Raw genomic sequence first — 57,400 nt, 5'->3', positions numbered from 1 at the left:
TGAACCTCGCCACCCCGCTGCTGCCGCAGGAAGTGCAGCAACAAGGTATCCGCGTGACCAAGGCAGTGAAAAACTTCCTGCTGGTAATCGGCGTGGTGTCGCGTGACGGCAGCATGACCAAGGACGACCTGTCCAACTACATCGTGTCGAACATGCAGGATCCGATTTCGCGCACCGCCGGTGTCGGTGACTTTCAGGTCTTCGGTGCCCAGTACGCGATGCGCATCTGGCTCGACCCGGCCAAGTTGAACAACTTCAACCTGACCCCGGTCGACGTGAAAACCGCCATCGCTGCGCAGAACGTTCAGGTTTCGTCGGGTCAGCTCGGCGGCTTGCCCGCCGTACAAGGTCAGCAACTCAACGCCACGATCATCGGCAAGACCCGTCTGCAGACCGCCGAGCAGTTCAAGGAAATTCTGCTCAAGGTCAACAAGGACGGTTCGCAAGTTCGCCTCAAAGACGTGGCTGATGTCGGCCTCGGCGGTGAAAACTACGCGATCAGCGCCCAGTTCAACGGCAGTCCGGCTTCCGGCCTGGCAGTGAAACTGGCCAACGGCGCCAACGCCCTCGATACGGCCAAGGCCCTGCGCAACACCATCGACAGCCTCAAGCCGTTCTTCCCGCAAGGCATGGAAGTGGTGTTCCCGTATGACACCACTCCAGTGGTCACCGAGTCGATCAAAGGTGTGGTTCACACGCTGGTCGAAGCGATTGCGCTGGTGTTCCTGGTGATGTTCCTGTTCCTGCAGAACTTCCGCGCCACCGTCATCACCACGATGACCGTGCCGGTGGTATTGCTCGGCACCTTCGGCATCCTCGCCGCCGCCGGTTTCAGCATCAACACGCTGACCATGTTCGGCATGGTGCTGGCCATCGGTTTGCTGGTGGACGACGCCATCGTCGTGGTGGAAAACGTCGAGCGGGTGATGAGCGAAGAAGGCTTGTCACCCAAGGAAGCGACCAAAAAATCCATGGGCCAGATCCAGGGTGCGCTGGTCGGTATCGCCCTTGTACTGTCGGCGGTATTGCTGCCGATGGCCTTCTTCAGCGGCTCCACCGGTGTGATCTACAAGCAGTTCTCGATCACCATCGTTTCGGCCATGGCCCTGTCGGTGCTGGTTGCCCTGATCTTTACCCCGGCGCTGTGCGCGACCATGCTCAAGCCAATTCCGAAAGGCGAGCATGGCACGCCGAAGAAAGGCTTCTTCGGCTGGTTCAACCGCAATTTCGACCGTGGTGTACAGAGCTACGAACGCGGCGTCGGCAATATGCTGTCGCGTAAAGCGCCATATCTGCTGGCTTACCTGCTGATCGTCGTTGGCATGATCTGGCTGTTCACCCGCATTCCGACCGCGTTCCTGCCGGAAGAAGACCAGGGCGTACTGTTCGCTCAGGTACAGACCCCGGCCGGTTCCAGTGCCCAGCGTACCCAGGTGGTCGTCGATGAAATGCGTGAATACCTGCTGCGTCCGAACAAGGACGGCGGTGAGGCTGATGCGGTGGCTTCGGTGTTCACCGTGACCGGTTTCAACTTCGCCGGTCGTGGCCAGAGCTCGGGTATGGCGTTCATCATGCTCAAGCCGTGGGGCGAACGAGACGCCGAAAACAGCGTGTTCAAACTGGCCGCCCGGGCTCAACAGCACTTCTTCAGCTTCCGCGATGCGATGGTGTTTGCCTTTGCCCCGCCAGCGGTACTGGAGCTGGGTAACGCCACCGGTTTCGACGTATTCCTGCAGGACCGTGCCGGTATCGGCCACGAAAAACTGATGGAAGCGCGCAACCAGTTCCTCGGCATGGCTGCGCAAAGCAAAGTCCTCACACAAGTGCGTCCGAACGGCTTGAACGACGAGCCACAGTTCCAGCTGGAAATCGATGACGAGAAGGCCAGTGCCCTGGGCATTACCATCAGCGACATCAACAACACCCTGTCGATTGCCTTGGGCAGTAGCTATGTCAACGACTTCATCGACCGCGGTCGAGTGAAAAAGGTGTACGTGCAAGGCCAACCGGACTCGCGCATGAGCCCGGAAGACCTGAAGAAGTGGTATGTACGCAACGCCGAAGGCACCATGGTTCCGTTCTCCGCTTTCGCCAAGGGCGAGTGGATCTACGGCTCGCCGAAACTGGCACGCTACAACGGTGTGGAAGCGGTAGAAGTGCTGGGTGCTCCGGCGCCGGGTTACTCCACCGGTGAGGCAATGGCCGAAGTCGAAGCGATTGCCAAGAAACTTCCGTCGGGTGTCGGTATCTCCTGGACCGGTCTGTCCTACGAGGAACGGCTGTCCGGCTCGCAGGCGCCAGCGCTGTACGCTTTGTCGCTGCTGATGGTGTTCCTGTGTCTGGCGGCGCTGTATGAAAGCTGGTCGATTCCGATCGCGGTCATGCTCGTGGTTCCACTGGGGATCATCGGTGCGTTGATGGCAACCAGCCTGCGAGGTCTGTCCAACGACGTGTACTTCCAGGTGGGCTTGTTGACGACCATCGGTCTGGCGGCTAAAAACGCCATTCTGATCGTCGAGTTCGCCAAGGAACTGCATGAGCAAGGGCGCAGCTTGCGTGATGCGGCGATCGAAGCCTGCCGCATGCGTCTGCGACCGATCATCATGACTTCGCTGGCCTTCGTGCTCGGTGTTGTACCGTTGGCAATCTCGACCGGTGCCGGTTCGGGCAGCCAGCATGCAATCGGTACGGGCGTAATTGGCGGTATGCTGACGGCCACGATCCTGGCGATCTTCTGGGTCCCACTGTTCTTCGTCACGGTTTCGTCCATGGGCCAGCGCAAAAACGCCGACCAGGATGAAACTAAAGAAACTCCTAAAGAGGCTGGCCAATGAGCAAGTCGCTACTCTCCCTCGCAGTCGCCGCCTTCGTGCTGAGCGGTTGCTCGCTGATACCCGACTATCAGCAGCCTGAGGCTCCGGTCGCAGGTCAGTACCCGCAGGGGCCGGCCTATTCGCCGGCCCAGGCACCGGCGCAGGCCGCTGCCGAGCAGGGCTGGAAGCAGTTTTTCCATGACCCTGCGCTGCAGCAGCTGATCCAGGTATCCCTGGAAAACAACCGCGACCTGCGTGTCGCGGCGCTGAACATCGACGCCTATGCGGCTCAATACCGCATCCAGCGCGCCGACCTGTTCCCGGCGGTGTCGGCCAATGCCAGCGGCAGCCGTCAGCGGGTTCCGGCCCGTGCATCGCAGACTGGCGAGTCGAGCATCACCAGCTCCTACTCTGCCACTGTCGGCATCAGCGCCTACGAACTCGACCTGTTCGGTCGGGTTCGCAGCCTGAGCGAACAAGCGCTGCAACAATACTTCGCCACTGAAGAAGCACGCCGCAGCACGCAGATCAGCCTGGTGGCGAGCGTCGCCAATGCTTACCTGACCTGGCAAGCGGACAAGGAACTGCTCAAGCTGACGCAAGACACCCTCGGTGCCTTTGAAGAAAGCTACAAGCTGACCAGCCGCAGCAACGAAGTCGGTGTGGCTTCGGCGCTGGACCTGGCGCAGTCGCGTACCTCGGTCGAGAACGCCCGGGCACAACTGGCGCGTTACACCCGCCAGGTGGCGCAGGACGAAAACAGCCTGACCCTGCTGCTCGGTACCGGCATCCCGGCCAATCTGCAAGCGGCCAAACCGCTGTCGGATGATCTGCTCAGCGACGTACCGGCCGGTCTGCCTTCGGACCTGCTGCAGCGTCGTCCGGACATCCTTCAGGCCGAGTACAACCTGAAAGCGGCCAACGCCAACATTGGTGCCGCCCGTGCAGCGTTCTTCCCGAGCATCAGCCTGACCGCCAACGCGGGCAGCCTGAGCCCGGACCTGTCCGGTCTGTTCAAGGGTGGTTCGGGTACCTGGCTGTTCCAGCCGCAGATCAACCTGCCGATCTTCAACGCCGGCAGCCTGCGCGCCAGCCTCGACTACGCCAAGATCCAGAAGGACATTGGCGTGGCGAACTACGAGAAGTCGATTCAAACCGCCTTCCAGGAAGTCGCCGACGGCCTGGCCGCGCGCCAGACCTACACCGAGCAGCTGCAAGCGCAGCGTGACTTCGTCGCGGCCAACCAGGATTACTACCGCCTGGCCGAGCGTCGTTACCGCATCGGTGTCGACAGCAACCTGACCTTCCTCGACGCCCAGCGTCAGCTGTTCAGCGCACAACAGGCACTGATCACCGACCGCCTCGCGCAGCTGACCAGTGCGGTCAACCTGTACAAGGCTCTGGGTGGCGGCTGGAATGCGCAGACCGCGCAGAACGAACCGCTGAAAGAAGAAGCACCGAAGATGAAGCTGTTCTGATCATCCGGTGAACACAAGGAGCCCGCCATTTGGCGGGCTTTTTGTTGCCTGAAACAAATGTGTTGTCTGGAATGGCGCTATCGCGAGCAGGCTCACTCCTACAGGGGAACGCATTCCAATTGTAGGAGTGAGCCTGCTCGCGATAGCGCCTTATCGACCACCACAAAACCCGGCTCAATCTTGCGTTCGATAATCGCCCGAAACCCGCTTTCCCCGATTGAATCCCGCCCACCGCGCCCCGCACCATTCGCTCCACAAAACCAATAACAACAGGTTCGACACCATGCTCCCGCGCCCTGTCCCGTCCGGCTGATCGCCGCCGCTTCATCCCTGATTCTGCAAGCTCGTGCCCGCCCCGAAATGGCGGCAACGGCTCTGTTCGACCTAAAAAAATAACAAGAGACCCTGCGATGACTCATCCAACTGCGCCGTACGCACTCCCCGGCCTGATCGCCCTGGCCCTGACCGGCGTCGCCCTCCCCGCCGCAGCCGAAGAAGCCGGTTTCGTCGAAGGAGCAAAGGTCAACCTGAACCTGCGCAACTTCTACATCAACCGCAACTTCACCAACCCGACCAAGGCTCAGGGCAAGGCTGAAGAGTGGACGCAGAACTTCATCCTCGACGCCAAATCCGGCTTCACCCAAGGCACCGTCGGCTTCGGCATGGACGTGCTGGGCCTGTACTCGGTGAAGCTCGATGGCGGCAAAGGCACCGGTGGCACGCAACTGCTGCCGCTGGATCACGACGGGCGACCGGCGGACAACTTCGGCCGCACCAACGTCGCGTTCAAGGCCAAACTGTCGCAGACCGAAATCAAGGTCGGCGAATGGATGCCGGTGCTGCCGATCCTGCGTTCGGACGACGGCCGTTCGCTGCCGCAAACATTCCGTGGCGGGCAGATCACCTCAAAGGAAATCAACGGCCTGACCCTCTATGGCGGGCAGTTCCGCGCCAACAGCCCGCGCGACGACAGCAGCATGAGCGACATGTCGATGACCGGCAAAGCGGCGTTCACCTCTGATCGCTTCAACTTTCAGGGCGGTGAATACGTTTTCAACGAAAAACGCACGCAGATCGGCCTGTGGAACGCCGAACTCAAGGACATCTACAGCCAGCAATACGTCAACCTGATTCACAGCCAGCCACTCGGCGACTGGACGCTGGGCGCCAACCTCGGTTTCTTCTACGGCAAGGACGACGGCAGCGCCCGCGCCGGCGAACTCGACAACAAGACCTGGTCGGGGATGTTCTCGGCCCGCTACGGTGGCAACACCTTCTACGTCGGCCTGCAGAAACTCACTGGCGACAGCGCCTGGATGCGCGTCAACGGCACCAGCGGCGGCACCCTGGCCAACGACAGTTACAACGCCAGCTACGACAACGCTCAGGAACGTTCCTGGCAGGTGCGCCACGACTACAACTTCGCCGCCCAGGGCATCCCCGGCCTGACCCTGATGAACCGCTACATCAGCGGCGACAACGTACACACCGGAACCATCACCGACGGCAAGGAATGGGGCCGCGAATCGGAACTGGGCTACACCGTACAGAGCGGCACCCTGCGCGACCTCAACGTGCGCTGGCGCAACTCGACCATGCGCCGCGACTTCAGCAACAACGAGTTCGACGAGAACCGCCTGATCATCAGCTATCCGATCAGCCTGCTTTGAACCCGCATGCCGGTGCTGCGGCGCCGGCATCAACCACTGGTCAGCCCGGACTGGCGATTTGTCGAGGCGCAGATACAGTCAACAGAGTGTGTAAATTCTCCAGCCTGCTGTAGGAGCCCTTAGTTTTCTTCCGTTATCTCCGGATGCTGTACGCGAAGCTGCCTTGGCCACGGAGGTCAGGTATGAGCAAGCGAATAGTTATCGTCGGTGGCGGTGTAGGTGGAACCATGCTGGCCAATCAACTGGTCGGCAAGCTGTATCCCGAAGTTCTACGCGGCGACGTCTCGATTACATTGCTGTCCAGTTCTCCCGATCATTACTACAAACCTGCGTTCATGTACGTGGCGTTCAGTCAGTTCTTCGAAGAGGAACTCAAACGTGCGGAACGCTCATTGTTGCGCCCGGAAATCCGTTTCCACGTTGAAGAAGTCACCCGTTTCGACTTTTCCGGGCAGCAATTGCGCACCCGAACCGGCAAGCGCTTCGACTATGATTTTCTGGTGATCGCCACCGGCTGCGTGCCGGCGCCGGAACGCATCGAGGGTCTGCAAGAAGCCGGCGACCACTTCTATCAATACCTTCCTGCCCGGCAGCTGGCGCAACGCCTGAACACCATCGAAAAAGGCCGGATTTTCATTACCGTGTCCTTCCCGCAGACGCCGAACGTCCCGCACCAATGCGGAATCGCGCCCGTGGAAACGACATTGATGCTGGATGATCTGTTGCGTCGCCGGGGCGTTCGCGAGCAAGTGGAAATCATCTACACCTACCCGACGGTTGCCCAGCTATTGCGCAATTGTCTGTTCTTGCAGCGTCCCACCGGTGAAATTCTGCCGAGCATTTTTGCCCAGAAAAACATTCAATTTCAGCGCGGCTTCACCCTGAGCCATGTGGATCCTGATGCAAAAATCGCCTACTCAATCGAGGGCGATGCGCAACCCTTCGACATCTTGATGGCTACCCCGCCAATCCAGGCCGTCGAGGTGGTGCGTGAGTGCGGCATCTCACAAGCCGCCAATGATGAAGGATGGCTGCCGACCAATCACGAAACGCTGCAGGTCTACGGTCTGGAGAATGTCTACGTGATCGGCGACACCGTCGACCTGCCGGTCAGCAAGGCCGGCGGCGCCTGTCACAACCAGGCGCCGGTGATCGCCAACAACATCACGGCCCAGATCCGTCTTGGCGCACCCAACTCGGTATACGACGGTCGGGTACAGGCGGTAGCACAAATGGGCCTGAATGCCGGGATGCCACTCTGGTACGACTACGCCCACGATGTATTGCCGACACCCCCGACCAAATTGGGCGGTCTGCTCAGAAACGGCTTCAATCGCGGTCTTTACTGGGCAGTGGCCCGGGGAATGCTTTGACCCTGCACAGGGAGGAGTGATTGCTCATGAACATGCCCGAGGAAATGTCAGCCACGCCCGGGTTCACTGCACTGATGGCGAAACTGCAGCCGTTAATCGATGGCGGACGCCTGGAGAATATTGTCGACCTGCTTTCCCTGGTTTCCGATATCGCCGATCTGCTCGACCCGGCCATGGTGGAAAAACTCGCGCAATTGTTCGAGAGCAGCACAGCCGCCACCTGGACAGTCAGTAATGCAGTGCGCGTAGCCAAAGCCGAAGTATCGGCACAGTCAGCGGCGCCGGGGACTCTGGCGTTGCTCAAACTGCTGAATGAAGAGGACACACGCAAAGGCGTGGCCGTTGTCCTGAAAACCCTCAACGTCATTGGACGACAACTGTAATCCGCCAGAGAGGACCTCCTCATGAGCGCCAAACTCGAAACGGCAGGGAACGCCTGCACCGACTGGGACGCCAAGGCGTACCAGCAGTTTTCCCGTCTCAGGCAACGCCCGGTCAACGAATTGCTCGACCGTATCGATCTGCACGACCCCAGACGAATTTATGACCTGGGCTGCGGCACCGGCATTGCCACGCGCCTGCTGGCCGAGCGCTGGCCGCGTGCGCAGTTGCTGGGTGTCGACAGCTCGCGGCAGATGCTTGATCAGGCCCGGTGCCTGCCGATCAACGCCCAATGGCAAGAGTGCGACCTGCTCGACTGGCAACCCGATCAACCGGCCGATCTGCTGCTCGCGGCGGCGGTGCTGCATTTCATTGGCGATCATCAACACCTGCTGCCGCGCCTGCTGGGGTATCTGCGCCCGGGCGGCTGTCTGGCGGTGCACATGCCGGACTGGCGCGATGCCTTGTGGTATCGACTGATGCTCGACACCCTCGAAGACGCGGGCCCGGGTCACACCCCCATCGGCACACCGCAACTGCGCCGGCGCATGGCGGCGCGGCCGTTGTTGACACTGGAGGACTACTATCGCTTGCTCGCGCCGCTGACCACGTCGCTGGAGATCTGGGAAACCGAGCAACTGCAGGTGGTTGACGGCAAGTCACCGGTGTACGACTGGGTGAAGGTCTCGGCGCTGCGGCCGGTGATGCAGGCACTGACGTCACAGGAACAGGCGCGGTTTATCTACCACTACCTGATGCGGGTGCATAAGCATTACCCGCCGGAGGAAAACGGGCAGACGCTGTTTCCGTTCAAGCGGATTTTCATTGTTGCCAAGGTTTGAGTGCCTGTGCTGATTGATGCATCACGGCGTCTGCCGCTTTCGCGAGCAAGCCCGCTCCCACAGGGAAATGCATTCCCAATGTGGGAGTGGATTTTCATTGCTGCCAGGGTTGAGTGCCTGTGCTGATTGATGCATCACGGCGTCTGCCGCTTTCGCGAGCAAGCCCGCTCCCACAGGGAAATGCATGCCAAATGTGGGAGTGGATTTTCATTGTTGCCAGGGTCTGAGTGCCTGTGCTGATTGATGCATCACGGCGTCTGCCGCTTTCGCGAGCAAGCCCGCTCCCACAGGGAAATGCATTCCCAATGTGGGAGCGGATTTTCATTGTTGCCAAGGTTTGAGTGCCTGTGCTGATTGATGCATCACGGCGCCTGCCGCTTTCGCGAGCAAGCCCGCTCCCACAGGGAAATGCATTCCCAATGTGGGAGCGGATTTTCATTGTTGCCAGGGTTGAGTGCCTGTGCTGATTGATGCACCACGGCGTCTGCCGCTTTCGCGGGCAAGCCCGCTCCCACAGGGAAATGCATTCCCAATGTGGGAGCGGATTTTCATTGTTGCCAGGGTTGAGTGCCTGTGCTGATTGATGCATCACGGCGTCTGCCGCTTTCGCGAGCAAGCCCGCTCCCACAGGGAAATGCATTCCCAATGTGGGAGCGGGCTTGCTCGCGAAGGCGTCAGTTCAGGCACCATCACTCCCGGGATTCGACGCCCAGTTCATCCCACACCGACTCCGCCAGGTGGAACGTCGCATTGGCCGCCGGGATTCCGCAGTAAATCGCGCTCTGCATGATCACTTCCTTGATCTCGCCCCGGCTCACACCGTTGTTGGCCGCCGCACGCAAATGCAGTTTCAGCTCGGCCTCGCGGTTCATCCCGATCAGCATGGCGATGGTGATCAGGCTGCGCGTGTGCCGAGGCAGGCCCGGGCGGGTCCAGATGTCGCCCCAGGCGTGACGGGTGATCATCTCCTGGAATTCCGAGTTGAACTCGGTCAGTGCATTCAGGCTGCGATCGACATGGGCGTCGCCCAACACCGCGCGGCGTACCTGCATGCCATCGTCGTAACGTTGTTTCTCGTCCACAAAAACTTCCTCACTTAGCCTGCAAAAACGCCAACACGCGATCACTGAAATCAGCGCCGGCCTGCACATTGGACAGGTGCGCGGCATGGAACTCGGCGTACTCGGCGTCGCGCACATGCTGCTGAATGAAATGCCCGCCGGACGGTGGCGTCACCGCATCTTCGGTGCCGGCAATCACCAGCAGCGGCAGGTTGATCGAGGCCAGTTGCTCACGGAAATCGGCATCGCGCACCGCCGCGCAATTGGCCGCATAACCTTCAGGCGAAGTCGCCGCGAGCATGTCGGTGATCTTCTCCGCTGCAGCCGGATTGGCCGCGGAAAAATCCGGGGTGAACCACCGGGCAATCGACGCATCACGCAGTGCGACCATCGCTGCCGGGCCATCACGCAGCACGGTTTCGATGCGCGGGTTCCACACCGATGGATCACCGATCTTTGCGGCGGTGTTGCACACGATCAGTTTGTGCAGACGATGACCGGCATTGATCCCCAGCCACTGGCCGATCAAGCCACCCATCGACAGTCCGCAAAAATGCGCACGCTCGATGTGCAGCGCATCGAGCAAGCCGAGCACGTCGCGGCCCAGTTGCTCAATGCTGTACGGCCCCGGTGTCACCAACGACTGGCCGTGGCCACGGGTGTCGAAACGCAGCACCCGGAAGTACTCGGTGAACGCCGGCACCTGCGCGTCCCACATGTGCAGGTCGGTGCCCAGCGAGTTGGACAGCACCAGCACCGGTGCGTCGACCGGGCCTTCAATAACGTAATGCAGTTCGCCATCGGCGAGTTGAACGAAAGCCACAGCCCTCTCCTTTCAGACAGACAATGCGTTGTGTTCGGCCACCGCGCGCTCGACCCAGGTTTGTGCCTGGCCGAGGTAATGCGCGGGGTCGAGCAGATGATCGAGTTCAGTGCTGCTCAGTTCGGCGGTCACTTGCGGCTCGTCGCCGAGTACCGCACGCAGGTGGCGCTGTTCGGCCACCGCGCGTTTGCAGCATTGTTCGAGCAGGTGATGTGCGGTGTCGCGGCCGACCCGTTGCGCAAGGACGATGCTCACCGCTTCGGCCAGCACCAGCCCTTGGGTCAATTGGAGATTGCGCGCCATGCGCTCGGCATCGACTTCCAGACCATCGGCCAGCAAGCGCGCCTGTTGCAGCGCACCGGACACCAGGCAGCAGATCTCCGGCAGGGTTTCCCATTCGGCATGCCACAGACCGAGGCTGCGTTCGTGCTCCTGCGGCATGGCGCTGAACAGTGTCGAGACCAGCCCCGGCACCCGCGTCGCCGCACCGATCAACACCGCCGCACCCACCGGATTGCGCTTGTGCGGCATGGTCGACGAACCGCCCTTGCCCGGCGCCGACGGCTCGAACACTTCCGCCGCTTCGGTCTGCATCAACAGACTGACGTCGCGCCCGAGTTTGCCGAGGCTGCCGGCGATCAAACCGAGCACAGCGCCGAACTCGACAATGCGATCACGCTGGGTGTGCCACGGTTGTTCCGGCAAGCTCAGTTGCAGCTCTTCGGCCAGCGCCTGGGCGATCGGCAACGCCTGTTCGCCAAGCGCCGCAAGGGTGCCGGAAGCGCCACCGAATTGCAGCACCAGCAGCCGTGGCTTGAGTTCGCGCAGACGCTGACGGCTGCGGGTCACCGCGCCGAGCCAACCGGCAATCTTCATCCCGAGGGTGACGGGCGTGGCGTGCTGCAGCCAGGTGCGCCCGGCCAGTGGCGTCGTCGCATGACTTTTGGCTTGGGTGGCGAGCGAATCGGCGAGCGCTGCCAGATCGCTTTCAATCAGCTCCAGCGCCTGACGCAATTGCAGGACCAGCCCGGAATCCATCACATCCTGACTGGTCGCCCCCAGATGCACATAACGCTCGGCCTCGGCACTGCTCGCGGCAATCTGCTTGCCCAACGCCTTGACCAGTGGAATCGCCGAGTTACCAGCCGTGGCAATCGCCTCGCCCAGCGCCGCGAAGTCATACAGACCGGCGTTGCAGGCGGCGGCAATCGGCGCGACGGCGGCCGCCGGAATCACTCCGACCCGCGCTTCGGCCCGGGCCAGCGCCGCTTCGAAATCAAGCATCGCCTGCACCCGGCCCTGATCGCAGAACACCTCGCGCATATCGCGGGCCGTGAAGTAGGCATCGAACAATTGATTGCCCGGTCGCTGAGTCATAAACAGTCCTTGCCGGCGCGGGCCAATGCGGCCCGCGCACATCGGTTTACAGATCGTGATGCAAGTACGCCGCCTGTTTCGGCAGGCGCAGGCTGAACAGGAACGCCACCGCCATCATCACCGTGACGTACCAGTAGAAGGCGTTTTCCATGCCCCCGGCCTTGAGGCTCAGCGCCACGTATTCCGCCGAACCGCCGAAGATCGCGTTGGCCACCGCATAGGCCAGACCGACGCCAAGGGCGCGGACTTCCGGCGGGAACATTTCGGCTTTCACCAAGCCGCTGATCGAGGTGTAGAAACTGACAATCGCCAGCGCCACGGTAATCAACACAAAGGCCAGAATCGGGCTGCTGATGCTTTTCAGGCTCAACAGGATCGGCACCGTGAACAGCGTGCCGAGCGCGCCGAACCAGAGCATCGAATTACGCCGGCCGATCTTGTCGGCGAGCATGCCGAACAGCGGCTGCATGCACATATACAGGAACAGCGCGCCGGTCATGATGTAACTGGCGGTTTTCGCGTGCATGCCGGCGGTGTTCACCAGGTACTTCTGCATATATGTGGTGAAGGTGTAGAAAATCAGCGAGCCACCGGCGGTGTAACCGAGCACGGTGATGAACGCGGCCTTGTGATCACGGAACAGTGCGCGGATGCTGCCGGCGTCCTTGTTCTCGCGCATTTCCTTGCTGGTGGTTTCCTTCAACGAACGGCGCAGGAACAGCGAAATCAACGCCGCCACCGCACCGACCACAAATGGAATCCGCCAGCCGTAGGCGCGCAGATCCTCTTCGGTGAGGAATTGCTGCAGAACCACCACCAGCGACACCGCCAGCAGTTGCCCGCCGATCAGGGTCACGTACTGGAACGAGGCAAAAAATCCACGCTGGCCCTTGAGCGCGACTTCGCTCATGTAGGTCGCGGTGGTGCCGTACTCGCCGCCGACCGACAAGCCTTGCAGCAAGCGTGCGAACAACAGCAGGACTGGCGCCCAGACGCCGATGTCCTTGTAGGTCGGCAGGCAGGCGATCAGCAGCGAGCCGAAGCACATCATCAGAATCGAGATGAGCATCGAATTCTTGCGCCCGTGCTTGTCCGCCACCCGGCCAAAAATCCAGCCGCCAATCGGGCGCATCAGGAAGCCGGCAGCAAACACCCCGGCCGTGTTGACCAGTTGCACCGTAGGGTTGTCGGAAGGGAAAAACGCCGGGGCGAAATAGATCGCGCAGAAGGCATAGACATAGAAGTCGAACCATTCGACGAGGTTGCCGGACGAGGCACCGACAATGGCGAAGATGCGCTTGCTGCGCTCCTCGCCAGTGTAATGAGCGGTGGTAGTGGTCATTGGTTTTTACTCTGAAGGGACAGGTGAGAGTCTAGACACACTTCGCAACAATCCCGTTCCACATCGAATCAGCAACACAGTTCTCCCCTGTGGGAGCGGGCTTGCTCGCGAAGGCGGTGGGTCAGTCAACATTAATATCGCCTGACACGCCGTCTTCGCGAGCAAGCCCGCTCCCACAGGGGATTGGGGTGTACCTCAGTAATCGAAAAACACCGTCTCGGCCTCAGTGCCCTGCAAAATCACATTCCACTGATACACACCCGCCGCATCCGGCTTCGCCAGCAACGTAGCGCGACGCTCGGCCGGCACACATTCCAGCAGCGGATCATTGACGTTCGCCGGGTCGCCTTCGAAGTAGATGCGTGTCAGCAAGTGCTTGACCAGCCCACGGGCAAACACCAGCACCACCAGATGCGGCGCCTGGGTCGAGCCCTTCAGGCCTTCGACCGTGCCCGGTTTGATCGTGGTGAAACGGAAGCGCCCTTCGGCATCCACCGGCACCCGGCCAAAACCTTCGAAATGCGGATCCAGCGGCTTGTCCTGCTCGTCTTCCGGGTGCGCGTACTTGCCGGCGGCGTTGGCCTGCCAGACTTCGAGCATCGCGTCGTTGACCACATCGCCGTTGCCGTCAACGACTTGGCCGGTGATCGCCACGCGCTCGCCGAGGGTTTGTTCGACCGCGAGGTTTTCGCGGTTCAGCCAGGTCAGGCCGATGTGGTAGTACGGCCCGACGGTGTGGGACGTGGTGGCAGTCAGCGTCATCTTATTTCTCCATCGGCGTGGCGTCGCGGCCGCGCAAAACGATGTCCCAGCGATAGCCGAGGGCGTAGGACGGAATGGTTTTTTCCAGATCGAAAGCGGCGATCAGACGCTCCTTGGCGGAGGTGTCCGGCACGCAGTTGTAGATCGGGTCGTAGGCCAGCAGTGGATCGCCGGGGAAGTACATCTGCGTCACCAGGCGGGTGAGGATACTCGGCCCGAACAGCGAGAAATGGATGTGCGCCGGGCGCCACGCGTTGTGGTGGTTGCCCCACGGATAGGCGCCGGGCTTGATGGTCTGGAACTGATACCAGCCGTCGGCGTCGGTCACGGTGCGGCCGGTGCCGGTGAAGTTCGGATCCAGCGGTGCGTCGTGCAGGTCGCGCTTGTGGTTGTAGCGGCCGGCGGCGTTGGCCTGCCAGATCTCCACCAGAATCCCCGGCACCGGCAAGCCGTTTTCGTCGAGCACACGGCCGTGAATGATGATGCGCTCGCCCAACGGCTCGCCGTCATGCTGAGCGGTCAGGTCGTTGTCCTTGTCGGCGACGCGTTCGGCACCGATGGTCGGGCCGGTGATCTCCGACAACGAATGCGGCAGAAACACCAACGGCTTGGACGGCGAGCGCAGGTTGGTGGATTGATACGTCGGGTGCAGGTACTCAGGCTGGGTGCCTTCCTGCGGACGACGGTAGCCAGGCTTGTCAGTCATTTCGCTTTCCTCTGTTCTTATCAGTCGACGCGCAGCGTCAGACGCGTTCAATGGCCAGGGCCAGACCCTGCCCGACGCCGACGCACATGGTCGCCAGACCTTTCTTGCCGCCGGTCTTTTCCAGCTGATGCAGCGCGGTCAGCACCAGTCGCGCCCCGCTCATGCCCAGCGGATGGCCCAAGGCAATTGCGCCACCGTTCGGGTTGACCTGCGGCGCATCGTCGGCCAGACCCAATTCGCGCAGCACCGCCAGACCTTGGCTGGCAAACGCTTCGTTGAGTTCGATCACGTCGAAATCGCTGACCGCCACGCCGAGGCGCTCCATCAGTTTGCGCACCGCCGGCACCGGGCCGATGCCCATCACCCGAGGTGCAACCCCGGCGCTGGCCATACCGAGTACTTTGGCGCGGGCAGTCAGGCCGTGTTTTTTCACCGCTTCCGCCGACGCGAGAATCAGCGCGGCAGCACCGTCGTTGACCCCGGACGCGTTGCCGGCGGTGACAGTCTTGTCCGGGCCGTTGACCGGTTTGAGTTTGGTCAGCGCTTCAATTGTCGTGTCGGCGCGCGGGTGTTCGTCCTGGCTGACCACGGTTTCGCCCTTCTTGTGGGCGATCCGCACTTCGACGATTTCCTCGGCGAAGTAGCCCGCAGCCTGCGCGGCGGCAGTGCGTTGCTGACTGCGCAGGGCGAAAGCGTCCTGATCGGCACGCGACACTTTATAGTCGTCGGCGACGTTGTCGGCGGTCTGCGGCATCGCATCGACGCCGTACTGGGCCTTCATCAGTGGGTTGATAAAGCGCCAGCCGATGGTGGTGTCTTCCAGCTTCATGTTGCGCGAGAACGCTGCGTCCGCCTTGCCCATCACGAACGGCGCGCGGGACATAGACTCGACGCCACCGGCAATCGCCAGCTCCATCTCGCCGCTGGCAATCGCACGAAAAGCAGTGCCGATCGCGTCCATGCCCGAAGCGCAGAGACGGTTGAGGGTCACGCCTGGCACGCTGTCCGGCAGCCCCGCTAGCAGCAGCGCCATGCGCGCCACGTTGCGGTTGTCTTCGCCGGCCTGGTTGGCGCAGCCGAGGAACACTTCGTCGATCGCGTTCCAGTCCACCGATGGATTGCGTTCCATCAGCGCCTTGATCGGCACGGCGGCCAGATCGTCGGCACGGACGGCGGACAAACCGCCGCCAAAACGGCCGATGGGTGTGCGAATCGCGTCGCAGATATACACGTCACGCATCATGCTTCTCCCGGTGCCTGGCCGTGGGCGGCGGCGGTGCGCGCTTCGAGATCGCGCAGTGCAGTCAGTTCGACCTCGGTTGGCGCAGCCGTGGTTTCAACGTTGTCGGCAAAGCGGATCGCCCAACCGGTGGCGGCAACCACTTGCTCGCGGGTCACGCCCGGGTGCAGTGCGGTGACCACGAATTCGTGGGTGCCCTGCTCCGGTTCCATGATGCACAAGTCGGTGATGATCCCGACCGGGCCGGCACCCGGCAGGCCCAGACGCTTGCGCGAATCGCCGCCCTCGCCGTGACCGACCGAGGTAATGAAGTCGAGCTTGTCGACGAACGAGCGCGCCGACTGCTTGAGGATGATCAACACGCTCTTCGCCGAACCGGCGATTTCCGGCGCGCCACCGGCACCCGGCAAACGCACTTTCGGCGCGTGGTAATCGCCGACCACGGTGGTGTTGATGTTGCCAAAACGGTCGACCTGCGCCGCGCCGAGAAAACCGACGTCGATGCGTCCGCCCTGCAGCCAGTAGCGAAAAATCTCACCGGTCGGCACGACGGTGTCGGCGGTTTCCGCCAGTTCACCATCACCGATAGACAGCGGCAGCACGCTAGGCTTGGCGCCAATCGGGCCGGATTCGTAGATCAGCACCACGTCCGGCGACGAAGTCAGGCGCGCGAGGTTGGCGGCTTTCGACGGCAGGCCGATACCGACGAAGCACACCGAGCCGTTCTTCAGGCGACGGGCCGCAGCGACGGTCATCATTTCATTGGTGGTGTAAGTCATTACTTGGCCTCCGAAGCAGCGGCCAACTTGGCCTGAAACTCGCTGAAGTCAGCGCAGCCATGGATGTATTCGTTGATCCACGCGGTAAATGTCTCACGGTCGCGGGCGATCGGATCCCACGCCTGATAGAAGCGATTGTCGCGTTCGGTGTAACCGTGGGCGTAGGACGGATGCGCGCCGCCGGGTACGTGGCAGACCGCGCTCAAGGCCCAGGTCGGCAGCACGCAGGCGTTCATCGGCGCGTTGAGGTTGTCGACGATCTCCTCGACGGTGACGATGCAGCGCTTGGCCGCCAGTGCGGCTTCTTTCTGCACCCCAAGAATGCCCCACAGCAGCACGTTGCCCTGACGGTCGGCTTTCTGCGCGTGGATCACGGTCACGTCCGGACGCACCGACGGCACCGCCGCCAGCACTTCACCGGTGAACGGGCAGGTCACGGATTTGATCAGCGGGTTGACCTTCGGCAGGTCGGAACCAGCGTAGGCCCGCAGTACGGCGAAAGGCAGGCCGGAAGCGCCGGCGACGTAGGCATTGGCCAGGTCGGCGTGGCTGTGCTCTTCGATTTCCAGGGCATGCGGCCATTGCTTCTCGACCGCATCGCGCAGACGGTGCAGCGAACCCACACCAGGGTTGCCGCCCCAGGAAAAGATCAGCTTGCGTGCACAACCGGCACCGATCAGTTGGTCGTAGATCAGGTCAGGCGTCATCCGCACCAGGGTCAGATCTTTCTTGCCCTGGCGAATGATTTCATGACCTGCCGCCGTAGGGATCAGGTGAGTGAAGCCTTCGAGCGCGACGGTGTCGCCGTCGTTGACGAATTGCTTCACCGCGTCGTGCAGCGAAAGGATCTCAGCCATGGAGCAGGCTCCCGTTTTTGTAGTGAATCGCCAGTGAGAAAAAGGCGCGAGGTTCAGCGCCGGAGTCACTGCAGATTAAGCCGCTGAAAATGGCCAAACAATCCGATAATCGACTGAGTGTTCGTTTATCGAACGGATTGTTGTCACCCTATCAATCACAAGCAAAAGCTTCGCGAGCAAGCCCACTCCCACATTTGAAATGTGTTTTCCCTGTGGGAGCGGGCTTGCTCGCGAAGGCGTCGGAACATTCAATGCAAATCAAAATGACTCGACTCAAGTCGCGTCCGCATGACTCACCATGCCTTTAATCACCACTGCCGTCGTCGCCAACGCCGCCGGAATCACCAGCGCCGTCAGCACCTGCTCGAAGTTCCAGCCCAACCCCAGCAACGTCGCGCCCATCCACGCCCCGAGAATCGCGCCAAACCGACCAATCCCGAGCATCCACGACACCCCGGTCGCCCGCCCCTGGGTCGGATAAAACCGCGCCGCCAATGAAGGCATCGCCGATTGCGCACCGTTGACGCACATCCCGGCCACCAGCACCAAGGTCGCCAGCAATGTGATGTTGCCTAGACTCTGCCCCACCGCGTAGGCAAACACCCCGGCCAGCAGGTAAAAAGTGCCGATGACCTTGTGCGGATTGAAGCGATCCATCGCCCAGCCCACAGCGACCGCGCTCAACACCCCGCCGAACTGGAACAACGCGCCGATGAACGCCGCCTGCTCCATGCTCGCGCCGCTGTCACGCATCAGCGTCGGCAGCCAACTGGTCAGCAGGTAAACGATCACCAGACCCATGAAGTAGGTCAGCCACAGCAGCAAGGTGCCGGCGCTGTAGGTGCCGGAGAAAATCACCGCGAACACATTGCGCGCCTTGACGGTTTTCTGTTCCGGCACGCTGAAACTCGAGGCCTGCGCCACGGCGACCGGATCGATCGGCGACAAGGTCTTGCGCACTTTGTCGGTGCCGCGATTACGCACCACCAGATAACGCGCCGACTCCGGCAGCCAGAACAGCAGCACCACCGCGAGGATCAACGGCAGGATCCCGCCGATCAGCAGCAGGCTGTGCCAGCCGAACGCCGGGATCAGCTTCGCCGAAATGAAACCGCCACCGGCCATGCCGAGGTTGAAGCCGCAGAACATGCTGGTCACCAGCAAGGATTTCTTGCGCTCCGGGGTGTATTCCGAAAGCAGCGTAGTGGCGTTGGGCATGCCGGCACCCAGCCCGAGACCAGTGAGGAAGCGCAACACCAGCAGTTGTTCGACATTGGTGCTGTACGCCGAGGCCAGGCTGAAGGCGCCGAACAACACCACCGCGCCGACCAGCACCACTTTGCGCCCGAAGCGGTCAGCCAGCGGGCCGGAACCCAGTGCACCGAAGACCATGCCGATCAGCGCGGCGCTCATCACCGGGCCAAGGCTGGCGCGGTCGATGCCCCAGTCCTGGGACAGCGCCGGCGCGATAAAACCCATCGCCGCGGTGTCGAGGCCATCGAGAAACACAATCAGGAAACACAGGATCACCACGCGCCACTGATAGCGCGAGATCGGTTGGGCATTGATGAAGGTCTGCACGTCGAGGCAGTTACCCACAGCGGACTGAGGCTGGTTCATTGTTTTTATTCCACGCAAAAAACGCAGTCGAACGGCGGCCGGCCGAAGAGCGGCACGGTCACAAGAATAGAAGGTCTGGATCAGGCGTTGCGGGAAACCCGGCAACAGGGGATGCAGCGGAGACAGTCGGGGAGCATGCGCATGGTGAGTTGCCTCTTGTCATTATTATGGGAGTCGGCAGTCCGGGCTGAGACCTGTGCTCAGCGCCGGATGACGCTGCCGCGACATTAATGATCCGGGGCTTTTAGCGTCAATTCGATAAACGCAACACTGTGCGTTTATCGAACAGCTTCATCAGGCGAACAACTGCGCACTGAGGTCGCGGCTGGCGCTGAGCAGGCCCGGCAGGAAGCGTTGCTCCAGCTCGGTACGGCTGACGCGACCGGCGTGGGTACTGACATTGAGCGCCGCCACCACCTGGCCCGACGCGTCGTAGACCGGCACGGCAATCGAACGCAGGCCTTGTTCGAGTTCCTGATCGACGATGCACCAGCCCTGCTGCCGTACTTCCTGCAGGCATTCGAGCAGACTTTCCGGGGTGTGCAGCGTACGGCTGGTCTTGGCCACCAGTTCGGCATGGTCGAGGTATTCGCGTAGCGAGGTGTCGTCCAGCGCCGCCAGCAGGATGCGGCCCATCGACGTGCAATAGGCCGGCAGACGCCCGCCCACCGACAGGTCCACCGAGATCAACCGCTGCGTGGTCGCCGAGCGGGCGATGTACAGAATGTCGTCGCCCTCGAGCGTGGCCATGTTGCAGGCTTCGTGCAGTTGCTCGCTCATGCGGTCGAGGTACGGCTGGGCCGACACCGCCAGCGGCGTCGACGACAGATACGCGTGGCCGAGGGTCAGCACTTTGGGCAACAACGAGTACGTGCGGCCATCGGTGGTGGCGTAACCCAGTTTGATCAGTGTGTGCAGGCAACGGCGCACGGCGGCGCGGGGAATTTCCGTGCGATGGCTGATCTGGGCGATGGTCAGGTGCCGCTTGCGCTCCTGAAATGCCTGCACCACCGCCAGGCCACGGGCCAGCGAGGTCATGAAATCCGGATCGCCGGTCAGCGCCTGGATACGCTTGGCGGGCGACGCGACGATCGGCGGCGCCACGGAGGTGAAAGAGTTGCGCATTTGATCGTTCATTTCTTGTCCTTTTTGCGGCACGGATCAATGGCCATACAAGCGGCTCGCCGGCAAATGCACAAGCACCGGGACGCCAAGATTGGGCGATTATCGAACCGCCGACCGATAATCGCAATCCATCACCCGGTGTCCTTCGCGGCGTCTTCAATCCTTTGCCTGACCTGTTCATTCAACTTCACATGCATGCTTAGTTGTTCGACTTAATGGCGCCAGAAACTCAACGCGTGGCCTTAAAAGGTTTCGGCGAATTTCAACTAGCGATAAAACTTGTCAGTAACAAAACGATCACACATCCCGAACCGTTTTTAACTTGGCAAAGATAGTCATTCCCGAATCGACCGCTATAATGCACCTCAGTGGCGCCGCGTTTTCATTGGCCGAGGGTGCCGCCCGCTGAACCGATGCCTATTGTCGTCAGCCCCGGCCAGCGCCTGACGCTCATTATTCATGCACCGCCAGCGCGCTTGCTGAAACAGGAAACTGATGCTGCGTCAGTTTTAATCTGGTGCCGTAGCCGCCTGCAACATGGAAGTCTTGATCGCCCTGCCGATAACACCAATGCCTGAACCGGCATTGCCCTTCGGTGGACGTGTTCAATCGACTCGTTGCCGGGCGTTTCACCAGTTATTTATCTCAACTCAAACAGGTAGCACTGTGACGAAAGACGAACTGCGCGCGGAACTTGAGCGCCAGGAACAACGTTACAAGGAAGTTTACGGCGGGGAAGTCACCACCTACGCCGCTCAGCCCGAACCGGAACGCAAGGCATGGCGTAAACGCCCGACTGTTCAGGATCAGGTTTTCCAGCAAGAACTGAAGAAAATGGAAGAAGAACTCAAAACCGAAGAGCCATGAACGGGCAATCCTGAGTTTTCGAGGGTCTGCGTCGCCACCGGCTAAAAGCACGGTGACCCGACGATGCCTTGCGCGCCCGCTATCCGCGGGCAGCGGCCACCTCCCCCGTCCTGCACGGGAATGGAGCGTGTCTGACTCGTTTCAGAGATATTTCACACAGGCGTTTGAGGCCCGCGCGCGCTCGACAAAATGCCTGCTGCCTGAAGGTTTTCCCAAGCTAATCAAAGACTTGAAAAACCCTGCAACACGCTAGGGCTTTGCACCTTGCAACAATTTAATTCGACATTGATTGCTACCGATGAGCAGGTAGGGGATCGATTTCCAGTCTTTTCTGGCATAATCGCGCCCCCTTATGACCGGGTCAGAAAACCTTCATGATCGATTTATTCAGCGGACTGGATGCTTGGGTGCTTGTGAGCCTCTTGCTCGCCCTGACGTTTGTCCTCGCCTTCGAGTTCATCAATGGATTTCATGACACCGCTAACGCGGTAGCCACTGTTATCTACACCAAAGCCATGCCGCCTCACCTGGCGGTGTTCTTCTCCGGTGTGTTCAACTTCCTCGGCGTGTTGCTGGGCGGCGTTGGCGTGGCGTATGCCATTGTTCACCTGCTGCCGGTAGAACTGCTGATCAATGTGAATACCGGCCATGGCCTGGCGATGGTGTTCTCGTTGCTCGCCGCGGCGATCACCTGGAACCTGGGCACCTGGTACTTCGGTATCCCGGCCTCCAGTTCCCACACCCTGATCGGCTCGATCCTCGGCGTCGGCCTGGCCAACGCCCTGATCAACAACATTCCGTTGGCCGACGGCGTGAACTGGCAGAAAGCGATCGACATCGGCGCCTCGCTGGTGTTCTCGCCAATGGCCGGTTTCCTGATCGCCGCGCTGGTCCTGATCGGCCTGAAGTGGTGGCGCCCGCTGTCGAAGATGCACAAGACTCCGGAACAGCGCCGCAAGATCGACGACAAGAAACACCCGCCGTTCTGGAACCGTCTGGTCCTGGTGATCTCGGCCATGGCCGTGAGCTTCGTGCACGGTTCCAACGATGGCCAGAAAGGCATCGGCCTGATCATGCTGGTATTGATCGGTATCGTGCCGGCGCAGTTCGTCCTCGACCTGAGCAGCACCACTTACCAGATCGAACGCACCCGCGACGCGACCCTGCACTTGAGCCAGTTCTACAAGCGCAATGCCGACTCCCTGGGCGAATTCCTGGCCCTGGGCAAAAGCGTTGAAGGCGACCTGCCGGAGAAATTCCGCTGCAACCCGCAGCAGACCGAACCGACCATCAACGCCCTGCTTGGCACCCTTAAAGGTGTAGCGGACTACCATTCGCTGTCCTCGGAAAGCCGCATCGAAGTCCGTCGTTACCTGCTGTGCCTGGACGACACCGCGAAGAAAGTCGGCAAGCTGCCAGGCCTGGAAGCGCGTGAGAAGGCTGACCTGGACAAACTGCGCAAAGACCTGACCACCACCACCGAATACGCCCCGTTCTGGGTGATTCTCGCGGTCGCCCTGGCCCTCGGCCTGGGTACCATGGTCGGCTGGAAACGCGTGGTACTGACCATCGGCGAGAAGATCGGCAAGCAAGGCATGACCTACTCCCAGGGCATGTCGGCGCAGATCACTACTGCCAGTTTGATCGGTATGGCCAACATCTTCAGCCTGCCGGTATCGACCACTCACGTGCTGTCCTCGGGCGTGGCCGGCACCATGGTCGCCAACAAGAGCGGCCTGCAGGGTGGGACTGTTCGCACTATCCTGCTGGCGTGGGTGTTGACCTTGCCGGCGACTGTGGCGCTGTCGGCTGGGTTGTTCTGGTTGGCATCCAAAGCGCTGGGTAGCTGATAGACCGCAGTACATGAGAAAGGCGCGATTCGTGAGGATCGCGCCTTTTTTTTGGGTTTGGTTTTGTGAGCATATCCGTTGCTGCGGTAACGGCCTCCTATGGTTCCGCCCTTACGGCGGGTCACTTTTTCCAAACGCCGAAAAAGTAACCAAAAAGGCTTCCCCCGGCGTACGGCACTTCGCTGAGGCTCAGTGTTCCCTCGCTACGGTGTCCATCCGGGGGCATCGCCTCCGGTTTGCTTCGCTGCACCTCCTCTCGATGTATGCGGCTTCGCCGCATGGCGCTGCGCGCCTAACCCCCTGATGGACACCTTCGCTCGGCCTGCCGAAGGGGCTGAAGATCAAAAGCCACATCAAGAGCCAGAGCAAGAGCCAAAGCCAAAGCCAAAGCCAAAGCCAAAGCCAAAGCCAAAGCCAAAGCCAAAGCCAAAGCAGATCAAAAGATCACAGCCTTCGGCAGTTCCTACAGGGGATTGGGTGTATTCAGTTTTGAGATTTGGTCGGCTGTCAGGCCGCCTTCGCGAGCAAGCTCGCTCCCACAGTTGGATGAGTGCATTCAGTCAGAAATCGGTCGGCTCGTAGGCCGCCATCGCCAGCAGGCTGGCTCCTACAGAAAAGCAAAAGCCGAGCGCACGCCTTTCCACCACTCAACACGATGAGCGTTAGCTCGAGTAAAGCTTTTGATCTGAGGGCCCGTCGGCAGGCTGAGTGGAGGGGTTTATCCGGGGGTGGGAGCGCAGCGACCGTTTGGCGAAGCCAAACACAGCGAGAGGAGGTGCAGCGAAGCAAACCGTAGGCGCTGCCCCCCGGATGAATCCCGCAGCGAAGGAACCCCGAGCCCCAGCGAGCGGGCCGAACGTAGGAGCAAGCGTTTTTTTGCTTACTTTTTTGAGGCGTTTGTCAAAAAAGTGAGTCGCCGTAAGGGCGAAACCCTAAGCCGCCGTTACCGCAGCAACGGATATTCACAAAGCACACCCAAAGTCTGGTCGGCCCAAAGGCCGCCAAGACACAAAAAAAAGGGGCAACCGAAGTCGCCCCAAAATGCCTTGCGTGCTCATCAAACCCGGAAAGACCTACTTCTTGCGCTTATTCGCATCCTTCCAGATAAAAAATCCAAACCCTGCAAAAAACAGAACCATGAGACCTACGGTCAGAACCCCGGCAAACACCACGTTATCGAAAAACATGACTGTGGCCTCCTGGCCCCTGCTTTGCTGCGATGGAGCTAAGTTAACCAATCACGCAGGCGCAGAAATTGACCAGGATCAAGTCCGGACAACACAGAAGGCAAAGGCGGGAAAATAACTGACCTGCATCAAAGGATGCAGGGGGAGATCAACGCTTTTTCGGTTTCTTTTTCGGCTTTTTCTGGGCTTTTCCCAACGGCATGGCTTGCTCGAAAGCCTTGCGCACTTCGTTGAGGCGTTTCTCGTTGAGGTCATGCACGCGCTTGGCGCGCTCGGTGCTGAGGTCGATCAGTTTGTCGTCTTGGCTCATGGCGGGTGCATCACTTAGAAGAATCACAACTGCCGCATCAAAGGCAGGACTGCGCCAATCATGCCGCCTGACGCCAGCGCTCTACAACAATTCGTGTAAACCTTTCCGGGAATCAGATCTCGATATCGACCCACAAGCCCTGACGCGGCTGATCCTCCATCAGCGGCACCACCGGCACCGTGTTGTCGGCATTCAGCTCGGTGCCCGGCACGGCGAGGTGTTCTTCCGGATCTTCGTCGGCTTCGCGACGGCGACGATCACGCTCCTGTTGGCGACGCTGTTCTTCGCGCGCCAGCAGTCGATCCTCTTCCGGATCGCGCTTTTGCAGATCAATCGTGCTTTCGTTGGAGCTCTCCTGCACCGGCACCACCGGAGGAATGTCCGGCCGCTGGCGAATCGGATCCTGCTGGGAAGTGATCGGCACAGCGCTCAGGGGGAGCATCGGTGGCAGCATATAAAGGGTCTCCTGTCAGCAGGCTATCGGCTGCGGCAAAGGCGCCTTGAGCCACTGGTCGCAAACTTGTGACCGGGTTGGCACTGTAGGAGCTGCCGCAGGCTGCGATCTTTAATGGAACACCGTAGAGCGCAAGCGTTCCCGAAGATCAAAAGATCGCAGCCTTCGGCAGCTCCTACACTCGTAAACCTTTGGTCTGGAGGCCTGCATTCCGTTAAGATAGCCCGCTTTTTCAAGGTGGGAGTCAGGCAGCATGGCGCAGCAGTATCAACCGGGGCAACGCTGGATCAGTGACAGCGAAGCAGAGCTTGGTTTAGGCACCGTTCTGGCACAGGACGGCCGCTTGTTGACCGTGCTTTACCCGGCCACTGGCGAAACCCGCCAGTACGCGCTACGGAATGCGCCCCTCACCCGCGTGCGGTTCTCGCCGGGTGACACCATTACTCACTTCGAAGGCTGGAAGATGACCGTGCGCGAAGTCGACGACGTCGACGGGTTGATGGTCTATCACGGTCTCAACGGGCAGAACGAAGCCGTCACCCTGCCAGAAACCCAGCTGTCGAACTTCATTCAGTTCCGTCTGGCCAGCGACCGTCTGTTCGCCGGGCAAATCGACCCTCTGTCGTGGTTCTCCCTGCGCTACAACACCCTGGAACACACCAGTCGCCAGTTGCAGTCCTCGCTCTGGGGCCTGGGCGGCGTGCGTGCGCAACCGATCGCGCACCAGTTGCACATCGCCCGTGAAGTCGCCGACCGCATCGCGCCACGGGTTCTGCTGGCGGACGAAGTGGGTCTGGGGAAAACCATCGAAGCCGGTCTGGTGATCCATCGCCAACTGCTCTCGGGCCGCGCCAACCGTGTGCTGATCCTGGTTCCGGAAAACCTGCAGCACCAGTGGCTGGTGGAAATGCGCCGCCGCTTCAACCTGCAGGTCGCGCTGTTCGACGAAGAACGCTTCATCGAAAGCGATGCCACCAACCCGTTCGAAGACACCCAGCTGGCATTGGTTGCCCTGGAGTGGCTGGTCGAAGACGAGAAGGCGCAGGACGCCTTGTTCGCCGCCGGCTGGGATCTGATGGTGGTCGACGAAGCCCACCACCTGGTGTGGCACGAAGACAAGGCCAGCCCCGAGTATTCGCTGGTCGAACAATTGGCTGAAGTGATTCCCGGCGTGCTGCTGCTCACCGCGACTCCGGAACAGCTCGGTCAGGACAGCCACTTCGCCCGTCTGCGCCTGCTCGACCCAAACCGTTTCCATGACCTGGCCGCGTTCCGCGCCGAGAGCGAGAACTATCGCCCGGTGGCTGAAGCCGTTCAGGAACTGCTCGACAAGGGGCGCCTGTCGCCGGAAGCGCACAAGACCATCCACGGTTTCCTCGGCAACGAAGGCGAAGCCTTGCTGACCGCGGTCAACGATGGCGATACCGAAGCCAGCGCCCGTCTGGTGCGCGAGCTGCTCGACCGCCACGGCACCGGCCGCGTGCTGTTCCGTAATACCCGCGCCGCCGTGCAGGGTTTCCCCGAGCGCAAACTGCACCCGTACCCGCTGCCATGCCCGGACGAATACCTTGAACTGCCGCTGGGCGATCACGCCGAGCTGTACCCGGAAGTCAGCTTCCAGGCCCAGCCGGACGCCAGCGAAGAAGAGCGCTGGTGGAAATTCGACCCGCGCGTCGAGTGGCTGATCGATCAGCTGAAAATGCTTAAACGCACCAAAGTGCTGGTGATCTGCGCCCACGCCGAAACCGCGATGGACCTGGAAGACGCCCTGCGCGTGCGTTCCGGCATCCCGGCCACGGTGTTCCATGAAGGCATGAACATCCTTGAGCGTGACCGCGCCGCCGCTTACTTCGCCGACGAAGAGTTCGGCGCGCAGGTGCTGATCTGCTCGGAAATCGGCAGTGAAGGTCGCAACTTCCAGTTCGCTCACCACCTGGTGCTGTTCGATCTGCCGTCGCACCCGGATCTGCTCGAGCAGCGTATCGGTCGTCTCGACCGGATCGGCCAGAAGCACATCATCGAACTGCACGTGCCGTACCTGGAAACCAGCCCGCAAGAGCGCCTGTTCCAGTGGTACCACGAAGCGCTGAACGCGTTCCTCAACACCTGCCCGACCGGCAACGCCTTGCAGCATCAGTTCGGCCCGCGCCTGCTGCCGCTGCTTGAAGAAGCCGATGACGGTGAATGGCAAGCGCTGATCGACGAAGCGCGCACCGAGCGCGAGCGTCTGGAACAAGAGCTGCACACCGGTCGCGACCGCCTGCTGGAGCTGAACTCCGGCGGCTCGGGCGAAGGCGATCAGTTGGTCGAGGACATCCTTGAGCAAGACGATCAGTTCGCCCTGCCGATCTATATGGAAACCCTGTTCGACGCGTTCGGCATCGACAGCGAAGACCACTCGGAAAACGCCCTGATCCTCAAGCCGAGCGAGAAGATGCTCGACGCCAGCTTCCCGCTGGGCGATGACGAAGGCGTGACCATCACCTACGACCGCAACCAGGCGCTGTCGCGCGAAGACATGCAGTTCATCACCTGGGAACACCCGATGGTGCAGGGCGGCATGGATCTGGTGCTGTCCGGTTCGATGGGCAACACCGCCGTCGCACTGATCAAGAACAAGGCGCTGAAACCGGGCACCGTGCTGCTGGAACTGCTCTACGTCAGCGAAGTGGTTGCGCCGCGCTCGTTGCAACTGGGCCGTTACCTGCCGCCGGCGGCCCTGCGCTGCCTGCTCGATGCCAACGGCAACGACCTGTCGGCCCGGGTCTCGTTCGAAACCTTGAACGATCAACTGGAAAGCGTGCCACGCGCCAGCGCCAACAAGTTCATCCAGGCCCAGCGCGATCAGCTGACGCCACGGATCAACGCCGGTGAAGACAAGATCACCCCGCGTCACGCCGAGCGCGTGGCCGAGGCCCGTCGTCGTCTGGCGGCGGACACCGACGAAGAACTGGCGCGCCTGACCGCGTTGCAAGCAGTCAACCCGACCGTGCGCGACAGCGAACTGGATGCGTTGCGCAAGCAGCGTGAACTGGGTCTGGCGATGCTGGATAAAGCGGCATTGCGCCTGGAAGCGATCCGGGTGCTGGTGGCGGGTTAAGTCCCCTGCTCTGCCGCTATAAATGAAGAGGCCCGCAGTGATGCGGGCCTTTTTGTTTATCTGGTATTTATCGGCTGATGCTGATGGCCCCTTCGCGAGCAAGCCCGCTCCCACAGTTGACCAAGTTGTTTCAGGAAGCAATGCGGTCGAATGTGGGAGCTGGATGCATTGCGCCTGGAAGCGATCCGGGTGCTGGTGGCGGGTTAAGTCCCCCGCTCTAGCGCTATAAATGAAGAGGCCCGCAGTGATGCGGGCCTTTTTTTGTCTGCTATTTATCAGCTGATGCTGATGGCCCCTTCGCGAGCAAGCCCGCTCCTACAGTTTGGAATGCGTTCCCATGTGGGAGCGGGCTTGCTCGCGAAGGCGATCATGCAGTCGCCACAGAAACATCAGGCTCAACCACTGCCACCAAACCCTCCTTCATCCGCTGCGCATCGCGCACAAAACAGCGCGCCGCCAGAAACAGAAACACCATGGTCAAGAACAGCGCCACCGGAATCAGGTACATCGCGTCATGCAGCCCCACAGCCTTGAACGCCTCAGTCATCTGCTCGGCCCCCGCCGAAAGCATCGCCGACTTGGCGAAGTGATCGGACAAGGCCCCCACCACCACTGGCCCCAAGCCGCCGCCGAGCAAGTACAGCCCGGCAAAGAACAGCGCCATCGCCGTAGCCCGCAGGCGTGGTTCGACCACGTCCTGAATCGCCGTGTACACGCAGGTATAGAAGTTATAGGCAAACAGCCAGCCGACGCTGAACACCGCGACGAACACGCCGATCTCGACCCGTCCGGCATGCAGCGCCCACGCGGTGCACAGGGTCGAGATGATCAGGCTGAAGCCGGCAAACAGCAGTCGACCGTTGGCGACTCGTTGATGAATCTTGTCGGCGATCCAGCCGCCGAGGGTCAGGCCGATCAACCCGGTGATACCGACAATCACCCCGGTCGCCACTGCCGCTTCCTGCAGCGGCATCAGGAAGTAGCGCTGCAGCATCGGCACCAGAAACGAGTTGCAGGCATAGGTGGCAAAGTTGAAGCACAAGCCGGCCATCACCAGCCACAAGAACGTCGGCACAGCCAGAATTCGACGGATCGGCTTGTCGACTTTCTCTTGCGAAACCTGCACGGTTTCCGCCGCACCGCGCTTCGGCTCTTTGATGAAAAACATGAAGATCGCAAGAAACAGCCCCGGTACGGCGGCGATGAAGAACGGCGCGCGCCAACTGTCGAAAGCCTTGACCATCCAGCCTATGGTGAAGAACGCCAGCAACAGCCCCAGCGGCAGACCGAGCATGAAAATGCCCATGGCCCGCGCTCGACGGTGCGCCGGGAACAAGTCGCCAATCAGCGAGTTGGCCGCCGGCGCGTAACTGGCCTCACCGATGCCGATGCCCATACGTACGATGAGGAAACTCCAGAAACTGCCCACCAGCCCGTTGACGGCGGTGAGCGCGCTCCAGGTCGCCAGACCCCAGCCCATCAGTTTGCTGCGTGAGCCGGTGTCGGCCATGCGCCCAAGCGGCAGACCGGCAATCGCATAGACAATGGTGAACGCCGTGCCGACGATCCCCAGTTGAAAGTCGCTGAGGTGCCATTCCATGCGGATCGGCTCGATGATGATCGCCGGAATGGTGCGGTCGAAGAAATTGAACAGGTTGGCAAGGAACAACAGGAACAGAATGCGCCAGGCATTCGCCGCTTGGGTCGAGTTCTGCATGGGTCCGTCTCTTTATTGTTATGAGGGCTTCACTGCCGACGCATCCGAGCCCGGAACCTGCAATCTAGACAGACCTGCCGAGGCTGTCTGTGATCATTCGTCAGCCTGATAATGAGCCATGGCACTGTAAAGAAACGTAAGCCCTTGATAACTCGGCAATCGCCCATAAACCGGGGGTTTTGCGGCAAAACCCGGCTACAAAAAAATACTTTCGCGCCCCCCTTCCCAAGTTCATGGCGAAGCCTAGAATAGCCGCCGGATCCGTCCGGATTCGCCGATCAACCCCTTTGATACCCTCCCCATGTCCGAAGTCAGTCCGTGTCTGAATTGCGGTGCCTGCTGTTCCCATTTTCGCGTGTCTTTTTTCTGGGGTGAATGCTCATCCTCCGGGGGGACGGTGCCCGATGAACTGGTCACCCAGATCACACCCAGCCGGGTGGCCATGATCGGTACCGATCAGAAACCGGCACGCTGCACCGCGTTGGTCGGCGAAGTCGGCAACGTTGTGCAATGCTCGATCTACGACAAGCGTTCCAGCACTTGCCGCGAGTTCGAGGCGTCGTGGGAGAACGGTGAACAGAACGTCGATTGCGACGCCGCCCGGGCGCGATTCGGCCTGCCGCCCCTCGACCCGGAGTGGAACCGGATTCATTACGACCAGAGTGCCTGACGCTTAGCACCAATCGCTATGAAGCTCATGCCGAAATCGTTGACTGCAATGTGCCACTACCGCTTGCACGATAAAAACCGCCTCTATACTCCTCTCATTCGCCTGCGTTGCTGAGGCAGCAGGGACGACTTCAGAGACGGGGATGCTATGGAGTGGCTTGGTTTGCAGTTTGTTACCGAGCTGCCGGAGAGCGGGCAGGTCATTCTCGATTGCACACACAATCCCTTGTTGGTGCTGGTGGCCTATCTGGTTGCCTGCGCCGCGAGTTTTGCCACCCTCGACATGGCAGAGCGGGTTGGCCACGCCGAAGATCCGGGTTCGCAACGGGTCTGGCGCTGGATCGGTGCCACTTGCCTGGCCGGCGGCATCTGGGCCATGCACTTCATCGCCATGCTGGCATTCCAGGCGCCGCTGGAAATCCATTACGAACTGGCCACCACTCTGTTTTCCCTGGTGATCGCCCTGCTCGCCTCGTGGCTGGCGATGCACACCCTGAGCGTGCCTCAACCCTCGTTGATGCAGTACCTGAAAACCGCCATCGTTATCGGCCTGGGCATCGCCGGCATGCATTACGTCGGCATGGCGGCGATGCATTCGGTGGCCACCGCGTATTACCAGCCGCTGCTGTTCTGCCTGTCGATCGTGATTGCCATCGGCGCCAGCTTCGCCGCACTGTGGGTCGCCGGTTATTTGCGTGAAAGCAGTGGACGGTTTCATCAACTGCTCAAATACACCGCCGCAATGATCCTCGGTGCCGGCATCATCAGCATGCATTTCACCGGCATGGCCGCGTTGAATCTGGTGGTGCCCGAGGGCGCAGCACCGACCCTGAGCGGCGAAACCAATTACCTGCAACTGGGCCTGACCGTCGCATTGATCATCCTGCTGATTCTCGGCAGCGCGATCAGCGCGGCACTGGCCGACAAGAAACTGCAAAGCAAGGAGCACGACCTGCGCCGGGTCAACGCCCTGCTCAGCCAGCTCGATCAGGCGCGGATGTCGCTGCAGCAAGTGGCCAACTACGATGCCCTGACCAACCTGATCAACCGTCGCGGTTTCAACCAGCTCTTCGCCGAGAAGCTCAGCCAGAAAACCAGCGAGGGCGGGATGCTCGCGGTGATGTTTCTCGACATCGACCACTTCAAGCGAATCAACGACAGCCTCGGCCATGACGCCGGCGACGCCCTGCTCAAAGTCATCGCCAATCACATCAAGGGGTCAGTGCGCAGCCATGAAGACGTGGTCGCCCGCTTCGGCGGTGACGAGTTCTGCATCCTGATCAGCCTGCGTGAACGTGAGGAAGCGCGCAACATGGCGCAACGGATCATGCTGAAGATGAAGGAGCCGATCGAACTGGCCGGCCGCCGTATGGTGATGACCACCAGCATCGGCATCAGCCTGTTCCCGGACGACGGCACCACCTGCGAAGAACTGCTCAAGCACGCGGATCTGGCGCTGTATCAATCCAAGGGCGCGGGGCGTAACGGCCTGCATTTTTTCAGCACCAACATGAAGACCCGCGCCAGCCTCGAACTGCAACTGGAAGAAGAACTGCGCCAGGCCCTGCGGGAGGAAAACGGGCTGACGCTGTATTATCAACCGATCTTCGAACTGAAAACCGGTCGAGTGACCAAACTCGAAGCGCTGATCCGCTGGCAGCACCCGGTGCATGGCCTGCTGGCCCCGGACCGTTTCATTGCGATTGCCGAAACCAACGGCCTGATCGCCGAACTGGATAACTGGGTGCTGCGCCGGGCCTGCAGCGATCTTGGCGAACTGACCCGGCATGGCTGCGACGAACTGAAAATCGCCTGGAACTGCTCGCCCCTCAACCTCGCCCGGGAAGAACTTGCCGACGAGATCGAAAGTGCGCTGCGCAGCGCCGGGGTCGCGCCGGAACGGCTGGAACTGGAAGTCACCGAAAACGCGCTGATGGGCAACATCGCCAACACTCTGGTGCTGCTGCGGCAGATCCGCGCCCTCGGCGTCTCGCTGTCGATCGACGACTTCGGCACTGGCTATTCATCGCTGGCCTACCTCAAGCGCCTGCCGCTCAATACGCTAAAAATCGACCGTTCGTTCATCCTCGACATTCCCACGGCGACCGCCGACATGGAGATCGTCCAGGCGATCATCGTCATGGCCCACACCCTGCATTTGCAGGTGGTGACCGAAGGCGTGGAAAGCCTGGAGCAGTACGAGTTTCTTGAGCGCTCGGGCTGCGATTTCATTCAGGGCTATCTGCTCAGCCGCCCGGTGCCGCTGGACGAGTTACGCCCGGTGCTTGAGGAAATCAATCAGCGCAAACACTCGCACGCGGTCAATCCGTTGAGTCTGGCGCGCGATACATTTGTACCAGTGTCGCAGGATCCTTCTGCAAAAAACCTTGCGCCCCATGCAGGCGCATCAGTTGTGCGGCCAATCCGCTGATCGGTGTGGCCGAGCCTTGTTCGCGGGAGAATTTCACTGCGGTATCGAGGTCTTTGAGCAGCGTGCGCACGTGCCATTTCACCGGTTCAAAACGGCTCTCGGCCATTTGCGGGGCAAGGATCTGCAACGGTTTCGAATCGGCAAAACCACCGGCCAGCGCTTCGGCAATCAGGCTCGCATCGACCCCGGCCTGTTCGGCCAGCGCCACTACTTCGGCGATCACCAGCGCATTACAGGCGACTATCATCTGGTTGCAAGCCTTGGTCACCTGCCCGGCGCCGATGCCACCCATGTGCGTGACGCGCTGACCAAGGCTGAGCAGCACCGGGCGCACCCGATCCAGATTCGCCACCGCGCCGCCGACCATGATCGCCAGACTGCCGGCCTCGGCACCCACCACGCCGCCGGACACCGGTGAATCGAGCCAGCTCATCCCGGCCTTGTCTGCCAATTCGGCGGCCATCTCGCGAGTTGCAGTCGGTTCGAGGCTGGAAAAATCCACCAGCAACTGGCCTTTTTTCGCGCCTTCGCCAATGCCACCGGCGCCAAACACCACCTCGCGCACCACCGCCGTGTCGGCCAGACAGAGCATCACTACGTCCGCGTGTTCGCACAGTTCAGCGGGGCTTGCCACCTGCCGGGCGCCGGCTTCGACCAGTGGCGCGCACTTGGCCGGGTTGCGGTTCCACACGGTCAGCGGGTAGCCCGCCGCCAGCAAACGGCGGCACATCGGCAGGCCCATCAAGCCGATTCCGGCAAAACCCAACGAAGGTAGCGTTGACATCATTTTGCCTCTTTTCGATTAAAGATCACTGAATAATGGCCGATTCATGAGCGATCAGGAAAGGATTCCCCCGCGCGACAATCAGGCCAAGCCCCTGACGCCCGGGCCAAATTCGCGCAATAAAAGACGCGAGATCTTATTCCGTGAGGCTCGCTGACACTGGTCAGCGGACCAACCAGTTCAGGTATATGGCGCACAATGACTTCTAAAAACAATCCCGCCACTGCGGTATCCGATCTGACCCTGAGCCCTGCCGCAAACAGCCCGTCACCATCGAAGCCATTGCCTCCCTCGCGCCCGCTGGGCACTCAGCAATATCTGTACTACACCGAAACCAATACCGACCGCATCCTCGACAACCTCGACGGTCTGCGTGATCTGGTGTTCCCGCGCCCGCCGCACCTGGAAGGCGACAACGAACAGCACAACGATCAGGAATTTCCGTCGGTGTGCCTGATCGGCCTCGGTCGCTGCGGCTCGAACATCGCCCTCGACGTCGCGGAGCTGGTGTACAACGCACGCAAGTTCTACCTCAACGAATTCAACAACGAAGACCGCGCGGCAGATCGGCGTCTGGCCGACAAGGGCTACAGCCCGGCGCAATGGATCAAAAACAACCTGCGCATCGGCCCGAACAAGTCGAGCAAACCGGTGTTCCTCGTCGAACCATTGGTGATGCTCGGCGACCTCGACAAGGACATCGCCGGGCGCATCCGCTTCTCGCGCAAGGGCGAGAAAAGCGGCTTCCTGCGCGACTACAGCAAAATGAAGATCATGGACTTGTCCGAAGTCCACGCCGGTGGCGCCGGTAACGCGCCGATCCTCGGCCAGTACCTGGCGAAGATCATCCTCAACAAGGACACCCAGCGCTTCTCCAGCCCCGACTGGAAAATGATCCACTCGTACCTGATCGACAGCTGCGGCATCAAGGCCAACCAGTCGCGCCTGTATTTCTCGATCTTCAGTGCCGGCGGCGGTACCGGTTCGGGCATGGCCTCGGAATTCGGCCTGGCCCAGCAGCACTCGTATATGAACAAGACGTTCGACACCAAGCCGATGGACGAACACGACGGCAAGAGCGGGCATTCGTTCGTGTTCGAGCCGATCTTCACCAGCGGCATCTGCGTACTGCCGAACATTTCCGATCACCGCAGTGAAATGTCCGAGGCGCTGCACATCAACGCCGGACGCCTGCTGTGCAAATACCTGTCGGAAGAATGGGATTTCTCCTACAACTTCGCCAATGAAGACAGCAGCGAAGCCAGCGTCATGGGCCGCATACGCCCATGGAACGCGATGATGCTGATCTCCAACGACATCATGCGTTACGCCGAAGAGAGCGATGACGGCAACATCCAGAACATTGATGTCAATGCGATGGAAAAGCACGCCAACCAGTACATCTCGCAGCAGATCTTCAACATTCTGACGGCGCAGGCGGTGACCACCGACTACGACCAGAACTACTTCCGTCGCGCCGGTATCGACATCGGTGAAACCATTCGCCTGGACGCCAACGACCTGTTCATGAGCCTGGCCGGCCCGGTGGCGATTGCTTACGCGGAATCGGTGGTGCCGGAGACCCCGCCGCCGAGCAGCGACAAGTTCAAGGTGTTCGACAAAGAGCCGCAGCGCCTGAACATCGACGACCTGTTTTTCCGCTCGATCGACCTGCCGCACTTCAACAAGGTCACCCAGGCCATTGAAGGCATCAGCCTGCTGCCGATCGAATCCAAGCGCTATCGCGCCTCGCTGGAGCAGTACAAGAATTCCGGCTACGACGCCGCCGCGCTGCACGACCTGCACTTCTTCAAGAACTGCTCGTCGGTGGTCTCGATCGTCTCGTTGCCGAAAGACTACAAGCTGTCGTACATGGATCTGAACCGGTTGAAGACCCACCTCAACAGCCTGTTCCCCAACACCACGCTCAAGCGTTATGCGCTGGTGATCGGCGCCTCGGCCAACCTGTCGCTGACCACCCTGATCGCCAAGAGCCCGTGCCTGTCGGACGACTTCCTGACCTTGATCGTGGCCTTCATCAAGCGTTGCTTCGCGAAGAACCCGTACCGTTTCGACGAGACTCTGGACAACTCGATCCTCGACTTCATCATCAACGAGGAGTTCGACGAAGAGCGCATCGACGATCTGCTCAACGAGTTCGAAAACCCGGCGAAGATCCTCGATACCAACTGGTACGCGATCAAACCGATGTACGAGAAGAAATATCGCGAGTTGATCAACGACAAGGACAAATTCGTCTCGATCAACGACATTCGCCTGTCGCGCGATTGCGTGAAGAAATCGATCAAATACCTGCGCGAGATCTACCGTCACCGGATCGGCAAGACCAAGGTAATTTCGCTGAATAACCATACCGGGAAGACTTACTCGGTCTGATCCAGATCCGAGTTGCCCCTATCGCGAGCAGGCTCACTCCTACAGTTGGAATGCGTTCCTCTGTAGGAGCGAGCTTGCTCGCGAAGGGGCCGGCACATTCACTGAAGATTTCAGCCGTTCCAACATCCAGAAACAATTAAGCAGCCCTCAGGCTGCTCAATAAACTGTTCCCGTTACGTTTACGTCACCGTGAGGCCACCCACGCTTGTGGCCTTTCTCTACGGCAACGTGCCATCACGCTACTCGGCTACACACTTTTTGCGGATGACCAGCCGCACCATCATGGTGCCACGTCGCAAGCGACTGCCCTTTCCTGGATCAGAATCCACGGACTCACCACCACCGCCCACAGCGCCGGATCACGCTCGAAAATATCCAGCGCCCGCGTTTCAGACAGCTTGGCGACCTTGTCTTCGGCCAGCCAGGCAGCGACTTTCTCGCCATCGTCCGATGCCACGGCCTCGGCGGCGGCGATCAAATCCAGGGCCGGGTCGACCCACAATAGGGCACCCTTGGCGAAGAACGGCTCCAGCTCTTTCCAGGTAATAGATGCGGTTTCACCAAGCAGCTTGGCATAGAGGGTGCTAGGTTCTTGATTCATGGGACTGTCCGGAAAAGAAATCGACGCGAATGATAACGTCGCTGGTTCGGCAGAAAAACCCGGTTGCAAATGGCTTCACCGAACGAAAAGAGCAGGAACGCCAAGGAATGCTGGTGATTGGGATATATGCCCACCAAACCCCCGCCGCAATTCTGTCTTTTTCATTCAAAAATGCGACACCCCCAAGTTTTGCCCCTCGGCGCCTGCTTCCCAGGCCAACAACCGGCGCTCTACACTGTACCGGTACAGTTGCCGGGGGCATTTCCGGAGGGTATCGCAAAGATATCTGACCCGGTTCTGCTGCTACGGCGCCAGAACTCAAAAAAATTACAACAGTAAGAGTGGAGCACTATGACTAAGGCTACTAAGCAGATTTCCAAACTGTTTGCCGCTATGGTTCTGGCCGGGGTTGCCAGCCATTCGTTCGCCGCTGACACCATCAAGATCGGTATCGCCGGCCCCAAGACCGGTCCTGTAGCCCAATACGGCGACATGCAGTTCAGTGGCGCGAAAATGGCCATCGAGCAGATCAACGCCAAGGGCGGCGTCGACGGCAAGAAACTCGAAGCCGTTGAATACGACGATGCGTGCGATCCGAAACAAGCGGTAGCGGTTGCGAACAAGGTCGTCAACGACGGCGTCAAGTTCGTGGTCGGTCACCTGTGCTCCAGCTCCACTCAGCCTGCTTCGGATATCTACGAAGACGAAGGCGTGATCATGATCACCCCGGCTGCCACCAGCCCGGACATCACCGCCCGTGGTTACAAAATGGTCTTCCGTACCATCGGCCTGGACAGCGCCCAGGGCCCTGCCGCCGGTAACTACATTGCCGATCACGTAAAACCGAAAATCGTTGGCGTCCTGCACGACAAGCAGCAGTACGGTGAAGGCATCGCCACCGCGGTCAAATCGACTCTCGAGAAGAAAGGCACCAAGGTTGCCGTGTTCGAAGGCGTCAACGCCGGCGACAAAGACTTCTCGGCGATCATCGCCAAGCTCAAGCAAGCCAACGTCGATTTCGTCTACTACGGCGGCTACCACCCGGAACTGGGTCTGATCCTGCGCCAAGCCCAGGAAAAAGGCCTGAAAGCCAAGTTCATGGGGCCGGAAGGCGTGGGTAACGACTCGATCACTCAAATCGCCAAGGACGCATCCGAAGGCCTGCTGGTGACCCTGCCGAAATCCTTCGATCAGGATCCAGCCAACGTTGCTCTGGCTGACGCATTCAAAGCCAAGAAGGAAGATCCGAGCGGTCCGTTCGTGTTCCCTTCCTACTCGGCGGTGACTGTAATTGCCGAAGGTATCAAGGCAGCCAAGTCCGAAGACGCGACCAAAGTGGCTGAAGCCATCCACGCCGGTACCTTCAAGACCCCGACTGGCGACCTGAGCTTTGACGCCAAGGGCGACCTCAAAGACTTCAAATTCGTGGTCTACGAGTGGCACAACGGCAAACCTAAAACTGAAGTATCGCCTCAGTAAGGCGCTGCCTGACTGACTGCCAATAAAGCCCACGGCGTGCCGTGGGCTTTGTTTTACGAATGTATTGGGCCGCGCTGGCGTGATCCGCCAGTCTCCCCACCTGAAAATCTCAAAACCGTCATCAGCGGTTCGCTGGCAAAACCCGGATTCGAAGTGGATAAAGATCCACGGGGCCGGGCGGGAAAATGACTCCACCAGTGAAATGCGTATCAGGTTTTTAGGAGCGCTGTAATGCCTGACATCTATCACTTCTTCCAACAGCTGGTTAACGGCCTTAACGTTGGCAGCATGTATGCCTTGATCGCCATCGGCTACACGATGGTTTACGGCATCATTGGAATGATCAACTTCGCCCACGGCGAGGTGTACATGATCGGCTCTTACGTGGCGTTCATCGCCATCGCCGGGTTGACCATGATGGGACTCGACAGTGTCCCGCTGTTGATGACGGCGGCGTTCATCGCCAGCATCGTCGTCACCAGTTCCTACGGTTACAGCATCGAACGCATTGCCTACCGCCCGTTGCGCGGCAGCAACCGTCTGATCCCGCTGATTTCCGCGATCGGTATGTCGATCTTCCTGCAGAACACCGTTCTGCTCGCGCAAGACTCCAAGGACAAAGCTATCCCCAACCTGATTCCGGGCAACATTGCCTTCGGCCCAGGTGGCGCACAAGAAGTGCTGATTTCCTACATGCAAATCGTGGTGTTCGTGGTGACTCTGATCGCCATGCTCGGCCTGACGCTGTTCATCTCCCGCTCTCGTCTGGGTCGCGCCTGCCGCGCCTGCGCCGAAGACATCAAGATGGCCAACCTGCTGGGCATCAACACCAACAACATCATCGCCCTGACCTTCGTCATTGGTGCTGCGCTGGCGGCCGTTGCGGCTGTGCTGCTGAGCATGCAATACGGGGTGATCAACCCGAACGCCGGTTTCCTAGTCGGCCTCAAAGCCTTCACCGCCGCAGTATTGGGCGGGATTGGCAGCATCCCCGGCGCCATGCTCGGCGGGCTGGTGCTTGGGGTGGCGGAAGCCTTTGGTGCCGATATCTTCGGCGACCAGTACAAGGATGTCGTGGCTTTCGGCTTGTTGGTTCTGGTGCTGTTGTTCCGTCCGACCGGCATTCTGGGCCGTCCGGAGGTTGAGAAAGTATGACTAGGAATCTTAAACAGGCGCTGTTCAGCGCTTTGCTGGTGTGGGCCGTGGCCTACCCGGTACTCGGTCTGAAACTGACCATCGTCGGCATCAACCTCGAAGTGCACAACACCAGCCCGGCCATTCTGGCGACCATTGCCATCTGCTCGGTGCTGATGTTCCTGCGGGTGCTGTTCAACCAGCAGATCAGCAAGGCCTGGCGATCCTCGCCGGGCATGCCGTTGATCCCGGCCAAGGCCAGCAACTTCCTGACCCTGCCGACCACGCAACGCTACATCATCATTGCGCTGATCCTTGGCGCACTGATCTGGCCGTTCTTCGGCTCCCGTGGCGCGGTGGACATTGCCACGCTGATCCTGATCTACGTGATGCTCGGCCTCGGTCTGAACATCGTCGTCGGTCTGGCCGGTCTGCTTGACCTGGGCTATGTCGGCTTCTACGCCGTCGGCGCCTACAGCTACGCATTGCTGTCGCACTACTATGGCCTGAGCTTCTGGATCTGCCTGCCGATTGCCGGCCTGATGGCGGCGACGTTCGGTTTCCTGCTGGGCTTCCCGGTGCTGCGCTTGCGCGGTGACTACCTGGCGATCGTGACCCTCGGTTTCGGCGAGATCATCCGGCTGTTCCTGCGTAACCTGACCGACATCACCGGTGGCCCGAACGGCATCAGCAACATCGAGAAACCGACGTTCTTCGGCCTGACCTTCGAACGCAAAGCCGCGGAAGGCATGCAAACCTTCCACGAGTATTTCGGCCTGCAATACAACTCGATCAACAAGGTGATTTTCCTCTACCTGGTTGCCCTGTTGCTGGCGCTGGCGGCGCTGTTCGTGATCAACCGCCTGCTGCGCATGCCGATCGGCCGTGCCTGGGAAGCGTTGCGTGAAGACGAAATCGCCTGCCGCGCGCTGGGTCTGAACCCGACCGTGATCAAGCTTTCCGCGTTCACCCTCGGTGCTGCGTTTGCCGGTTTTGCCGGTAGTTTCTTCGCCGCCCGTCAGGGTCTGGTGACCCCGGAATCGTTCACCTTCATCGAGTCGGCGATCATCCTCGCCATCGTCGTGCTGGGTGGCATGGGCTCGCAACTGGGCGTGATCCTGGCCGCCGCAGTGATGATCCTGTTGCCGGAAATGATGCGTGAGTTCAGCGAATACCGGATGTTGATGTTCGGTGCGCTGATGGTATTGATGATGATCTGGCGTCCACAAGGTCTGCTGCCGATGCAACGCCCACACATGGAGTTGCGAAAATGAGCCGCGAGATCCTGAAGGTTGAAAATCTGAGCATGCGCTTCGGCGGCTTGCTGGCGGTCAATGGCGTGGCCCTGACCGTCAAGGAAAAACAAGTGGTGGCGCTGATCGGGCCGAACGGCGCGGGCAAGACCACCGTGTTCAACTGCCTGACCGGTTTCTACCAGCCCTCGGGCGGCAGCATTCTGCTCGACGGCGAGCCGATCCAGGGCCTGCCGGGGCACAAGATCGCCCTCAAGGGCGTGGTGCGCACCTTCCAGAACGTGCGGCTGTTCAAGGACATGACAGCGGTCGAGAACCTGTTGATCGCCCAGCACCGTCACCTGAACACCAACTTCCTGTCCGGCCTGTTCAAGACCCCGGCGTTCCGCAAGAGCGAGCGCGAGGCCATGGAATATGCCGAGTACTGGCTGGAAAAGGTCAACCTCAAAGAGTTCGCCAACCGTACCGCCGGCACTCTGGCCTACGGTCAGCAACGCCGGCTGGAAATCGCCCGCTGCATGATGACCCGCCCGCGGATCCTCATGCTCGACGAACCGGCGGCCGGTCTGAACCCGAAGGAAACCGAAGACCTCAAGGCGCTGATCGGCGTGCTGCGTGAAGAGCACAACGTCACCGTGCTGCTGATCGAACACGACATGAAACTGGTCATGAGCATTTCCGACCACATCGTCGTGATCAACCAGGGCACGCCTCTGGCTGACGGTACGCCGGAACAGATCCGCGATAATCCTGAAGTGATCAAAGCCTACCTGGGGGAAGCGTAAATGCTGCAGTTCGAAAACGTTTCCACCTTCTACGGCAAGATCCAGGCCCTGCACAGCGTCAACGTCGAAGTCCGTCAGGGCGAGATCGTGACCCTGATCGGCGCCAACGGTGCCGGCAAGTCCACGCTGCTGATGACGCTTTGCGGTTCGCCGCAGGCGCACAGCGGCAGCATCCGCTACATGGGTGAGGAACTGGTCGGCCAGGACTCGTCGCAGATCATGCGCAAGAGCATCGCGGTGGTGCCGGAAGGCCGTCGGGTGTTCGCCCGCCTGACCGTCGAAGAGAACCTGTCGATGGGCGGCTTCTTCACCGACAAGGGCGACTATCAGGAGCAAATGGACAAGGTCCTCGGCCTGTTCCCGCGCCTGAAAGAACGCTTCAACCAGCGCGGCGGCACCATGTCCGGCGGCGAACAGCAGATGCTCGCCATCGGTCGTGCACTGATGAGCAAGCCGAAACTGTTGCTGCTCGACGAGCCGTCGCTGGGTCTGGCACCGATCATCATCCAGCAGATCTTCGACATCATCGAACAGCTGCGCAAGGACGGTGTAACAGTGTTCCTGGTCGAGCAAAACGCCAACCAGGCGCTGAAAATCGCTGACCGTGCGTACGTTCTGGAGAACGGCCGCGTGGTCATGCAAGGCACCGGTGAAGCGCTGCTGACCGACCCGAAAGTGCGCGAGGCGTACCTCGGCGGTTGAGTCATTGCTGCAAACAAAAAACGGCCTTCGGGCCGTTTTTTTGTCTGTCAAAAACCTTCCATCCACCGACAATCCCTTGTGGGAGTGGGCTTGCTCGCGAATGCGGTGTGTCATCCAACATCAATGGCGTCTGAGACTACGCCTTCGCGAGCAAGCCCGCTCCCACAGTGGTTTGCCGTGTTCGAAGAAGTTTTGAAAAAACTTTGCACTGCGCTGTAACGCATCGCCATGTCGTTTCTCTAGTGGGACAAGCAAGCGCACTTCGCTTGTAAAACCCAAGCTCAAATCTGGAGAAACATCATGACTGCTACCACTCGCACCCTGTCCGCCGCTGCACTGGCTCTGGCTCTTGGTTCCGCCCTGAGCATGACCGCCGTTTCCAGCGTCAATGCCGCCGACAACAGCAACATGGAAAAATGCTTCGGCGTGGCCATGAAAGGTCACAACGATTGCGCCGCGGGCGCGGGCACTACCTGTGCCGGCACAGCGAAGATGGACTACCAGGCCAACGCGTGGAAGTTAGTGCCAAAAGGCACCTGCACCACCACCGAGAGCAAGACCTCGCCGACCGGTTTCGGTCAGATGGAAGCCTTCAAAGCCAAGTCCTGATCCATTGCCTGCCCGAGTGACGCTCATGTTCACAATCAACGAACCTGTCCCACCGCGCACTCGGGCAGCCCTCTGCGGGCTCCCGCCCCGCGCGGGGCTGGGGCTCAAGACCGGGCACTTTAGTGAAGTGCTCGGCACCCGACCGGACATCGGCTTCTTCGAAGTCCACGCCGAAAACTACATGGTCGATGGCGGTCCGTTTCATCATTTTCTCGGGTTGATCCGTGAACAGTATCCGCTGTCGCTGCACGGCGTCGGGCTGTCGATCGGGGCCGAAGGGCCACTGGACGTGCAGCACCTGCAACGTCTGAAAACACTGATCGAGCGCTATCAACCGCAATCCTTTTCCGAACACCTGGCCTGGTCGAGCCACGGCCCGGTGTTCCTCAATGACCTGCTGCCGCTGGCGTATGACACGCCGACCCTGAACCGCGTCTGCGAACACATCGATCAAGTGCAGAACAGCCTCAAGCGTTCGATGCTGCTGGAGAATCCAGCGACCTATCTCGGCTTCGAACGCTCGACCATCGATGAGCCGGAGTTCATCACCGAGGTGATCCGCCGCAGCGGTTGCAGACTGCTACTTGACGTCAACAACGTCTACGTCTCGTGCATCAATCATCAACGCGATCCACTGACCTACCTCGACGCGCTGCCGTTGCACGCGGTCGGCGAGATTCATCTGGCCGGGTTCGCCGAAGACGCCGATAGCCTCGGCGACCGTTTGCTGATCGATGATCACGGCGCGCCGATTGATGACGCAGTCTGGGCGTTGTACCGACAAGCGCTCGAACGAATCGGCCCGGTGGCAACCTTGATCGAACGGGACAATCAGGTCCCGGCGTTCAATGTGCTGCTGGCCGAGGCGCAGCAGGCCGAAGCGTTGTTGCTGCACGCTGGGAGTCGGCCATGAGCACTCAAGCCGACTTCAGCGTCGCCCTGCTCGACACTCGCCTGCCCTGCCCCGCCGGCCTGTGCAGCGCCAACGGTGCTGATCCTGCCAGCCGATTTCTGGTGTATCGCAATAACGTGCAAGGTTCGTTGATCAACGCGCTGGCCGACAGTTATCCGGTGGTGCAGCAGTTGGTCGGCGAGGAATTCTTCCGTGGCATGGCCGGCATATTCATCCAGCAGCAGCCGCCGCACAGTCCGTTGATGAGCCGTTACGGCGACGGTCTGGCGGACTTCATTGACGCATTCGAACCGGCGGCCGAGGTGCCGTATCTGGCCGATGTCGCACGGCTCGAACGCTTGCGCACCCGCGCTTATCACGCCGCCGATGCCGCGACGGTCAGTGCGCAACAGATCAGCGCTGCACTGGCCGATCCACAAACACTCGCCGAACTGAACATCACCCTGCATCCCTCGCTGCACCTGCTCGATTCAGCCTGTGCGGTGGTTTCGATCTGGGCCGCGCATCAGCAGGACGCCACGCTGGCGGGTATCGACATCCATCAAGGGCAACACGCACTGGTGCTGCGCAACGGTCTGGAGGTCGAGGTCTTTGCCCTCGATCACGGCGCCAGCGTATTTATCCGCCATCTGCTCCATCACCGACCGCTGCTGCAAGCGGCGCAAGACAGTCCGCCGTTCGATCTGCCGCAGACCCTCGCCCTGCTGATCGGCCACAACGCCATCACCGACTTGAACAACCAGGTATCGCCATGAGCAACCTCATCACTCGCGCCATCGGACTAATGGAAAAAATCCCCCACAGCCTGATCGCCTTCATCGCGCGGTTCTCGATTGCCGCAGTGTTCTGGAAGTCCGGGCAGACCAAGGTCGAGGGGCTGGCCATCGATTTGCTCGACGGCACCTTTCAACTCGGCTGGCCACGCTTGGCGGACTCGACGATTCCGTTGTTCCAGAGCGAATACCACGTACCGCTGCTGTCACCGGAAATCGCCGCGCACATGGCGGCGTTTGCCGAACACTTCTTTCCGGTGCTGATATTGATCGGCTTCGCCACGAGGTTTTCGGCACTGGCGCTGCTGGGCATGACGCTGGTCATCGAGGTGTTCGTCTATCCCGATGCCTACCCGACCCATGGTACCTGGGCGGCGGTGTTGCTGTACCTGATGGCGACCGGACCGGGCAGATTGTCGATCGATCACCTGATCGCACGACGTTTTGCCAGTTGACCACAAACTGTAGGAGTGAGCCTGCTCGCGATAGCGGTAATCCAGCCAACATTTCTGTTGAATTTGCTTACGCAATCGCGAGCAGGCTCACTCCTACAGGAAATGAGTTAGCGCTGAAGTCGATCCAGCGCCTCGCCGCTGCGTTTGAACCAGCCGATCAGATAATCCGCCAGCACCTGCGTGCGTTTGGGCAACCCGCCCTGATACGGATGCACCAGATACATCGGCATCCGGCGCGTCTGAAAGCCCCGCAGCAGCCAGCGCAATCGGCCGTCAGCCAGTTCGGTTTGCAGCAAATACGACGGCAACCTTGCGATGCCGGCGCCGGCCAGTGCGGCTTTCTTCAGCAGGTTGTAATGGTTGCTGGCGAACGGCCCCGACACCCGCACCCGCAGCAATTCGTGCTGTTGGTGATACAGCCATTCCTCGCGGCCACTGTAGTGGCTGTTGAGCAGGCAGCGGTGTTCGGCCAGCTCCTGCGGGGTCAGCGGTTCGCCGAACTGCTCTAGATAGGCCGGGCTGGCGCAGGTCATTTCCTGCCACGCCAGCAGCGGCTTGGCCACCAGCCGCTCGTCATTGGCCACCTCGGCGCGAATCGCCAGATCGAAGCCATCCCGGGACAGGTCGCGATAGTGGTTGTTCAGCTCCAGTTCGATCTGCACCTCGGGATATTTTTGCGAGAACTCCAGCAGCAAACCATCGAAAAACGTTTCCCCCAACGACACTGGCACCGTCATCCGCACCGGGCCGGCCATGTCGTCTTTCAAACGCGCCAATGCCTGCCGCGCGCGCTCCACCTGCACCACCAACGCCTGGGCTTGCGGCAACAATGCGGCGCCGGCGGCAGTCAGGCTCAGACGGCGCGTCGTGCGTTGCAGCAACACCACGGAAAACTGCGCCTCCAGTTGACTGATGCGCTTGGACAACTGGCCCTTGCTGCAACCCAGTTGCTGCGCCGCCAGGGTAAAGCTGCCGGCCTCGATCAACACCGCGAACGCCGCCAGATCATCCATTTCGCTCATGGATTGTTTCCATTTGAAAACCAAAGGTTGCCTATTAGTGCGCTTATCCGCAGAAAAAACCACTCTAGACTGAAACCTCGTTCAACCCATTGAGGAACAGCCCCATGAAGATTCTGTTGATCGGTGCCGCCGGCACCATCGGTTCGGCCGTGGACAAAGAACTGAGCCAGCGTCATGAAGTGATCCGCATCGGTCGCAGCAGCGGCGACTTCCAGGTGGACATCAGCGACAGCGCCTCGATTCGCCAGTTGTTCGAGCAGACCGGCAAGTTCGATGCGCTGATCTGCGCCGCCGGCAACGTGACCTTCGCCCCACTCGGCGAGATGAACGCCGACAGCTTTGCCCTGGGCCTGAAAGACAAGCTGATGGGCCAGGTCAACCTGCTGCTGATCGGCCGCGAATACGCCAACGACGGTGCCTCGTTCACCTTCACCACCGGCGTGCTCAGCCATGACCCGATCCGTACCGGCGCCTCGGCAGCATTGGTCAACGGCGCGCTGGACAGCTTCGTCAAAGCCGCCGCCATCGAACTGCCGCGTGGCCTGCGGGTGAACTCGATCAGCCCGACCGTGCTGCTGGAAGCGATGGGCAGCTACGCCCCGTATTTCCGTGGCTACAAGCCGGTTCCGGCAGCCGATGTGGCATTGGCCTACGCGAAAAGTGTCGAAGGTCTGCAAACCGGCCAGACCTTTCACGTGGGCTAAACCCTTGTGATCAACGGTCAGCCTGCGTAACGTGGCGGCACTTGTCTGGAGAGCCGAAGATGCGTGTTGCCCGTTCGTTGATTGTTGTTGCCCTGCTGCCATTGTTCGCCGCCTGCCAATTGCTCGATGGCCCGCGGGAAAGCGCGTCCCACATCGGACAAACCCGGATGCAGGGGCAGTTGACCGCAGCCGACGGCAAACTGGTGTTCCAGCCGTGTGGCGAACAGCGTCAGTACGCGGTCAACGACATCGGCGGCACCAGCGTGCTGCAAGAGGCCGCGACCCTCGCCGATCAGCAGGGCAAGCTGTTTGCCGATGTGCGCGGGAAGATCGCTGGCGACCGCCTCGACCTCGGCCAGTTGTATCGCGTCGAGCGTTCCGGCACCGCCTGCGATGACCCGAACTTCAAGCTGTTGATCCTGCGTGCCGCCGGCCACGGTCCCGAGTGGAGCGTCAAAGTCAGCGGCAAGGGCATGGTCATTGACCGTGAAGGCCAGCCGGCGCTGGCGGTCCCTTATGTCGAAGAGCAACTGGGCGACGGCCGCTTCAACCTCAGCAGCGAAGCCAACAACCAGCGCATCGAGTTGTGGGTCGCGCCGCAACGCTGCGTCGACAGCAGCACCGGCAGCGTGCAGCACATGAGCGCCGAACTGCGCATCGACGGCAAGGTCGAGCGTGGCTGCGGGTATTTCGGCGGATCGCGTAACGACTGAGCGTTTTAGCCTCACCGGATCCGGCCTTTGCGGCTTATAATCGCGGCCTTCAAACGCCCTGGCGCAGTTGTGCGCCCCGCGAATCCGGATCCTCGCCATGTTACGAATCACCGAACTCAAGCTGCCAATCGACCATCCCGAAGAAGACCTGCGCGCGGCCATCGTGCAGCGCCTGGGCATCGCCAGCGATGACCTGCTCGATTTCACCTTGTTCAAGCGCAGCTACGACGCGCGCAAAAAGTCCTCCGAACTGTGCTTCATCTACACCATCGACCTCACCGTACGCGACGAGGCCAAGGTGCTGGGCAAGTTCGCCGACGACCGTAACGTCAACGTGGCGCCGGATGTCAGCTACAAATTCGTCGGTCAGGCGCCGAGCGACGTGAGCCAGCGCCCGATCGTGGTCGGTTTCGGCCCGTGCGGAATTTTCGCCGGCCTGCTGCTGGCGCAGATGGGCTTCAAGCCGATCATCCTGGAGCGCGGCACTGAAGTCCGCCAGCGCACCAAGGACACCTGGGGCCTATGGCGCAAAAGCGTGCTCAACCCCGAGTCCAACGTGCAGTTCGGCGAAGGCGGCGCGGGCACGTTCTCCGACGGCAAGCTGTACAGCCAGATCAAGGATCCGAAGTTCCTTGGCCGCAAAGTCCTGCACGAATTCGTCAAGGCCGGCGCGCCGGAAGAAATCCTCTACGTCAGCAAACCGCACATCGGTACGTTCCGTCTGACCGGCATGGTCGAGACCATGCGTGAAGAGATCCGCGCGCTGGGCGGCGAAGTACGCTTCCAGGAGCGCGTCACCGACGTGCTGATCGAAGACGGCCAACTGGTCGGCGTCGAACTGGCGAGCGGCGAAACCCTGCATTCGAAACACGTGGTTCTGGCCCTCGGCCACAGTGCCCGTGACACCTTCCGCATGCTCCACAGCCGTGGCGTGTTCATGGAGGCCAAGCCGTTCTCGGTGGGCTTCCGCATCGAACACCCGCAATCGCTGATCGACCGCGCGCGGCTGGGCAAGTACGCCGGCCACCCGAAGCTGGGGGCTGCCGACTACAAACTGGTGCACCACGCCAAGAACGGTCGTTCGGTCTATAGCTTCTGCATGTGCCCGGGCGGCACCGTGGTCGCGGCCACTTCCGAGCCGAACCGCGTGGTCACCAACGGCATGAGCCAGTACTCGCGCAACGAGCGCAACGCCAACTCCGGGATCGTCGTCGGCATCACCCCGGAAGTCGATTACCCGGGCGGACCGCTGGCCGGTATCGAGTTGCAGGAGCGTCTGGAATCCCACGCGTTCATCCTCGGCGGCAGCGACTACAAAGCCCCGGCGCAACTGGTCGGCGACTTCATCAACGGCACCCCGTCGACCGAACTGGGCGAAGTCGAGCCGTCGTACAAACCGGGCGTGGCCCTGGGCGACCTGGCCTTGGCGCTGCCGGACTTTGCCATCGAAGCGATTCGTGAAGCGTTGCCGGCGTTCGAAAAGCAGATTCGCGGTTACTCGCTGCACGATGCGGTGTTGACCGGCATCGAAACCCGCACCTCGTCGCCGCTGCGCATCACGCGTAACGAATCGCTGCAGAGCCTGAACGTCAAAGGCCTGTTCCCGGCCGGTGAAGGCGCCGGTTATGCGGGCGGGATTCTGTCGGCGGGTGTGGACGGGATTCGGATTGCCGAGGCCGTGGCGCGCGATATTCTCGGTCTGGAAGCCTGATACATCTGTTTTGAAGTAACACCAACCTCCTGTGGGAGCGGGCTTGCTCGCGAATGCGGTGGGTCAGTCGACGACAATGTTGACTGACCCACCGCATTCGCGAGCAAGCCCGCTCCCACATTGGTTTCTGTGTTACTTCAGATATTGGCGCGCAGGACTGAAGTCGGCAACGGCTCACCTTTCTCGGCACTCGCCGCCACCGCTGCAATCAATCCCTCCAGCTCATAGCCCTGCGCCTTCAGCCAGGCCTGATCGTAATAGGTGTCGGCATAGCGCTCGCCGCCATCGCACAGAATCGCCACGATCGACCCCGACTCCCCCGCCGCTTTCATCTGCTGCGCCGCCATCAGTGCGCCGATCAGGTTGGTGCCGCTCGACCCGCCGACATGCCGTCCCAGACGCTGCGCCAGATAATGCATGGCCGCCAGCGACAAGGCGTCCGGCACCTTGACCATCGCATCGATCACCTTGGGCAGGAACGACGCCTCGACCCGGGGCCGGCCAATGCCTTCGATCCGTGAACCGCAGTCCAGACGCAGACTGGCGTCACCGCTCTGGTAGTAATCGAAGAACACCGAGCGCTCGGCGTCGGCGCACAACACCCGGGTGCAATGCTGGCGATAACGCACGTAGCGGCCGAGGGTCGCGGTGGTGCCGCCGGTGCCGGGGCTGGAAATCAGCCAGCTCGGTTCCGGATGTTTCTCGAAACGCATCTGCTGGAAGATCGACTCGGCGATGTTGTTGTTCGCCCGCCAGTCGGTGGCCCGCTCGGCGTAGGTGAACTGGTTAATGAAGTGGCCGCCATGCTCGCGGGCCAGACGTTCGGATTCGGCGTAAATCTGCGTCGGATCCTTCACCAGATGGCTCTGACCACCGTAGAAGGCGATCTGCGCGATCTTCTCTTTCGAGGTGGTCGCCGGCATCACCGCAATGAACGGCAAACCGAGCATGCGCGCGAAATACGCCTCGGAAATCGCCGTCGAACCGCTGGACGCCTCGATCACCGGTGCGCCGGGTTTGAGCCAGCCGTTACACAACGCATACAGGAACAGCGAACGTGCCAGACGATGTTTGAGGCTGCCGGTGGGATGGCTCGACTCGTCCTTGAAATACAACTCGATGCCTGAAAAACCTGGCAGCGGCAAAGGGATCAGATGGGTGTCGGCGCTGCGCTGGAAGTCCGCCTCGATAATGCGGATGGCTTCGCGGGCCCACTGTCGGTTGTCGCTCATGGTCATGCTCTCGTTGATTCGGGCAGAAGTTGCCTCGTCACAGGCTCAGCTCTCAAGCATAGGAAAAAACCTGCTGGCCTCACAGATACAGCTGAGGCTCAATTCATCCGCCAACTGCCAGATTCTGTGCAAATGGGCATCAGGCTTTCGCATTAACTGTGAAGAACCTGTCCCGCCGTTCTTTGCGCTAAAGCGGCCAGCCCGCCCCCCTGCCTGACAAATAGCGAACAATCCGCACTTAATCAAAGACCCGTCCTACAGCCAGCAATTGTCCGCTTCGTTAACGTCGCACAGCCCTTTCGGGGGCCTGTCGATGGATGAACGAAAGGACGCTCAGTGGCTCGCAACAAGGACATTCCCCGGGTCCCCAACCCGCCGGCGGGCGACGGTCATCACGTCACCTGGCGCTACATGACGGCCACTGAACTGGCCGAGCGCGAAGCCCGACAAAACGCTTACGACGCCATGCTGGCGCGGCAGGAGGCCTTCGAGCGCAGCCGCGAGATAGCGGCCCAAAAGCCTGATCCGGTGAGGGCCGGCTGCGTATTCGCCAAGTCCTGCAAATTGCCGGACGCGATCATCGACTACGCGAATCCTTCGGGGATGGTGCCGACCGACAGCCTCAAGGATTACGGCGAGCTGATCCTGCTTGGCGCTCGCGAAAGCGATGGAACCGGCGGCGTTGCCCTGAAGAAAATCGGCGCCACCGCAATCCCCGCCGGACTGGGCAGTTTCGCCTTGGCCGGCGCCGCGTTCGAGGCGCTACCCGCGATCGCCGCCGGGACGGCTACCGCCACCCTGGCAGGACTGGTGGCGCTGCTCATGCCTTCCAGCCTTGGCGACAGCGCACTCTATAGCGACGAGCAACTGCGCAGCCTCAAACAGGCCCGCACCCGCGTTCGCCTGCGCGTCGAACAACTGGCCGACGGCAGCCTCAAGGGCTACGGCTTCTACACCGGCAGGAATCGCGACTGGGAAATGGTCGATGTCGTGCAGTTCACCGCGCGCGGCAACCGGTTCGTCGCCGACCTGGGTGAAGGCATCGAACTGATCTGGACGCCTGCGGTGGATGGCTCGGACGTTCTCGGCATTCCCGCTTTGGAAGCCGCCCCGCAGGCACCGCACATCTGGGTTTATCCGCCGACGAAAGCGGCGGACGGGATTTTGGTGAATCCGGTTTATCCGCCGGAGTATCGGGATTTCATTCTGGTGTTTCCGGCGGATTCGGGGGTTCGGCCTCTATACATCGTGGTCAACTCCTCGCGCAAAGGCTTACCACCAGCGGGACACAGCTATCATAAACCTCCGAAAGCAGAGGAAATTACCGCGTTTCCCGGCCTGAAAAAGGCACAGAAAATGAATCCCGTACAAGGAGGTGGCGGACTTCGGGAACGATGGAAGGATGCCAAAGGCAGGAGAATTTATGAGTGGGACTCGATGCACGGCGAGTTGGAAGTTTACCGTGCAAGTGACGGAGCTCACCTAGGCGCTTTTGACCCTTTTACAGGAGAGCGACGAGAGGGCCCGAAAGATGAAAGAAGCATCAGAAAAAAATACTTGTGAGGGTGATGATGGGATTAAAACTAAGGCTGGAGTGGTACGACAAGCAAACCCATCTATGCGAGGGCGAAGAATATTCCGAGGATTTAGGCGACGATGAAACCGTTTTGAATGCCTTGGGTATACCGGTAGAAAACAACATTAATAATGGCGGCTTCAACGTACTCGAAAGTTGGAAACCTGTCCTTCAACCTTACTTTCAAAATAAAATTTCCCTAACGACTCACGACTATCAAATTTCGTTTGACTACTGCGACGTCTGGTAACCGGCACCCAGGATCATAAAAAACCCCGACCAGTCACCTGATCGGGGTTTTTCTTTACCGCTCGTTCCCGCTTAGTGCGAAACGCGGCTGGTGCCACCGACGGTGGAGATGCGCACGCGCTCACCGACACGGAACACTTCGTTTTCCTGAACCTGTTGCACGTAGGCGCGCATGCTGCCGTCGTCTTCGCGCACGGTGATTTCCACGCCCTGGGTGCGGGTCAGGCCTTCTTCGGTGGCCGAACCGATCAGGCCGCCGGCCACGGCGCCGATGACCGCCGCGACGATGCTGCCCTTGCCGCCACCGATGGCGCTGCCGCCGACACCGCCGACCACTGCGCCAGCAGCGCCGCCGATTGGGGTTTTGGTGCCTTCGATTTTCACCGGACGCAGGGATTCGATGGTGCCCATGCGAATCGTCTGCACACGACGCGCTTCGTCACGGGAGTAGGAGTCACCGGTCAGGCTCGACTGGCAGCCGGTCAGCAACATCGCCATCGTGGAAAAGGAAGCAACCAGCAGAACAGACTTACGCATAGCATCAACTCCAAAAGAACTTGTGTTCATTAAACCCCGCTGCTTGACGCCTGTCACGACGCAGCCCGGATAAACTTGATTTTATTCAGGCCCGGTACAGGCTCCGGCAGCCCACCCTACAGTAGCGCCAAATCGCCCAACCTGCCGCGCCAAACCCAAGGATTTCCATGGATTACCTGATCATTTTCATCACCACCGCTACCGGTCTGTACTTCCACGGGTGGCTGTACGTGCGGATCAGACGCTGGATGGATCGTGACCTGGCGCTGTCCCTGGCGGGCAAGGATGAAGGCAAACGCGCCTTCATGCTGGAACGACTGGCCGATGCCCGCGCGCAAAAGATCAAGCGCCGAAGTGGCTTGAGACCGCAGCGGCAGGCTATCTCGCTCGGTAGACTGCTCAGGGCGCCAGACGTTCAAGAATCCAGTGGGCGTCCTGCTGACGATAGTTCAGGCGATCATGCAGACGGCTCGGACGGCCCTGCCAGAACTCGACGCGCTCGGGCAGCAGGCGGTAACCACCCCAATGTTCCGGACAGTCGGGCTGGGTATCGCTGAATCGCTGCTCGGTGGCCTTGAGCAGATCTTCCAGCTCGCCACGCCCGTTGATCACCCGGCTCTGCGGTGACGCCCAGGCCCCGAGCCGGCTGCCCAGCGGTCGCACCTGATAATACGCGTCGGACTCTTGCGGCGTGACCTTCACCACCCGCCCTTCGATGCGCACCTGCCGTTCCAGGGTCGGCCAGAAGAAGGTCATGGCGGCAAACGGGTTGGCCGCCAGTTGCTGGCCCTTGGCGCTGTCGTAGTTGGTGAAAAAGGTGAAGCCCTGCGCGTCCAGGCCCTTGAGCAGCAGAATGCGGCAATGCGGCCGCCCGTCCGCATCCACCGTGGCCAGGGTCATGGCGTTGGCTTCCACTGGCGCCTGTTCGGTTTTCACCGCGTCGGCAAACCACTGGTGGAACAGCGCAAACGGCTCGGCCGGGGCTTGCGCCTCGGTGAGCCCGTCCCGGGTGTAATCACGACGCATATCTGCCAGAGCCTGGGTCATGGCGCATTCCTTTTCGTTAGCGGATCACTTCTTGGTGGCATCGGCAGCCGCGACTTTCTTGTCGGTCGCGGCGGCTTTGGCTGGCGCGGTTTTCTTCGCAGGCGCCTTGGCCGGTGCCTTGGTCGCGGCCTTCTTCACCGGAGCCTTGGCGGCAGCTTTCTTGACCGGCGCTTTTTTGGTCGCAGGTACCGCGGCTTTCTTCGCAGCAGGCGCTGGGGTGACCGGTTTGGCCACAGGCTTGACGTCCTGCGCGGCAACCATTGTCACAGGCTTCGGCGCCGGCATGTTGTATTTGCTCAGCAGCGCAACCATGGTGTTCTGTGGAGTCACCAGCATTTCCACGCGACGGTTCAGGGCACGACCTTCAACGCTGTCGTTGGCGGCACGCGGTGCTTCAGAACCCATGCCGCGCAGCATCAGACGATCACGCTGCAAACCGCTGAGACGGAAAATCGCCGCAATGGCTTGTGCACGCTCCTGACTCAATTTGACGTTGGCCGGCGCGGCGCCACTGGAGTCGCTGTGACCGAGTACCAGTACGGCGGTTTTCGGGTCAGCTTCGAGGATTTTTGCCACGCGGGTGAACGGGCCCAGGGTCACTGGCAGCAGCATGGCCGGACGATCCGGGTTGAACGAGCCTTCCACCGGTGCGGTCACGACCAGCACGTTGTCACGGCGTTCGAGTTGCAGGTTGCTGTCCTGAATCGCGGTACGCAGGCGCGGCTCATAATCGTCGAGCCAGGCCTGGGTGACTTTAGGGTCCGGCATTGGCACCACCTTGGCGGTGTCCTGATCCTTGCCACCGAACGGCCACCACCATTTGCCGCCCTTGTCGGCTTCAGCCTTGGCAACCGTCACCGGTTTTTTCGCTTCAGGGGCGACTTCGGCCTTCATGTCGGCCTTGGCTGCTGCATCATCGGATCCGAACGGCCAGTACCAAGGGCTGCTGCTCTCGGTTTTAGCCACTGGTGCGCTGGCGGCTGGTTTCACAGGCGCCGGTGCCGGCTCGTTGGCCGCCACTTTGTCGGAAGACCCGAACGGCCACCAGCTGCCGCCGTCCGCATCATTTTTTGGAGTCTGTGCACAACCGGTGATCGCAACACACAGGGCCAGGGCGAGAGTCGTTTTAGCTGACATTGAAAATCCACAAAATGAAGTAATGAAAAATCAGAGCACTTTCGCCCGGATAAACAGACACTTTGAATCGAAAAACCGGATCTGGTTCCAACCCTGGAACCTCATGTAACGCTTTACAGACAAGTGGCAAGTACCCGCGCCAGTTGCTGTGCGCGCGGATCCATCAAGACGTACGGCCCAAGGGTATTTGTCACAAAACCGAACGCCACATCGTGCTCAGGATCAGCAAAACCCACCGAACCGCCCGCCCCCGGATGACCGAACGCGCGCGGGCCGAGGCCATAGGTGGCGTTCGCCATGTCCGGCTGGTCAAGCATGCAGCCCAGGCCGAAACGGGTGCGGGTCAGCAGGGTCTTGTCGTCGCCGTAGCTGTGTTCGCGAGTCAGCTCTTCGAGCATTTCGCTTTCGAGCAGGCTGCCATCGAGCAAACCGGCATAGAAACCGGCCAGACTGCGCGCATTGCCATGACCATTGGCGGCCGGTTGCTGCATGCGCCGCCATTCCGGTTTGTTGGTACTGGTGAGCACCGACGGCGGATTGGTGAAGGCGCGGGTGGTCATGGCGGTCGGTTCGCGCATGGTCACTTGCAACAGGCGCTGGGCCGCGGCATCGCCGACGTTGCCCTTGCCGCGAGCGATGTGCGCCACGCGGTGGAACTCTTCGTCAGCCAGGCCGACGTGGAAATCCAGCCCCAGCGGCCTGGCGACACGGGCGACGATCGACTCGCCCGGCCCGCGACCGTCAGCGCGACGCAGCAACTCCCCGACCAGCCAGCCATAAGTGATGGCGGCATAGCCGTGGCCGGTGCCCGGCGTCCACCACGGGGCTTCGGCCGCGAGGGCGTCGACCATGGTTTGCCATTCGTAGAGGGCGGCGGGCGCCAGCAACTCGCGCAGGGCCGGCAGACCGGCCTGATGGCAGAGCAGTTGACGCAGGGTGACGGTTTCTTTGCCAGCGGCGGCAAACTCCGGCCAGTAGCGGGCAACCGGTGCATCCAGTTGCAGTTTGCCTTCGGCCACCAGTTGCAACGCAGTGACTGCGGTGAAGGTCTTGGTGCAGGAAAACAGGTTGGCGATGGTGTCGCTATGCCAGGCCTCGGTGCCGTCCTTGTCGGCAGTACCGGACCAGAGGTCGAGGACGGTTTCTCCGCCGACCTTGATGCACAGGGCTGCGCCGCGTTCCTGGGGATCGTCGAAAAGTGCCGCGAACGCCTCGCGCACTGCTTCGAATTGAAGCTCGTAATGTCCCTGAATCTGCACCCGCAACTCCCCCGCGAAAACGCTCTACAAAGTGGCCCGCATTGTTCCAGCCCTTGAGGGATTTGGGAACAGCTGCGGGCCGGACGGTTGAATGCTGTAGTGAGGCGGCTGACGCCTTCGCGAGCAAGCCCGCTCCCACAGAGATTCTTTGGTGTGGCAGAGATCCAGTGTGGGAGCGAGCTTGCTCGCGAAGAACGATGACGCGGTCTGAACCTTAATGACCATTGCCCGAATGCCCACCCGCATGCCCGGCCCCAGGGCCTTTTCCAGCCTCACCCTTGCGCCCGCCCTCCGCTTCATGACCGACAGCGGCCGCGGCCTTTTCAGCCTCTTTGCCCAACTGATCAACTGCCTGCAAATTACTCTTGCGCACCGCCTCGACAAAGCCCTGATACGGCAGATCGGTAATCCCCACCAGACCGAAGTGCCCGTTCTCGCCATCGAGCAGACGCCCGGTCGCCGGTTGGTCCAGATACTGGAACCAGTGCACGCCGACAATCGACGGTTCACTCAATGCCTGTTTGAGGAAACTGGCATACGCCGGGCCACGATCCTCTTCCCGCGCCAGTTGCGTCACGCCTCCCCAGAACGGGCCGCGATCACTGGAGCCGAAGTTGAATTCGGTGATCAGCACCGGCTTGTCGAGAGCGCGCAGGGCGGCGAAGTCATAGCCGTCCTGCGGTTTCAGCGTGTACATATTGAAACTCAACACGTCGCAATACTGTGCGCAGGACGCCACGGCTTCCGGGGTGCTGGTGGCGAAACGGCCACCGAGCAGCAACTGATTCGGTGCGTGCCATTTCAGCGAATCGGAGATGGTCTTGAAGTAGGTGTCGGCAAATACCTTCTGGAAGTATTTGAAGTCATTTTCGATTTCCGGGTGCTCCGGATTCGGCATCGGCGGCACGAAACCCGGGTCTTCCATCAACTCCCACGCCGGCAGATCAATGCCCCAGGCTTTCGACAGGCCCGCCTGGTTGCGGTACTTGTCGCGCAACTGCTTGAGGAATGCGCGTTTGGCCGGCACGTCGGTGGTCATTTTCAACGTGCCATAGGCCAGCGCGTAGCGCGACTGCGGATCGTCGCCGGGGCCGGCCCAGGCCAGTTCATTGTCGGCGTAGTAGCCGATCAGCCACGGATCATCACGATGATCGCGGGCGGCAATGGCCACGGCACGCTCGGTGGCCATGGCGAAACGCGGGTCAAACGGGTCGGGCATGCCGCCCCACCAGTCGCTGCCGGTGCTGATGCTGGTGTAGTCGCCGACAATCGACAGCGGCAGGGTGTACGGCACCCGTTCGGCGTCGGCGAGCGAGTCGGCACTCCAGTTGCCGACGGTGTTGAAACCCCAGGCCTGCAGGCGATCGAGGGTGTGCGTGGCCCACTTCTGCTCGTCGACCGTGGCTTTGCACGGCACAGCGACGGGTTGATCGGCAGCCTTTTCAGCAGTCGTCGCTACGGCGTCTGTTTTCGCCGCTGCGGCGACACCGGCCT

General features: G+C 60.7%; 50 protein-coding genes and 1 pseudogene (2 of these 51 cut by a window edge). 27 read left to right on the top strand and 24 right to left on the bottom strand.

Going from position 1 to position 57,400, the window contains the following annotated elements; translation table 11 throughout:
* The 6 genes from emhB to CKW11_RS17330 form a co-directional block, all read left to right on the top strand.
* Positions 1-2,834: the 3' portion of an efflux RND transporter permease subunit EmhB gene (gene emhB / locus CKW11_RS17355; RefSeq protein ID WP_095138484.1), read on the top strand. It extends 331 nt beyond the left edge of the window; the window shows 2,834 of its 3,165 coding nt (coding positions 332-3,165); its start codon lies off the left edge, out of view; the stop codon is at positions 2,832-2,834.
* The gene (gene emhC / locus CKW11_RS17350; protein ID WP_095138483.1) at positions 2,831-4,291 is read left to right on the top strand and encodes an efflux RND transporter outer membrane subunit EmhC; all 1,461 of its coding nucleotides are present in this window, start codon (positions 2,831-2,833) and stop codon (positions 4,289-4,291) included. The genes emhB and emhC overlap by 4 nt, the downstream gene beginning before the upstream one ends.
* Positions 4,292-4,701: 410 nt before the next feature.
* Entirely contained in the window at positions 4,702-5,961 is a 1,260-nt protein-coding gene (locus tag CKW11_RS17345; RefSeq protein ID WP_095138482.1) for an OprD family porin, read from the top strand.
* A gap of 182 nt (positions 5,962-6,143) precedes the next feature.
* Positions 6,144-7,334: an FAD/NAD(P)-binding oxidoreductase gene (locus tag CKW11_RS17340; RefSeq protein ID WP_095138481.1), complete on the top strand. Its 1,191-nt coding sequence runs from the start codon at positions 6,144-6,146 to the stop codon at positions 7,332-7,334.
* A gap of 26 nt (positions 7,335-7,360) precedes the next feature.
* Entirely contained in the window at positions 7,361-7,717 is a 357-nt protein-coding gene (locus tag CKW11_RS17335; protein WP_095138480.1) for a DUF1641 domain-containing protein, read from the top strand.
* A gap of 21 nt (positions 7,718-7,738) precedes the next feature.
* Entirely contained in the window at positions 7,739-8,557 is an 819-nt protein-coding gene (locus CKW11_RS17330; RefSeq protein WP_095138479.1) for a methyltransferase domain-containing protein, read from the top strand.
* 689 nt (positions 8,558-9,246) lie between these two features.
* On the opposite strand, the gene pcaC is transcribed toward CKW11_RS17330, so the two are convergent.
* From pcaC to pcaR, 11 genes are all read right to left on the bottom strand, one after another.
* Positions 9,247-9,639 carry a 4-carboxymuconolactone decarboxylase gene (gene pcaC / locus CKW11_RS17325; protein WP_095138478.1) on the bottom strand — a complete coding sequence of 131 codons (393 nt, stop codon included), beginning with the start codon at positions 9,637-9,639 and terminating at the stop codon, positions 9,247-9,249.
* Between the two features lie 10 nt (positions 9,640-9,649).
* Complete coding sequence (gene pcaD / locus CKW11_RS17320) at positions 9,650-10,441, bottom strand: 3-oxoadipate enol-lactonase (protein WP_095138477.1); 792 nt, start codon at positions 10,439-10,441, stop codon at positions 9,650-9,652.
* A 12-nt stretch (positions 10,442-10,453) separates the two neighbouring features.
* On the bottom strand, positions 10,454-11,818 hold the full coding sequence (locus CKW11_RS17315; protein ID WP_095138476.1) for a 3-carboxy-cis,cis-muconate cycloisomerase: 1,365 nt from the start codon (positions 11,816-11,818) through the stop codon (positions 10,454-10,456).
* 46 nt (positions 11,819-11,864) lie between these two features.
* A complete protein-coding gene (locus tag CKW11_RS17310; protein ID WP_095138475.1) occupies positions 11,865-13,160 on the bottom strand; it encodes an MFS family transporter in 1,296 nt (431 codons plus the stop codon).
* A 195-nt stretch (positions 13,161-13,355) separates the two neighbouring features.
* Positions 13,356-13,922, bottom strand: coding sequence for a protocatechuate 3,4-dioxygenase subunit alpha (gene pcaG, locus CKW11_RS17300; protein WP_095138473.1), 567 nt, complete (start codon positions 13,920-13,922; stop codon positions 13,356-13,358).
* A 1-nt stretch (position 13,923) separates the two neighbouring features.
* Positions 13,924-14,628, bottom strand: a complete 705-nt coding sequence (gene pcaH, locus CKW11_RS17295; RefSeq protein ID WP_041070512.1) for a protocatechuate 3,4-dioxygenase subunit beta — start codon at positions 14,626-14,628, stop codon at positions 13,924-13,926.
* Positions 14,629-14,665: 37 nt separating this feature from the next.
* Positions 14,666-15,871: a 3-oxoadipyl-CoA thiolase gene (gene pcaF, locus CKW11_RS17290; RefSeq protein WP_177440011.1), complete on the bottom strand. Its 1,206-nt coding sequence runs from the start codon at positions 15,869-15,871 to the stop codon at positions 14,666-14,668.
* A complete protein-coding gene (locus CKW11_RS17285) occupies positions 15,868-16,647 on the bottom strand; it encodes a CoA-transferase subunit beta (protein ID WP_027614392.1) in 780 nt (259 codons plus the stop codon). The genes pcaF and CKW11_RS17285 overlap by 4 nt, the downstream gene beginning before the upstream one ends.
* Positions 16,647-17,504: a CoA transferase subunit A gene (locus CKW11_RS17280; RefSeq protein ID WP_003222404.1), complete on the bottom strand. Its 858-nt coding sequence runs from the start codon at positions 17,502-17,504 to the stop codon at positions 16,647-16,649. The genes CKW11_RS17285 and CKW11_RS17280 overlap by 1 nt, the downstream gene beginning before the upstream one ends.
* 273 nt (positions 17,505-17,777) lie before the next feature.
* Positions 17,778-19,124, bottom strand: a complete 1,347-nt coding sequence (locus CKW11_RS17275; protein WP_095138471.1) for an MFS transporter — start codon at positions 19,122-19,124, stop codon at positions 17,778-17,780.
* Between the two features lie 294 nt (positions 19,125-19,418).
* The gene (gene pcaR / locus CKW11_RS17270; RefSeq protein ID WP_007963153.1) at positions 19,419-20,261 is read right to left on the bottom strand and encodes a pca regulon transcriptional regulator PcaR; all 843 of its coding nucleotides are present in this window, start codon (positions 20,259-20,261) and stop codon (positions 19,419-19,421) included.
* 654 nt (positions 20,262-20,915) lie between these two features.
* Between pcaR and CKW11_RS17265 the strand changes: the two genes are divergently transcribed.
* Positions 20,916-21,116, top strand: a complete 201-nt coding sequence (locus CKW11_RS17265) for a hypothetical protein (protein WP_003222398.1) — start codon at positions 20,916-20,918, stop codon at positions 21,114-21,116.
* A 374-nt stretch (positions 21,117-21,490) separates the two neighbouring features.
* Complete coding sequence (locus tag CKW11_RS17260; protein ID WP_095138470.1) at positions 21,491-22,966, top strand: inorganic phosphate transporter; 1,476 nt, start codon at positions 21,491-21,493, stop codon at positions 22,964-22,966.
* A gap of 1,073 nt (positions 22,967-24,039) precedes the next feature.
* Here the strand turns inward: CKW11_RS17260 and ccoM are convergent.
* From ccoM to CKW11_RS17250, 3 genes are all read right to left on the bottom strand, one after another.
* Positions 24,040-24,153: a cytochrome c oxidase subunit CcoM gene (ccoM, locus tag CKW11_RS28990; RefSeq protein WP_003222396.1), complete on the bottom strand. Its 114-nt coding sequence runs from the start codon at positions 24,151-24,153 to the stop codon at positions 24,040-24,042.
* Between the two features lie 148 nt (positions 24,154-24,301).
* The gene (locus CKW11_RS28665) at positions 24,302-24,463 is read right to left on the bottom strand and encodes a hypothetical protein (protein WP_095138469.1); all 162 of its coding nucleotides are present in this window, start codon (positions 24,461-24,463) and stop codon (positions 24,302-24,304) included.
* A gap of 112 nt (positions 24,464-24,575) precedes the next feature.
* Entirely contained in the window at positions 24,576-24,917 is a 342-nt protein-coding gene (locus CKW11_RS17250) for a hypothetical protein (protein WP_003222394.1), read from the bottom strand.
* Positions 24,918-25,170: 253 nt separating this feature from the next.
* On the opposite strand from CKW11_RS17250, the gene rapA reads away from it, so the two are divergent.
* A complete protein-coding gene (gene rapA / locus CKW11_RS17245) occupies positions 25,171-28,017 on the top strand; it encodes an RNA polymerase-associated protein RapA (RefSeq protein WP_095138468.1) in 2,847 nt (948 codons plus the stop codon).
* A gap of 367 nt (positions 28,018-28,384) precedes the next feature.
* On the opposite strand, the gene CKW11_RS17240 is transcribed toward rapA, so the two are convergent.
* Complete coding sequence (locus CKW11_RS17240) at positions 28,385-29,734, bottom strand: MFS transporter (RefSeq protein ID WP_095138467.1); 1,350 nt, start codon at positions 29,732-29,734, stop codon at positions 28,385-28,387.
* Between the two features lie 301 nt (positions 29,735-30,035).
* Between CKW11_RS17240 and CKW11_RS17235 the strand changes: the two genes are divergently transcribed.
* Positions 30,036-30,404, top strand: coding sequence for a YkgJ family cysteine cluster protein (locus CKW11_RS17235; protein WP_095138466.1), 369 nt, complete (start codon positions 30,036-30,038; stop codon positions 30,402-30,404).
* Between the two features lie 147 nt (positions 30,405-30,551).
* Positions 30,552-32,834: a bifunctional diguanylate cyclase/phosphodiesterase gene (locus CKW11_RS17230; protein WP_095138465.1), complete on the top strand. Its 2,283-nt coding sequence runs from the start codon at positions 30,552-30,554 to the stop codon at positions 32,832-32,834.
* Here the strand turns inward: CKW11_RS17230 and CKW11_RS17225 are convergent.
* Complete coding sequence (locus tag CKW11_RS17225; RefSeq protein WP_177440010.1) at positions 32,725-33,621, bottom strand: NAD(P)-dependent oxidoreductase; 897 nt, start codon at positions 33,619-33,621, stop codon at positions 32,725-32,727. The genes CKW11_RS17230 and CKW11_RS17225 overlap by 110 nt on opposite strands.
* A 195-nt stretch (positions 33,622-33,816) precedes the next feature.
* Here CKW11_RS17225 and CKW11_RS17220 point away from each other — a divergent pair, with 195 nt between their 5' ends.
* Positions 33,817-36,015: a hypothetical protein gene (locus CKW11_RS17220; RefSeq protein ID WP_095138464.1), complete on the top strand. Its 2,199-nt coding sequence runs from the start codon at positions 33,817-33,819 to the stop codon at positions 36,013-36,015.
* Between the two features lie 280 nt (positions 36,016-36,295).
* Here CKW11_RS17220 and CKW11_RS17215 read toward each other — a convergent pair whose 3' ends face one another.
* A complete protein-coding gene (locus CKW11_RS17215; RefSeq protein ID WP_095138463.1) occupies positions 36,296-36,616 on the bottom strand; it encodes a DUF2288 domain-containing protein in 321 nt (106 codons plus the stop codon).
* Positions 36,617-36,967: 351 nt separating this feature from the next.
* Between CKW11_RS17215 and CKW11_RS17210 the strand changes: the two genes are divergently transcribed.
* The 9 genes from CKW11_RS17210 to CKW11_RS17165 all read left to right on the top strand — a co-directional run bounded on the left by CKW11_RS17210 (position 36,968) and on the right by CKW11_RS17165 (position 44,719).
* Positions 36,968-38,095 (top strand): branched-chain amino acid ABC transporter substrate-binding protein, encoded by a 1,128-nt coding sequence (locus CKW11_RS17210; RefSeq protein ID WP_095138462.1) that lies wholly within the window; start codon positions 36,968-36,970, stop codon positions 38,093-38,095.
* Between the two features lie 231 nt (positions 38,096-38,326).
* Positions 38,327-39,250, top strand: coding sequence for a high-affinity branched-chain amino acid ABC transporter permease LivH (livH, locus tag CKW11_RS17200; protein ID WP_007918526.1), 924 nt, complete (start codon positions 38,327-38,329; stop codon positions 39,248-39,250).
* Complete coding sequence (locus CKW11_RS17195; protein ID WP_095138461.1) at positions 39,247-40,503, top strand: high-affinity branched-chain amino acid ABC transporter permease LivM; 1,257 nt, start codon at positions 39,247-39,249, stop codon at positions 40,501-40,503. Before livH ends, CKW11_RS17195 begins: the two co-directional genes overlap by 4 nt.
* Positions 40,500-41,267 carry a high-affinity branched-chain amino acid ABC transporter ATP-binding protein LivG gene (gene livG / locus CKW11_RS17190; RefSeq protein WP_095138460.1) on the top strand — a complete coding sequence of 256 codons (768 nt, stop codon included), beginning with the start codon at positions 40,500-40,502 and terminating at the stop codon, positions 41,265-41,267. The genes CKW11_RS17195 and livG overlap by 4 nt, the downstream gene beginning before the upstream one ends.
* Positions 41,268-41,969, top strand: a complete 702-nt coding sequence (locus CKW11_RS17185) for an ABC transporter ATP-binding protein (protein ID WP_003222380.1) — start codon at positions 41,268-41,270, stop codon at positions 41,967-41,969.
* A 300-nt stretch (positions 41,970-42,269) separates the two neighbouring features.
* Positions 42,270-42,578, top strand: a complete 309-nt coding sequence (locus CKW11_RS17180; protein WP_095138459.1) for a DUF2282 domain-containing protein — start codon at positions 42,270-42,272, stop codon at positions 42,576-42,578.
* Positions 42,579-42,603: 25 nt separating this feature from the next.
* Entirely contained in the window at positions 42,604-43,491 is an 888-nt protein-coding gene (locus CKW11_RS17175) for a DUF692 domain-containing protein (RefSeq protein ID WP_095138458.1), read from the top strand.
* Positions 43,488-44,246 carry a DNA-binding domain-containing protein gene (locus CKW11_RS17170; RefSeq protein ID WP_095138457.1) on the top strand — a complete coding sequence of 253 codons (759 nt, stop codon included), beginning with the start codon at positions 43,488-43,490 and terminating at the stop codon, positions 44,244-44,246. Before CKW11_RS17175 ends, CKW11_RS17170 begins: the two co-directional genes overlap by 4 nt.
* A complete protein-coding gene (locus CKW11_RS17165; RefSeq protein WP_095138456.1) occupies positions 44,243-44,719 on the top strand; it encodes a DoxX family protein in 477 nt (158 codons plus the stop codon). The genes CKW11_RS17170 and CKW11_RS17165 overlap by 4 nt, the downstream gene beginning before the upstream one ends.
* Positions 44,720-44,826: 107 nt before the next feature.
* On the opposite strand, the gene CKW11_RS17160 is transcribed toward CKW11_RS17165, so the two are convergent.
* Positions 44,827-45,741 carry a LysR family transcriptional regulator gene (locus CKW11_RS17160; protein ID WP_095138455.1) on the bottom strand — a complete coding sequence of 305 codons (915 nt, stop codon included), beginning with the start codon at positions 45,739-45,741 and terminating at the stop codon, positions 44,827-44,829.
* 104 nt (positions 45,742-45,845) lie between these two features.
* Between CKW11_RS17160 and CKW11_RS17155 the strand changes: the two genes are divergently transcribed.
* From CKW11_RS17155 to CKW11_RS17145, 3 genes are all read left to right on the top strand, one after another.
* Positions 45,846-46,445 carry a short chain dehydrogenase gene (locus CKW11_RS17155; protein WP_095138454.1) on the top strand — a complete coding sequence of 200 codons (600 nt, stop codon included), beginning with the start codon at positions 45,846-45,848 and terminating at the stop codon, positions 46,443-46,445.
* A gap of 59 nt (positions 46,446-46,504) precedes the next feature.
* Positions 46,505-47,158 (top strand): COG3650 family protein, encoded by a 654-nt coding sequence (locus tag CKW11_RS17150; protein ID WP_095138453.1) that lies wholly within the window; start codon positions 46,505-46,507, stop codon positions 47,156-47,158.
* A gap of 97 nt (positions 47,159-47,255) precedes the next feature.
* Positions 47,256-48,869, top strand: coding sequence for an NAD(P)/FAD-dependent oxidoreductase (locus tag CKW11_RS17145; RefSeq protein WP_095138452.1), 1,614 nt, complete (start codon positions 47,256-47,258; stop codon positions 48,867-48,869).
* A gap of 137 nt (positions 48,870-49,006) precedes the next feature.
* Here the strand turns inward: CKW11_RS17145 and CKW11_RS17140 are convergent, their stop codons facing one another.
* Positions 49,007-50,101 carry a PLP-dependent cysteine synthase family protein gene (locus CKW11_RS17140; protein ID WP_095138451.1) on the bottom strand — a complete coding sequence of 365 codons (1,095 nt, stop codon included), beginning with the start codon at positions 50,099-50,101 and terminating at the stop codon, positions 49,007-49,009.
* A 336-nt stretch (positions 50,102-50,437) separates the two neighbouring features.
* Here CKW11_RS17140 and CKW11_RS17135 point away from each other — a divergent pair, with 336 nt between their 5' ends.
* A complete protein-coding gene (locus tag CKW11_RS17135) occupies positions 50,438-51,664 on the top strand; it encodes an S-type pyocin domain-containing protein (protein ID WP_095138450.1) in 1,227 nt (408 codons plus the stop codon).
* Positions 51,665-51,669: 5 nt separating this feature from the next.
* Complete coding sequence (locus tag CKW11_RS17130; protein ID WP_371917879.1) at positions 51,670-51,927, top strand: colicin E3-like toxin immunity protein; 258 nt, start codon at positions 51,670-51,672, stop codon at positions 51,925-51,927.
* 71 nt (positions 51,928-51,998) lie between these two features.
* Here CKW11_RS17130 and CKW11_RS17125 read toward each other — a convergent pair whose 3' ends face one another.
* Entirely contained in the window at positions 51,999-52,463 is a 465-nt protein-coding gene (locus CKW11_RS17125) for a glycine zipper 2TM domain-containing protein (protein WP_007969461.1), read from the bottom strand.
* A 167-nt stretch (positions 52,464-52,630) separates the two neighbouring features.
* On the opposite strand from CKW11_RS17125, the pseudogene CKW11_RS17120 reads away from it, so the two are divergent.
* Positions 52,631-52,857, top strand: a pseudogene (locus tag CKW11_RS17120) (hypothetical protein).
* A gap of 5 nt (positions 52,858-52,862) precedes the next feature.
* Here CKW11_RS17120 and pdxH read toward each other — a convergent pair.
* The 4 genes from pdxH to CKW11_RS17100 all read right to left on the bottom strand — a co-directional run.
* A complete protein-coding gene (gene pdxH, locus CKW11_RS17115) occupies positions 52,863-53,510 on the bottom strand; it encodes a pyridoxamine 5'-phosphate oxidase (protein WP_095138449.1) in 648 nt (215 codons plus the stop codon).
* A 24-nt stretch (positions 53,511-53,534) separates the two neighbouring features.
* On the bottom strand, positions 53,535-54,647 hold the full coding sequence (locus tag CKW11_RS17110; RefSeq protein ID WP_095138448.1) for an OmpA family protein: 1,113 nt from the start codon (positions 54,645-54,647) through the stop codon (positions 53,535-53,537).
* A gap of 113 nt (positions 54,648-54,760) precedes the next feature.
* A complete protein-coding gene (locus tag CKW11_RS17105; RefSeq protein WP_095138447.1) occupies positions 54,761-55,906 on the bottom strand; it encodes a serine hydrolase domain-containing protein in 1,146 nt (381 codons plus the stop codon).
* A 214-nt stretch (positions 55,907-56,120) separates the two neighbouring features.
* Positions 56,121-57,400, bottom strand: the 3' portion of a protein-coding gene (locus CKW11_RS17100; RefSeq protein ID WP_095138446.1) for a beta-galactosidase. It continues 1,216 nt past the right edge of the window; the window shows 1,280 of its 2,496 coding nt (coding positions 1,217-2,496); its start codon lies off the right edge, out of view; its stop codon occupies positions 56,121-56,123.

This window comes from Pseudomonas sp. Irchel s3a10, from assembly GCF_900187525.1.
Lineage (GTDB): Bacteria > Pseudomonadota > Gammaproteobacteria > Pseudomonadales > Pseudomonadaceae > Aquipseudomonas > Aquipseudomonas koreensis_G.
The sequence above is the reverse complement of the archived record's forward strand: the minus strand, read 5'-3'. Positions and strand labels throughout refer to the sequence as shown.

What these genes read in the sequence shown, in the direction of transcription:
- emhC (WP_095138483.1), top strand. Translation starts at nt 2,831, where the DNA reads ATGAGCAAGTCGCTACTCTCCCTCGCAGTCGCCGCCTTCGTGCTGAGC.
- CKW11_RS17345 (WP_095138482.1), top strand. Translation starts at nt 4,702, where the DNA reads ATGACTCATCCAACTGCGCCGTACGCACTCCCCGGCCTGATCGCCCTG.
- CKW11_RS17340 (WP_095138481.1), top strand. Translation starts at nt 6,144, where the DNA reads ATGAGCAAGCGAATAGTTATCGTCGGTGGCGGTGTAGGTGGAACCATG.
- CKW11_RS17335 (WP_095138480.1), top strand. Translation starts at nt 7,361, where the DNA reads ATGAACATGCCCGAGGAAATGTCAGCCACGCCCGGGTTCACTGCACTG.
- CKW11_RS17330 (WP_095138479.1), top strand. Translation starts at nt 7,739, where the DNA reads ATGAGCGCCAAACTCGAAACGGCAGGGAACGCCTGCACCGACTGGGAC.
- CKW11_RS17315 (WP_095138476.1), bottom strand. Translation starts at nt 11,818, where the DNA reads ATGACTCAGCGACCGGGCAATCAATTGTTCGATGCCTACTTCACGGCC.
- CKW11_RS17310 (WP_095138475.1), bottom strand. Translation starts at nt 13,160, where the DNA reads ATGACCACTACCACCGCTCATTACACTGGCGAGGAGCGCAGCAAGCGC.
- pcaG (WP_095138473.1), bottom strand. Translation starts at nt 13,922, where the DNA reads ATGACGCTGACTGCCACCACGTCCCACACCGTCGGGCCGTACTACCAC.
- pcaH (WP_041070512.1), bottom strand. Translation starts at nt 14,628, where the DNA reads ATGACTGACAAGCCTGGCTACCGTCGTCCGCAGGAAGGCACCCAGCCT.
- pcaF (WP_177440011.1), bottom strand. Translation starts at nt 15,871, where the DNA reads ATGATGCGTGACGTGTATATCTGCGACGCGATTCGCACACCCATCGGC.
- CKW11_RS17285 (WP_027614392.1), bottom strand. Translation starts at nt 16,647, where the DNA reads ATGACTTACACCACCAATGAAATGATGACCGTCGCTGCGGCCCGTCGC.
- CKW11_RS17280 (WP_003222404.1), bottom strand. Translation starts at nt 17,504, where the DNA reads ATGGCTGAGATCCTTTCGCTGCACGACGCGGTGAAGCAATTCGTCAAC.
- CKW11_RS17275 (WP_095138471.1), bottom strand. Translation starts at nt 19,124, where the DNA reads ATGAACCAGCCTCAGTCCGCTGTGGGTAACTGCCTCGACGTGCAGACC.
- pcaR (WP_007963153.1), bottom strand. Translation starts at nt 20,261, where the DNA reads ATGAACGATCAAATGCGCAACTCTTTCACCTCCGTGGCGCCGCCGATC.
- CKW11_RS17260 (WP_095138470.1), top strand. Translation starts at nt 21,491, where the DNA reads ATGATCGATTTATTCAGCGGACTGGATGCTTGGGTGCTTGTGAGCCTC.
- ccoM (WP_003222396.1), bottom strand. Translation starts at nt 24,153, where the DNA reads ATGTTTTTCGATAACGTGGTGTTTGCCGGGGTTCTGACCGTAGGTCTC.
- CKW11_RS28665 (WP_095138469.1), bottom strand. Translation starts at nt 24,463, where the DNA reads ATGAGCCAAGACGACAAACTGATCGACCTCAGCACCGAGCGCGCCAAG.
- CKW11_RS17250 (WP_003222394.1), bottom strand. Translation starts at nt 24,917, where the DNA reads ATGCTGCCACCGATGCTCCCCCTGAGCGCTGTGCCGATCACTTCCCAG.
- rapA (WP_095138468.1), top strand. Translation starts at nt 25,171, where the DNA reads ATGGCGCAGCAGTATCAACCGGGGCAACGCTGGATCAGTGACAGCGAA.
- CKW11_RS17240 (WP_095138467.1), bottom strand. Translation starts at nt 29,734, where the DNA reads ATGCAGAACTCGACCCAAGCGGCGAATGCCTGGCGCATTCTGTTCCTG.
- CKW11_RS17235 (WP_095138466.1), top strand. Translation starts at nt 30,036, where the DNA reads ATGTCCGAAGTCAGTCCGTGTCTGAATTGCGGTGCCTGCTGTTCCCAT.
- CKW11_RS17230 (WP_095138465.1), top strand. Translation starts at nt 30,552, where the DNA reads ATGGAGTGGCTTGGTTTGCAGTTTGTTACCGAGCTGCCGGAGAGCGGG.
- CKW11_RS17225 (WP_177440010.1), bottom strand. Translation starts at nt 33,621, where the DNA reads ATGATGTCAACGCTACCTTCGTTGGGTTTTGCCGGAATCGGCTTGATG.
- CKW11_RS17220 (WP_095138464.1), top strand. Translation starts at nt 33,817, where the DNA reads ATGACTTCTAAAAACAATCCCGCCACTGCGGTATCCGATCTGACCCTG.
- CKW11_RS17215 (WP_095138463.1), bottom strand. Translation starts at nt 36,616, where the DNA reads ATGAATCAAGAACCTAGCACCCTCTATGCCAAGCTGCTTGGTGAAACC.
- CKW11_RS17210 (WP_095138462.1), top strand. Translation starts at nt 36,968, where the DNA reads ATGACTAAGGCTACTAAGCAGATTTCCAAACTGTTTGCCGCTATGGTT.
- livH (WP_007918526.1), top strand. Translation starts at nt 38,327, where the DNA reads ATGCCTGACATCTATCACTTCTTCCAACAGCTGGTTAACGGCCTTAAC.
- CKW11_RS17195 (WP_095138461.1), top strand. Translation starts at nt 39,247, where the DNA reads ATGACTAGGAATCTTAAACAGGCGCTGTTCAGCGCTTTGCTGGTGTGG.
- livG (WP_095138460.1), top strand. Translation starts at nt 40,500, where the DNA reads ATGAGCCGCGAGATCCTGAAGGTTGAAAATCTGAGCATGCGCTTCGGC.
- CKW11_RS17185 (WP_003222380.1), top strand. Translation starts at nt 41,268, where the DNA reads ATGCTGCAGTTCGAAAACGTTTCCACCTTCTACGGCAAGATCCAGGCC.
- CKW11_RS17180 (WP_095138459.1), top strand. Translation starts at nt 42,270, where the DNA reads ATGACTGCTACCACTCGCACCCTGTCCGCCGCTGCACTGGCTCTGGCT.
- CKW11_RS17175 (WP_095138458.1), top strand. Translation starts at nt 42,604, where the DNA reads ATGTTCACAATCAACGAACCTGTCCCACCGCGCACTCGGGCAGCCCTC.
- CKW11_RS17170 (WP_095138457.1), top strand. Translation starts at nt 43,488, where the DNA reads ATGAGCACTCAAGCCGACTTCAGCGTCGCCCTGCTCGACACTCGCCTG.
- CKW11_RS17165 (WP_095138456.1), top strand. Translation starts at nt 44,243, where the DNA reads ATGAGCAACCTCATCACTCGCGCCATCGGACTAATGGAAAAAATCCCC.
- CKW11_RS17160 (WP_095138455.1), bottom strand. Translation starts at nt 45,741, where the DNA reads ATGAGCGAAATGGATGATCTGGCGGCGTTCGCGGTGTTGATCGAGGCC.
- CKW11_RS17155 (WP_095138454.1), top strand. Translation starts at nt 45,846, where the DNA reads ATGAAGATTCTGTTGATCGGTGCCGCCGGCACCATCGGTTCGGCCGTG.
- CKW11_RS17150 (WP_095138453.1), top strand. Translation starts at nt 46,505, where the DNA reads ATGCGTGTTGCCCGTTCGTTGATTGTTGTTGCCCTGCTGCCATTGTTC.
- CKW11_RS17145 (WP_095138452.1), top strand. Translation starts at nt 47,256, where the DNA reads ATGTTACGAATCACCGAACTCAAGCTGCCAATCGACCATCCCGAAGAA.
- CKW11_RS17140 (WP_095138451.1), bottom strand. Translation starts at nt 50,101, where the DNA reads ATGAGCGACAACCGACAGTGGGCCCGCGAAGCCATCCGCATTATCGAG.
- CKW11_RS17130 (WP_371917879.1), top strand. Translation starts at nt 51,670, where the DNA reads ATGATGGGATTAAAACTAAGGCTGGAGTGGTACGACAAGCAAACCCAT.
- CKW11_RS17125 (WP_007969461.1), bottom strand. Translation starts at nt 52,463, where the DNA reads ATGCGTAAGTCTGTTCTGCTGGTTGCTTCCTTTTCCACGATGGCGATG.
- pdxH (WP_095138449.1), bottom strand. Translation starts at nt 53,510, where the DNA reads ATGACCCAGGCTCTGGCAGATATGCGTCGTGATTACACCCGGGACGGG.
- CKW11_RS17110 (WP_095138448.1), bottom strand. Translation starts at nt 54,647, where the DNA reads ATGTCAGCTAAAACGACTCTCGCCCTGGCCCTGTGTGTTGCGATCACC.